Annotated in this window: 56 protein-coding genes and 1 pseudogene (1 of these 57 running past the window's edge); 30 read left to right on the top strand and 27 right to left on the bottom strand. The window is 57.9% G+C overall.

The window, feature by feature from the left end:
• The 12 genes from WMO24_RS15595 to WMO24_RS15540 form a co-directional block, all read left to right on the top strand.
• Positions 1–847 carry the 3' portion of a hypothetical protein gene (locus tag WMO24_RS15595; RefSeq protein ID WP_349217309.1) on the top strand. The gene continues 188 nt to the left of window position 1, outside the view, so only the last 847 of its 1,035 coding nucleotides appear in the window; its start codon lies beyond the left edge, outside the window; its stop codon occupies positions 845–847.
• A gap of 20 nt (positions 848–867) precedes the next feature.
• Positions 868–1,044 (top strand): C2H2-type zinc finger protein, encoded by a 177-nt coding sequence (locus WMO24_RS15590; RefSeq protein WP_349217308.1) that lies wholly within the window; start codon positions 868–870, stop codon positions 1,042–1,044.
• Positions 1,045–1,062: 18 nt separating this feature from the next.
• On the top strand, positions 1,063–1,443 hold the full coding sequence (locus WMO24_RS15585) for a head-tail connector protein (protein WP_349217307.1): 381 nt from the start codon (positions 1,063–1,065) through the stop codon (positions 1,441–1,443).
• A complete protein-coding gene (locus WMO24_RS15580; RefSeq protein ID WP_349217306.1) occupies positions 1,440–1,799 on the top strand; it encodes a DUF6751 family protein in 360 nt (119 codons plus the stop codon). The genes WMO24_RS15585 and WMO24_RS15580 overlap by 4 nt, the downstream gene beginning before the upstream one ends.
• A 3-nt stretch (positions 1,800–1,802) precedes the next feature.
• Entirely contained in the window at positions 1,803–2,213 is a 411-nt protein-coding gene (locus WMO24_RS15575) for a hypothetical protein (RefSeq protein ID WP_349217305.1), read from the top strand.
• The gene (locus WMO24_RS15570; RefSeq protein ID WP_349217304.1) at positions 2,206–2,634 is read left to right on the top strand and encodes a hypothetical protein; all 429 of its coding nucleotides are present in this window, start codon (positions 2,206–2,208) and stop codon (positions 2,632–2,634) included. The genes WMO24_RS15575 and WMO24_RS15570 overlap by 8 nt, the downstream gene beginning before the upstream one ends.
• A 5-nt stretch (positions 2,635–2,639) precedes the next feature.
• Positions 2,640–3,179, top strand: coding sequence for a phage tail tube protein (locus WMO24_RS15565; RefSeq protein WP_349217303.1), 540 nt, complete (start codon positions 2,640–2,642; stop codon positions 3,177–3,179).
• An 85-nt stretch (positions 3,180–3,264) separates the two neighbouring features.
• Positions 3,265–3,651: a DUF6673 family protein gene (locus WMO24_RS15560; protein WP_349217302.1), complete on the top strand. Its 387-nt coding sequence runs from the start codon at positions 3,265–3,267 to the stop codon at positions 3,649–3,651.
• The gene (locus WMO24_RS15555; protein WP_349217301.1) at positions 3,648–4,283 is read left to right on the top strand and encodes a bacteriophage Gp15 family protein; all 636 of its coding nucleotides are present in this window, start codon (positions 3,648–3,650) and stop codon (positions 4,281–4,283) included. The genes WMO24_RS15560 and WMO24_RS15555 overlap by 4 nt, the downstream gene beginning before the upstream one ends.
• The gene (locus WMO24_RS15550) at positions 4,280–7,234 is read left to right on the top strand and encodes a tape measure protein (protein ID WP_349217300.1); all 2,955 of its coding nucleotides are present in this window, start codon (positions 4,280–4,282) and stop codon (positions 7,232–7,234) included. The genes WMO24_RS15555 and WMO24_RS15550 overlap by 4 nt, the downstream gene beginning before the upstream one ends.
• A complete protein-coding gene (locus tag WMO24_RS15545; protein ID WP_349217299.1) occupies positions 7,235–8,089 on the top strand; it encodes a phage distal tail protein in 855 nt (284 codons plus the stop codon).
• Between the two features lie 762 nt (positions 8,090–8,851).
• A complete protein-coding gene (locus WMO24_RS15540) occupies positions 8,852–8,998 on the top strand; it encodes a hypothetical protein (RefSeq protein ID WP_349217298.1) in 147 nt (48 codons plus the stop codon).
• Between the two features lie 210 nt (positions 8,999–9,208).
• On the opposite strand, the gene WMO24_RS15535 is transcribed toward WMO24_RS15540, so the two are convergent.
• Positions 9,209–9,397: a hypothetical protein gene (locus WMO24_RS15535; protein WP_349217297.1), complete on the bottom strand. Its 189-nt coding sequence runs from the start codon at positions 9,395–9,397 to the stop codon at positions 9,209–9,211.
• A gap of 362 nt (positions 9,398–9,759) precedes the next feature.
• Between WMO24_RS15535 and WMO24_RS15530 the strand changes: the two genes are divergently transcribed.
• From WMO24_RS15530 to WMO24_RS15515, 4 genes are all read left to right on the top strand, one after another.
• Positions 9,760–10,860: a tyrosine-type recombinase/integrase gene (locus WMO24_RS15530; protein WP_349217296.1), complete on the top strand. Its 1,101-nt coding sequence runs from the start codon at positions 9,760–9,762 to the stop codon at positions 10,858–10,860.
• On the top strand, positions 10,829–11,206 hold the full coding sequence (locus tag WMO24_RS15525; RefSeq protein ID WP_349217295.1) for a hypothetical protein: 378 nt from the start codon (positions 10,829–10,831) through the stop codon (positions 11,204–11,206). Before WMO24_RS15530 ends, WMO24_RS15525 begins: the two co-directional genes overlap by 32 nt.
• A 98-nt stretch (positions 11,207–11,304) precedes the next feature.
• The gene (locus WMO24_RS15520; RefSeq protein ID WP_349217294.1) at positions 11,305–12,276 is read left to right on the top strand and encodes an SH3 domain-containing protein; all 972 of its coding nucleotides are present in this window, start codon (positions 11,305–11,307) and stop codon (positions 12,274–12,276) included.
• Positions 12,276–12,584, top strand: a complete 309-nt coding sequence (locus tag WMO24_RS15515; protein WP_349217293.1) for a hypothetical protein — start codon at positions 12,276–12,278, stop codon at positions 12,582–12,584. Before WMO24_RS15520 ends, WMO24_RS15515 begins: the two co-directional genes overlap by 1 nt.
• Positions 12,585–12,781: 197 nt before the next feature.
• On the opposite strand, the gene WMO24_RS15510 is transcribed toward WMO24_RS15515, so the two are convergent.
• The 9 genes from WMO24_RS15510 to WMO24_RS15470 all read right to left on the bottom strand — a co-directional run bounded on the left by WMO24_RS15510 (position 12,782) and on the right by WMO24_RS15470 (position 23,334).
• Positions 12,782–14,521: an Eco57I restriction-modification methylase domain-containing protein gene (locus WMO24_RS15510; RefSeq protein WP_349217292.1), complete on the bottom strand. Its 1,740-nt coding sequence runs from the start codon at positions 14,519–14,521 to the stop codon at positions 12,782–12,784.
• Positions 14,522–14,634: 113 nt separating this feature from the next.
• Positions 14,635–15,807: an N-acetylglucosamine-6-phosphate deacetylase gene (gene nagA / locus WMO24_RS15505; RefSeq protein ID WP_349217291.1), complete on the bottom strand. Its 1,173-nt coding sequence runs from the start codon at positions 15,805–15,807 to the stop codon at positions 14,635–14,637.
• Positions 15,808–15,822: 15 nt separating this feature from the next.
• Positions 15,823–16,584, bottom strand: coding sequence for a sugar isomerase domain-containing protein (locus WMO24_RS15500; RefSeq protein WP_349217290.1), 762 nt, complete (start codon positions 16,582–16,584; stop codon positions 15,823–15,825).
• 15 nt (positions 16,585–16,599) lie between these two features.
• Positions 16,600–17,853 carry an alkaline ceramidase gene (locus WMO24_RS15495; RefSeq protein ID WP_349217289.1) on the bottom strand — a complete coding sequence of 418 codons (1,254 nt, stop codon included), beginning with the start codon at positions 17,851–17,853 and terminating at the stop codon, positions 16,600–16,602.
• The gene (locus WMO24_RS15490) at positions 17,850–19,103 is read right to left on the bottom strand and encodes an AGE family epimerase/isomerase (RefSeq protein WP_349217288.1); all 1,254 of its coding nucleotides are present in this window, start codon (positions 19,101–19,103) and stop codon (positions 17,850–17,852) included. Before WMO24_RS15490 ends, WMO24_RS15495 begins: the two co-directional genes overlap by 4 nt.
• A 58-nt stretch (positions 19,104–19,161) precedes the next feature.
• Positions 19,162–20,301: a sodium:solute symporter family transporter gene (locus tag WMO24_RS15485; RefSeq protein ID WP_349217287.1), complete on the bottom strand. Its 1,140-nt coding sequence runs from the start codon at positions 20,299–20,301 to the stop codon at positions 19,162–19,164.
• 128 nt (positions 20,302–20,429) lie between these two features.
• Positions 20,430–21,191: a glucosamine-6-phosphate deaminase gene (locus WMO24_RS15480; RefSeq protein WP_349217286.1), complete on the bottom strand. Its 762-nt coding sequence runs from the start codon at positions 21,189–21,191 to the stop codon at positions 20,430–20,432.
• A gap of 5 nt (positions 21,192–21,196) precedes the next feature.
• Complete coding sequence (locus tag WMO24_RS15475; protein ID WP_349217285.1) at positions 21,197–22,261, bottom strand: LacI family DNA-binding transcriptional regulator; 1,065 nt, start codon at positions 22,259–22,261, stop codon at positions 21,197–21,199.
• 383 nt (positions 22,262–22,644) lie between these two features.
• Positions 22,645–23,334, bottom strand: coding sequence for a Crp/Fnr family transcriptional regulator (locus tag WMO24_RS15470; protein WP_349217284.1), 690 nt, complete (start codon positions 23,332–23,334; stop codon positions 22,645–22,647).
• A 95-nt stretch (positions 23,335–23,429) separates the two neighbouring features.
• Between WMO24_RS15470 and WMO24_RS15465 the strand changes: the two genes are divergently transcribed.
• From WMO24_RS15465 to WMO24_RS15430, 8 genes are all read left to right on the top strand, one after another.
• Positions 23,430–24,107: a 4Fe-4S binding protein gene (locus WMO24_RS15465; RefSeq protein WP_349217283.1), complete on the top strand. Its 678-nt coding sequence runs from the start codon at positions 23,430–23,432 to the stop codon at positions 24,105–24,107.
• A 74-nt stretch (positions 24,108–24,181) separates the two neighbouring features.
• Positions 24,182–25,225: a flagellin lysine-N-methylase gene (gene fliB, locus WMO24_RS15460; RefSeq protein ID WP_349217282.1), complete on the top strand. Its 1,044-nt coding sequence runs from the start codon at positions 24,182–24,184 to the stop codon at positions 25,223–25,225.
• Between the two features lie 76 nt (positions 25,226–25,301).
• Positions 25,302–25,769 carry a hypothetical protein gene (locus WMO24_RS15455; protein WP_349217281.1) on the top strand — a complete coding sequence of 156 codons (468 nt, stop codon included), beginning with the start codon at positions 25,302–25,304 and terminating at the stop codon, positions 25,767–25,769.
• A 68-nt stretch (positions 25,770–25,837) separates the two neighbouring features.
• The gene (gene gltX / locus WMO24_RS15450) at positions 25,838–27,484 is read left to right on the top strand and encodes a glutamate--tRNA ligase (RefSeq protein WP_349217280.1); all 1,647 of its coding nucleotides are present in this window, start codon (positions 25,838–25,840) and stop codon (positions 27,482–27,484) included.
• Positions 27,481–28,062 carry a GNAT family N-acetyltransferase gene (locus tag WMO24_RS15445; RefSeq protein WP_349217279.1) on the top strand — a complete coding sequence of 194 codons (582 nt, stop codon included), beginning with the start codon at positions 27,481–27,483 and terminating at the stop codon, positions 28,060–28,062. The genes gltX and WMO24_RS15445 overlap by 4 nt, the downstream gene beginning before the upstream one ends.
• 4 nt (positions 28,063–28,066) lie before the next feature.
• A complete protein-coding gene (locus WMO24_RS15440) occupies positions 28,067–28,273 on the top strand; it encodes a hypothetical protein (protein WP_349217278.1) in 207 nt (68 codons plus the stop codon).
• A gap of 242 nt (positions 28,274–28,515) precedes the next feature.
• Positions 28,516–28,698, top strand: coding sequence for a CatA-like O-acetyltransferase (locus WMO24_RS15435; RefSeq protein ID WP_349217277.1), 183 nt, complete (start codon positions 28,516–28,518; stop codon positions 28,696–28,698).
• Positions 28,699–28,741: 43 nt separating this feature from the next.
• Positions 28,742–29,173 (top strand): hypothetical protein, encoded by a 432-nt coding sequence (locus WMO24_RS15430; protein WP_349217276.1) that lies wholly within the window; start codon positions 28,742–28,744, stop codon positions 29,171–29,173.
• A gap of 235 nt (positions 29,174–29,408) precedes the next feature.
• On the opposite strand, the gene WMO24_RS15425 is transcribed toward WMO24_RS15430, so the two are convergent.
• A complete protein-coding gene (locus WMO24_RS15425) occupies positions 29,409–30,236 on the bottom strand; it encodes a putative RNA methyltransferase (protein WP_349217275.1) in 828 nt (275 codons plus the stop codon).
• Between the two features lie 49 nt (positions 30,237–30,285).
• Complete coding sequence (locus WMO24_RS15420) at positions 30,286–31,869, bottom strand: DEAD/DEAH box helicase (RefSeq protein WP_349217274.1); 1,584 nt, start codon at positions 31,867–31,869, stop codon at positions 30,286–30,288.
• A 365-nt stretch (positions 31,870–32,234) separates the two neighbouring features.
• Between WMO24_RS15420 and WMO24_RS15415 the strand changes: the two genes are divergently transcribed.
• Positions 32,235–32,804 carry a manganese efflux pump MntP gene (locus WMO24_RS15415; protein ID WP_349217273.1) on the top strand — a complete coding sequence of 190 codons (570 nt, stop codon included), beginning with the start codon at positions 32,235–32,237 and terminating at the stop codon, positions 32,802–32,804.
• Positions 32,805–32,919: 115 nt separating this feature from the next.
• On the top strand, positions 32,920–34,311 hold the full coding sequence (locus WMO24_RS15410) for a sodium-dependent transporter (protein WP_349217272.1): 1,392 nt from the start codon (positions 32,920–32,922) through the stop codon (positions 34,309–34,311).
• Between the two features lie 36 nt (positions 34,312–34,347).
• On the opposite strand, the gene spoIIP is transcribed toward WMO24_RS15410, so the two are convergent.
• The 3 genes from spoIIP to WMO24_RS15395 form a co-directional block, all read right to left on the bottom strand.
• A complete protein-coding gene (gene spoIIP / locus WMO24_RS15405) occupies positions 34,348–35,508 on the bottom strand; it encodes a stage II sporulation protein P (RefSeq protein ID WP_349217271.1) in 1,161 nt (386 codons plus the stop codon).
• 109 nt (positions 35,509–35,617) lie between these two features.
• Entirely contained in the window at positions 35,618–35,992 is a 375-nt protein-coding gene (locus WMO24_RS15400) for a RidA family protein (RefSeq protein ID WP_349217270.1), read from the bottom strand.
• 71 nt (positions 35,993–36,063) lie between these two features.
• Positions 36,064–38,283 carry an N-acetylmuramoyl-L-alanine amidase gene (locus WMO24_RS15395; protein ID WP_349217268.1) on the bottom strand — a complete coding sequence of 740 codons (2,220 nt, stop codon included), beginning with the start codon at positions 38,281–38,283 and terminating at the stop codon, positions 36,064–36,066.
• Positions 38,284–38,421: 138 nt separating this feature from the next.
• Between WMO24_RS15395 and WMO24_RS15390 the strand changes: the two genes are divergently transcribed.
• Both WMO24_RS15390 and WMO24_RS15385 read left to right on the top strand, forming a co-directional pair.
• Positions 38,422–39,273, top strand: coding sequence for an MYG1 family protein (locus tag WMO24_RS15390; RefSeq protein WP_349217267.1), 852 nt, complete (start codon positions 38,422–38,424; stop codon positions 39,271–39,273).
• A gap of 14 nt (positions 39,274–39,287) precedes the next feature.
• On the top strand, positions 39,288–39,656 hold the full coding sequence (locus WMO24_RS15385) for a GIY-YIG nuclease family protein (protein ID WP_349217266.1): 369 nt from the start codon (positions 39,288–39,290) through the stop codon (positions 39,654–39,656).
• Between the two features lie 45 nt (positions 39,657–39,701).
• Here the strand turns inward: WMO24_RS15385 and WMO24_RS15380 are convergent, their stop codons facing one another.
• The gene (locus WMO24_RS15380; protein WP_349217265.1) at positions 39,702–40,949 is read right to left on the bottom strand and encodes an HlyC/CorC family transporter; all 1,248 of its coding nucleotides are present in this window, start codon (positions 40,947–40,949) and stop codon (positions 39,702–39,704) included.
• Positions 40,950–41,124: 175 nt separating this feature from the next.
• Here WMO24_RS15380 and WMO24_RS15375 point away from each other — a divergent pair, with 175 nt between their 5' ends.
• Positions 41,125–41,331, top strand: coding sequence for a helix-turn-helix transcriptional regulator (locus tag WMO24_RS15375; RefSeq protein WP_349217264.1), 207 nt, complete (start codon positions 41,125–41,127; stop codon positions 41,329–41,331).
• 43 nt (positions 41,332–41,374) lie between these two features.
• Here the strand turns inward: WMO24_RS15375 and WMO24_RS15370 are convergent, their stop codons facing one another.
• Positions 41,375–42,445, bottom strand: a complete 1,071-nt coding sequence (locus WMO24_RS15370) for a branched-chain amino acid aminotransferase (RefSeq protein WP_349217263.1) — start codon at positions 42,443–42,445, stop codon at positions 41,375–41,377.
• Between the two features lie 136 nt (positions 42,446–42,581).
• On the opposite strand from WMO24_RS15370, the gene WMO24_RS15365 reads away from it, so the two are divergent.
• Entirely contained in the window at positions 42,582–43,235 is a 654-nt protein-coding gene (locus tag WMO24_RS15365) for an HAD family hydrolase (protein WP_349217262.1), read from the top strand.
• Here the strand turns inward: WMO24_RS15365 and WMO24_RS15360 are convergent.
• From WMO24_RS15360 to WMO24_RS15315, 10 genes and pseudogenes are all read right to left on the bottom strand, one after another.
• A complete protein-coding gene (locus tag WMO24_RS15360) occupies positions 43,207–43,875 on the bottom strand; it encodes a hypothetical protein (RefSeq protein ID WP_349217261.1) in 669 nt (222 codons plus the stop codon). The two genes, WMO24_RS15365 and WMO24_RS15360, sit on opposite strands and share 29 nt — an antisense overlap.
• Positions 43,876–43,993: 118 nt before the next feature.
• The gene (locus tag WMO24_RS15355; protein ID WP_349217260.1) at positions 43,994–45,649 is read right to left on the bottom strand and encodes a peptide ABC transporter substrate-binding protein; all 1,656 of its coding nucleotides are present in this window, start codon (positions 45,647–45,649) and stop codon (positions 43,994–43,996) included.
• Positions 45,650–45,955: 306 nt separating this feature from the next.
• On the bottom strand, positions 45,956–46,741 hold the full coding sequence (locus WMO24_RS15350; protein ID WP_349217259.1) for a hypothetical protein: 786 nt from the start codon (positions 46,739–46,741) through the stop codon (positions 45,956–45,958).
• 107 nt (positions 46,742–46,848) lie between these two features.
• Complete coding sequence (locus tag WMO24_RS15345; protein WP_349217258.1) at positions 46,849–48,285, bottom strand: GntP family permease; 1,437 nt, start codon at positions 48,283–48,285, stop codon at positions 46,849–46,851.
• 75 nt (positions 48,286–48,360) lie between these two features.
• Complete coding sequence (locus WMO24_RS15340) at positions 48,361–49,233, bottom strand: sugar phosphate isomerase/epimerase family protein (protein WP_349217256.1); 873 nt, start codon at positions 49,231–49,233, stop codon at positions 48,361–48,363.
• A gap of 12 nt (positions 49,234–49,245) precedes the next feature.
• Positions 49,246–50,328 (bottom strand): Gfo/Idh/MocA family protein, encoded by a 1,083-nt coding sequence (locus WMO24_RS15335; protein ID WP_349217255.1) that lies wholly within the window; start codon positions 50,326–50,328, stop codon positions 49,246–49,248.
• 11 nt (positions 50,329–50,339) lie between these two features.
• On the bottom strand, positions 50,340–52,058 hold the full coding sequence (gene ilvD / locus WMO24_RS15330; RefSeq protein ID WP_349217253.1) for a dihydroxy-acid dehydratase: 1,719 nt from the start codon (positions 52,056–52,058) through the stop codon (positions 50,340–50,342).
• Between the two features lie 260 nt (positions 52,059–52,318).
• On the bottom strand, positions 52,319–53,017 hold the full coding sequence (locus WMO24_RS15325) for a FadR/GntR family transcriptional regulator (protein WP_349217252.1): 699 nt from the start codon (positions 53,015–53,017) through the stop codon (positions 52,319–52,321).
• Between the two features lie 91 nt (positions 53,018–53,108).
• A complete protein-coding gene (locus WMO24_RS15320; RefSeq protein ID WP_349217251.1) occupies positions 53,109–54,773 on the bottom strand; it encodes a peptide ABC transporter substrate-binding protein in 1,665 nt (554 codons plus the stop codon).
• 107 nt (positions 54,774–54,880) lie between these two features.
• Positions 54,881–56,404 (bottom strand): annotated as a pseudogene (locus tag WMO24_RS15315) (peptide ABC transporter substrate-binding protein); the annotation flags it as partial.
• Positions 56,405–56,480 lie beyond the last annotated feature (76 nt).

Genomic DNA, 56,480 nt, shown 5'->3' with positions numbered 1-56,480 from the left:
TGTCGGCGGCAGCGTCTCTATGAAGAACGCGACCGTGAAGTGCAACTTTGAACGCGGCCGTATGTTCGACGTGGACGCTCTGGACAACGAAGAGACTGCCGGCCTCGCCTTTGGCCGCCTGGCAGGTGAGTTCATCCGCACCAAGGTCGTTCCCGAGCTGGATGCGTTCCGCTTCGCATGCTATGCGGGCAAACCGGGGATCAGCACCGCAGCGGGAACACTGAGCTCCGGCGAAGAGGTCATCAATGCCATCCGAGACGCCGCATCGGCGATGGATGAGAACGAGGTCCCGGCCGATCAGCGCCACCTGCGCATCACTTCCACCCTGATGAAAGCGATCCAGAGCATGGACACCTATAAATCCCGTGATATCCTGGATTCCTTTGCCAGTGTCAAAACGGTGCCGCAGAGCCGCTTCTATACCGCCATTGAACAGTTGAGCGGTAAAGACGATGAAAAAGCCGGCGGCTATCGCAGATACGCAAAGCACTATGTGAAGTGCAGCGAGGGCGATCCCGGCGCGCTGAAAGTCATTGCTGACGGTGGCAGCCCCTCCGGTAGCGAGATCAAAGTGTCCGAGGTCACGCCGGTTGCCGATCCCGAGTACACTCCCCAGGAGAATGATTACGTCAAGGCGGTGGAAGGTCTTGAGATCAACTTCATGATCCTGCATGCTCCGGCGCTGATCCAGTTCCAGAAACACGCCGCACCGAAGATCATCACCCCGGAAGCCAACCCCTTCGGCGATGGCTGGAGATACGGCTATCGCAACACGGGTATCGCGGATGTCTACGCGAACAAGCTCGCCGGCGTGTACTGCCACCACAAAGAAACCTTCGGCGGCTGAGGCCGGGAAAGGAGCTCAATATGGGAAAATTGATTGGAAAAGCATTCACGATCCCGGCCCCCGTGGCCGGGGTCCCTGAAGAACAGGCCCAATCCCCCATGGTTTGGACCTGTCCGTACTGCGGCAAGACGTATAAGACGGAGAAAGGCTTGACGGATCATATTGCAAAAGAGCACCCGCAAGAAATCGAAGCCTGACGAAGGGAGGCGGTCAGCATGGTATACGCGAACTGGGATTTCTATAACAGAGTCTGGCATGGCGAGCTGACTGCCCAGGAGTTTGAACGTTGGAGTTCACGGGCCAGCCTTGAGATGGACCGTGTGACCCATGGCAGAGCAGCCGGCGCGCCGAACACGATGACCGACGCGCTGGCGCAATGCTGCTGCGAATTGGCGGAAGCAATGTGCAGGCAGGATCAGGCCGCGAGCGCAAGCTGTGGTGGAGCAGTGGCCAGTGAGAATGTGGATGGTTACAGCGTGAGTTATCGTGATAGCGCAGGCGGTCTTGACGGCGCAGCGCAAAACACTCGGCTGAATATCTGCAGGAAATATTTGTGCCGGCCGGTCAACCTCATGTATACGGGGGTGCAGCGATGAATCAAGGCATTCGTAACGCAGACTGCACCCTGTTCCATAAAGAATGGAACGAAGAGGCGCGCCGAGACGTCTGGAGCTGCATGCAGTTACCCGGTGTCAGTTGGTACAGTAAAAAAGGGATCTCCGTCGGCACAACCGGAGAAACCGCCGAAGATACTGTCGTGATCCGGGTCTATACGCAGCAGGCACTGACCGTGGACACCGGCGACATCATCACGCCGGGCCTTGTTACAGCACAGGTCAACAGCTCCGCAGACATTCTTCGCCAGTTCCCGGACAGCGTCAAAGTGATGCGCGTGCGGGATAACCGGCGCGGCAGCCCACAGATGCGCCACTGGCGCATTGAGGGGGAATGACAAATGGCGCTGCTGTCAATCACGACACCGAGAGGAAGTCTCGTGCAAGTCGAGAGCGGAAACGGAACTGTGACGGCGGAGCTGCACTGGGATGCTTCTTTCGGTCGCCGGCGTACACAGGATTTCAACCGCGTGCAGTCCTTTATTGACAGTGAGGTCATCCGCCTCATGTCCCCCTACACCCCGATCCAAACGTCCATGCTCATCAAGAGCGCAACTCTGGGCACTGTCATCGGCTCCGGCAAGATCAAACAGATCGCACCCTATGCCGCATGGCAATACTACCGCACAAACATCACACGAAAATATGACCCGCGCCGGGGAGCGTACTGGTTCGAGCGCATGAAGATCGACCATGGTGACTACATCCTCAAAGGCGCGGCAGAGAAAGCAGGTGCAGGATACAATGTCTGACACGATCGTCGGAGCACTGCAGGAATATCTGGATCAGTGCCCGCTGCTGGAAGGGCGGCGGCTGAATGTGGACTATATTACACGCAGACCGCTGACCTATATGATCAGCCCTTCCCCCGTGGATAGCCTGGTGAAGCAGTATTACGGCGGAAGCGCGATCCGGCAGTACGTTTTCGTTTTGGCAAGCTGTAACCTCTACGGTGAAGACGTGCTCACGAACATTTCAAACAGCGGCTTTTTTGAGAAGCTGGAAGAATGGATGCGCCGGCAGACAAAACTGCGGCAGCTCCCTCAGTTGCCGGGTACGCGGACGGCTCAAAAGCTGGAGGCAGTGAGCACAGGATACCTGTACAATTCGACAGCCACCGAGGCACACTATCAAATACAGTGTCGCCTCACCTATCATCAAAAAGGAGATTGATACGCATGAAATTATCTGAACTCATGGCAGAAGTTGAACTTCAGCCTGATTTTGAAGGCGTAGTGACGGCGGATGATTACGTACTTGCAATCGGTCTTGCCGGCTCTGAGACCGGACCGGGCGACTATCTTGTCGCGCAGGAAGGTATTTCGGAACATTCCGGCGCAATGAGCGCACAGACCGCTGAAAACACCTATATCCGGGGCGGTACCCAGAGCACCAAAACCGGAACGACACGCACAATCAATGTCACCGGAGACCGATATGTAGGTGACGCATTCCAGGATGCGCTTACGGCTCATGCACTTAAATTCGGCACTGGCCAGGCGGTCATCAAGCCGTATGTGTATTTCAATATCATCACTGGCAAAGGCGAACAGGGGCTTGTGTCTATCGTGATCGACGAAGATCCGTCCGGTGCGGCCGGCAACAACGCAGGTTTCAAGGCGACGCTGACCGCTAAAGGAACGCCCAAGGAATACAACTACACGCAATCCTTAAGCACTATGAACAGCAAACCTGACGCTGAAGAGTCCCAAACTTAACCGAGTGCAACGCCTTCGCTGATCCGTTCAGCGGGGGCGTTGCCATCCCCATGACAAACACTTCCAGAAAGCGAGGATCACATACATGCTGAAAATACGCGAATACGAATTTGATTTTGACATCTCTGCGCCGGGCGACCTTGAAAAATACCTGCACAGTTGCGAAGTGATGGCAGAGAAAGAAAAACTCGCTCCCAAAATGCCGACCGATGTGCAGGACCCCCAGTACATGCAGGACTATTACAAATGGCTGAGCGCGTACTGCAAGATCCTCACGGACTGGATCGACGATATTCTGGGAGATGGCGCTTGTAACAAGCTGCTGGGTCCGAAGACCAGCCTTTCTGGTCTGATGAATGTGTACGATGAGATCAGCGAAGCCGCCACGGCCCAGGGCAACGCCATCGGCCAGCACATCCGCAAGTACATGCCCAATCGCGCCACGCGCAGAAAGGTAAAAGTCCAAAAATGAACATTTTACTGGAAGACGGCTTGCCGGAAGAGATTGACGGCATTCCCATCTATCCGGATTTCAGGAACATGATTCGTTTTGAACTTCTTTTGCAGGACGATCGTGTGCCGGAAATGTCGAAGATCACGGTCGGCCTTCAGTTGCTTTTTGCAGAAATGCCAACGGATGTTTTTAATGGCGTGGAAAAACTGCTTTGGTTCTATTCCGGTGGCCGGTCGGAAGAGGAGAAGAAGCGTGCAGCAGCCGCAGCACATCCGCCTCGTGCGTATGACTTTGAAAAAGACGCGGAGCTGATTTATGCCGCCTTTATGAGCACATACGGCATCAATCTGGCGACAGTGGAATATCTGCACTGGTGGGAATTCTTGGCGCTTCTTGAAACTTTGCCGGATACAACCCCAATGGGAATGATCATGTATTACCGGACAGTGGATCTCAGCGAGATCAAGGACAAGCATACCCGGAAATCGTTGGAGAAGAAGAAAGAACATTGGAAACTGGACCCGTTATTCAAACCCAAGGCGAACAACATCCAGGACATTGAACGCAACATGAAAGAACGGGTTCGCAGACGCTCGCAGCAAGCGCGGCTTGAGATGGAGAATGCCAGGAAGGAGGACGCTGATCGATGAGTTATGACGGTTCCCTGATATTTGACACTGAGATCAATACACAGGGATTTCAGACCGGAGCCAATAAACTGAATAGCATCGTCGGCGGCCTTGGCGTTTTCAAACTGATCGAAAAGGGGTTCTCTCTCGTGACCGGCTCCATCGACAAGGCTATGGGCCGAATCGACACGATGGAGCAGTTCAGCCGTGTCATGACGACCATGACCGGTGACGTGAATGCCACCAATGAGGCGCTGGATGAGACCACGGAGATCGTGACCGGAACAGCCTACGGTCTGGATTATGCCGGTCGGGCGGTCCAAAATTTCGTTTCTCGTGGTATGGAAATCGAGAAATCGACGGAAACCGTGCGTGCTTGGGGCGACGCAGTGGCTTTCTATGGGGATGGAAGCAATGCAGCTTTTGCCAGCGTGACAGATGCTTTGAGCAAGATGCAGACCAAGGGAACTGTGACGATGGAACACATGGAAATGCTTCTGAACGCAGGCATTCCGGCCATCGAGATGTATGCGGATGCAATCGGCGTCACTGCCGCTGATGTAACGGACATGATGAGTAGCGGCGAGCTGTCAGCGTCCAGCTTCATTAACACGATGAATCTGGCGATCAGCTCCGGCACAGCGCGCTTTCCGTCCCTGTCTGGCGCAGCGAAGGAAGCCGGTGCGAGCTGGGGTGCTACATTCGACAATATGGGCGCGGCGGTAACGCGCGGTGTTCAGAGCATCATCACTTCCATCGATGAAACACAGGAAGCCCTCGGACGTCCCACCATGCGCGATGCGGTCAAAACCTTCGGCAGCATGTTCGAGGATGCTTTGAAGCTGGTTGCCGCCGTATTGCCGCCGGTCATTGAGAATGTGGATCTGCTGACTATCGGTGTTGGCGGGCTTATGCTGGCATACGGGGCGAACCAGGCAATCAAAACATATACCAAGGCGACAGAGCTTGCATCTCTTGCACAGGCAGCCGCAGCGGCCAGCGGTCAGTTGCTTGTTCCAACACTGGATAAAAAGGCCCTGGCCGAAGCAAGAGCTACCGCTGCTGCAAAACTGGGCAAAAGTGCGACAGAACAGCAGATCGTAGCAGAGATGGCCAGCATGGGCGTGATCAACGCGAAGACCTTTGCATTGGGCGGTATGTCCGCAGGCTTATCTGCGTCCACGGTGGCGACCACACTGCTCACGGGCGCAACGACCGCACTGGGAACGGCGATCAAAGTACTGCTTGGCCCGGTCGGGCTGATTATCGCGGGACTCACGCTGCTGGGCGTTGCCGGCGCGGCACTGATTAAGTGGCTCACCGCAGATACTGCTGCGTACAAAGAACAGTCCGAAGCCGTTGAGGGGCTCGTCAGTGCACAAGAGAGCCTGAAGGAAACCACCGACTCCAGTGCCAAAAGCCATCAGGACAAAGTGAAATCGCTGAAAGCAGAGTCGGACGCATCCAAGAATCTTGCGGCACAGATCACGGAGCTGTCCCGAAAGGAGAATAAGTCCGCTGCGGACAAAGCACTGCTGGCGTCCTACGTGGAGCAGTTGAATGCACAGCAGGAAGGGCTGAACCTGGCATACGACGAAGAGGGCGACTATCTAAACCTCAACGCCGAGCAGATGAATGAATACATCGATGCCAAAATGGCGGTGGAAGAGAGCAATGCTCTCATCGAACGTCAGAATGAACTGTATCAGGAAGAAGCCACCCTGAAGCAGAACCTGCAGGAGCTGGATGAGAAGCAGGCGGAGCTGGACGCGCAGTTGGAGGAAAAAGCGATCAAGCAAAGTGAGTACAATGAACTCATGGAGCAACTGAACACGACCCGTGAGGCGTATATCCTTCAGGAAGAAGACATCGCTGCCCGGAAAGAAGCTGTTGATGCCCAAATCGCAGAACTTGACACAGCCTCGGCGCAGTCCATTATTGACAATGCGGAAGCTGTCGCCGCTGCGCAGGAAGAAGAAATGCAGCGCCGTGCGGATGCCCTGCAGACCTACACAGAAGCGGCCACCAATATGTTCGACCAGATCGAGACGAAGAGTGAGGTCACGGTCGGCGAGATGATCGCAAACCTGCAACACAACCAGGAAGTGCTCCGGCAGTGGAGCGACAATCTGGTGGTTCTGGCTCAGCGCGGTCTGGATGAAGGTCTGCTCCAACAGTTGAGGGATGCAGGACCCGAATCCGCCGCCACGGTGGCGGAGCTTGTCAATGCGTCGGACGCAGAGCTTGCTGAACTGAGCACTGTGTTTGCAAATGGATCGGAAGCCGCCACGCAGGCGCTCATGACAGAGCTTGGCTTGCCCGAGGTCACAAATTCCGGTTCGGAGATGGTTGATGACATTGCCGCTGGTGTGGACAAAAATCAGTCCCTGGAAGATTCCACGGTGCAACTGATCAAGGATACCAAAGCCGCAGCAGAGAGACAGGTCACTGCATCCAATTTCTCGACAATCGGCACTCAGATGATCAACGGGGCTATCGCCGGTATCAACGCCGGTCGCCCGTCTCTGATCAACGCCATGGCCGAGGCGGCGGCCGCCGCATATGACGCAGCACGCAGGAAACTGGAGATCAATTCCCCGTCCCGCTTGTTCGACCGCATGATTGGCCTTATGACCATGACAGGATGGACACGGGGCTTGAAACGAGGAAAATCCGGAATGGTCAACCAGATGAAAGAAAACGTGCAGGCAGCGATCGATACCGCCGGCGGAGTGTTGTCGTTCGGCTCCCGCATTACCCAGAGCATGAACAACATGCGCCAGGCTGTAGTCGGGAACAATCTGAGGCTTGCACACGCCGGTGTAGCCCCCGCCGGAATGTATCTTACGAACGGTGGGACGGTCAATAAGGTCTTTGAACAGAACATATACAGTCACGATGCACTCAGTCCTGCCGAAATGACCACGGAAGCCCTTGCGGCCATGGAAAGAGAAGAATGGAGGTTGCCTTAATTGCTGACATTTGAGTATATCACGGCGAAGCGATCCATCACATTCAGCGAGGATAGCGACTTCTGGATCACAAGTATCGACAGTTTGTCGTCAAATAACATCAATATTTCCGAGACACAGGGTGTGGGCCAAATCGGCTCCACACGATCGGCACAATCCGTGCAGCCGAAGGATATAACCATTTCGGGAACTCTGTTCGGGGATCTGAAAAGTAACCGGCGGGAACTTATTGCGTGTATCAGTCCTCTGGTGCCCGCCCGGTTTGTCATCCACGAGGACGGCGAAAGCTGGTATCTGGAGGGGACGCCCAAACGCACACCGGTTATGTCTGAAACGCAGGTACAGCAGGATTTCCAGTTTATCTTTCATTGCCCGTATCCGTACTGGCGCACGGTCGATGAGCAAAACACCCTTTTAGCAGGCATTAAAGCCATGTTCAGCTTCCCTTTTTACACCGGCGGATCGTGGTATATCTCGCAGTATGAAACAAGCGCATTTAAGCGCGTTTTGAATGACGGAGATGTTCCCATTGACCTCACGGTCACGTTTCAGGCCCGCGCCCAGGTCGAAAAACCGGAGGTCCTTCTGGTGGAGACCGGCGAAATACTCCGGATCACGAAAACCCTGCAGGCCGGCGAGAGTTTCATCGTTTCAACCGTTTACGGAAATAAACACGTGACGTATTGCCATGCGGACGGAGTCGAGGAGAACGGGTTCCGGTACCTTTCTCCGGACAGCAATATGAACATGCAACTGCAGCCGGGCGTTAATACGTTCCGCTACGATGCTGTGGATAACCGGGAAGGGTTACAGGTCACGGTTCTCGCGTCGAAAGGAGTGAGAGCCGGTGTATAAGGCTTAAACTTGGTTGCACATTAGTATGAGCTTGACCACCACCCACACTACTTGAACGTGTTGGTCCTTTGGTATTATTGACGCCACTGGCTGTAGGTGTTTGGCTGATCGCAGCGGCATAATCGGTGTATAGTAGCGCTGGGTTTCCTGAAAAATGATTGTGACTGGGTATTTGCTCCACGGTGAGAGTTACGGACTTTTGTCCATCTTGCATTCCCAAAGAATTAGCATCGGAAACTGGCTTCAGCTTCCGATGCTAATTTAGGTGGCATTTTCGGCTCGAAAAGTATATCTCTTACGGCTGATCAAAACGGCCCTCATGCACACTCATACACCTTATATGATGGCTATACTGGTACGGGAACCAGATATCCACAAACTGCAGATCTTGCTCCAAATGCAACCACTGCTACTGATAAGTCAGGTTCAGGTGCAGCTCACGAAAACAGGCAACCATCACTATACCTTTATTATGTAATTAAGATATAGTGATGGTTGCATCATGTCGACAAGATCAGGTGTTCGGTCTACCATGAAGCGATGCCATTCCGATCCGCCAGTCGCAACTTGCCAAGCTTCTGGAGCAAAAGGGATATTCGCCTGTTTCAAAGACTTCCTCTTTTCGCCAGCAGTACCGCCTAAATTAGCATCGGAAGCTGAAGCCAGTTTCCGATGCTAATTTAGGGACTAAGATGGGAGCGAAAAACATTTCGTTGACAGCCACGCAAAACGGCCGTCATGCACATTTTATGCCCATTGATTATGGTTCATCTGGCGGCACAATGCGTGGTGTTCCTCACTGGTCTGATAGTGCGAAATATGATGAATATCACGTATTTGATACCGGATACTCCGGAGAGGGAGCAGCCCATGAAAATCGACAGCCAAGTCTATACCTTTATCAAATAATAAAGATATAGCGAAGGCTGTGTGTTATTGTGGGCTTGTCCCCCACCAGTCGAGGAGGTGTCATATCGATTGGTTTTTGAAGGTACTCCATAGTTCGATCCGGATTGAGCTGTAGCAGACACGATATCACGAAAGCTGTATTGATGCGAATGCGTCGGGATCTGGTCTATCGAAAGTGTCACAACTTTCTCACCAGCCGTACTGCCAAAATTAGCATCGGAAACTGGCTTCAGCTTCCGATGCTAATTTAGGAAAGGTTGAAGGAAGTGATAGCGTTATAATTAAAAAGGCAAATTTACCCCCAAGTGCGCTCACATTTAAGGCTGGTGCATACAAAGAAGCATCTTCATCTCTTGGCATCGTTCCCCAAACAGATTCATTGGGTTCACGCAGTGACATTGGCTCCAGCGGATGGGCCGGAACAGCGCTTTCAACCATTCAGCGAAGTTTAAATCTTAACCAAATAATTAAGATATAGCGAAGGTTGCATAATACCAAGATTTGTATACGCATTTCCCGCATTAGAGGTGGTAGTGGCAATATTATCTTTATCATTCCAGCTTTGCCAACATCCAAAGCCCCAAGCGGAATCTACTTTCACTGGCCCTATGATAGTATTACCTGGAATGTTGCTGTCCTGAATTGCTGCTCCTTTTGTACCTGCTAGAGTCCCTAAATTAGCATCGGAAGCTTTACGCAAGAATACAGCACAGCAGCCAGAAAAATGTTACCCTTCTTTTATATAAAAGGAGGGCATTCTTATGCGAAAAAAGCTGCAAATTTATAACGGCATCGTCGCCTACAAAGCCGATAAAACACCCATTAAACGGGCGTTTTACGGTAAGACAAAGGCTGATGCGCGGCAGAAATATGCCACGTATCTGGAAGAACGAGGACAACCGGACAAGCCCAATGATCTGTATACTGTGGCGGGCTGGGCGTCGCAGTGGCTGCTCCTGTACAAACGTCCGTACATCACAGATCCAGCATACAGCACGACATATGAGCTGCCGGTTCGACGTCACATTCTTCCGGCACTGGGGTCAATGTTGCTGGTGGACGTGGTGCCGGCAGACATTCTGCGATTTTATCAGCAAGCATCGGCGCTATCGCCAAGTATGTGTGGAAAGATTCGCATGGCCGTGAACGGTATCTTTCGGTCAGCAGTGAGTAATGGACTATGCTCCACCAATCCGGCAGATGGCTGCAAATTGGAGAGCATGGCCATAGCACAGATCAAGGAGGTGTACAATGATCAGCAAATCGAGATCGCCTCCCGGTGGTTTTTAAACCGGATGCCAGAGGTTGTATTACTATTGGAAACAGGAATGCGCCGTGGAGAACTGCTCGGGCTGCATACGGATGACATAGATCGCCGCCGAAAGCTATACCGTGTGAGCCGAAGTATTGTATGGGTAAATGGTCAAGCTGAAGAGCGTGCCCCAAAATGCCGCAGTTTTCGTGTGTGCCCGCTCTCTGATCGTGCACTACAAGCAGTAGATGCGCTTCAGCGTCTATATAGCGGGAAATACCTCGTTTCTGGAGATACTGCAATTCGACCGGATACATGGAGCCGACACCTCAAGGCAGAGATGGCTCACATGGCAGAAGTGTATCCGAGCATGCCACAGCTAACCGCCCACGAGCTGCGGCATACCTACGGCACATATTTACGTCGGCATGGGGCTGATATTTATTCGATAAGTAAAATATTAGGACATCGTGATATTAACGTGACCGCGCGTATTTACGTGCATAACGAACTCTCGGAGCTACGAAAAGCTGTGCGCTGGTGTAACCGCCGAGAGCCTATAAGAGAGGAGTTTTTCTATGAGTCTGCTGAGATTGGCAAACGGCCATAAATACGAGATCGACCAGCCCAATGAGGGCGAAGGAATGCTGCGAAATCGCAAGCGCAATACCGTCAAGATTACTTTCCGGGCCGGCGCAGAGCAGTTTGATGCGATCCGGGAAGACATCAAACCTGCGAACCTGGAACCCTTTACGATTTATTATCCGGACAATGAAACCGCCGATGAGCCGGACGAGCAGCTCGAAGGCGTCAGCAATAAGGTCTTTGAAGGCTACACACTCATTGGTGACTGGGAAGACAAAGAAGTCGAAGTACAGCAGGAAACCAGCAAGACAGCGGCTGTATATGGTCGGCAGTTGTCCGTGACCATCGGTGAAAGTTTACTCACAGACTGACCAAATAAACAAACGGCTTTGCACACTTGCAAAGCCGTTTTTAAGTACAAAAATGTAAAGGAGATTGATGATCTATGGCACAAAAAGCATTGTTTTTTATGGATAGCATGAGGCTCACTCAGGCTGCAAATGTTGGCAGTCACAAAGGTTCTCTGGCTACTGACTGGGGCGGAGCCAGTCCTTTGACCGTGGACCCGACCTATGCACCGTTTGACGGTACGATTATCCGCATTCGTACCGATGGTCAAAATAGCCATGAGACCTATTTCCAGTCGGATGCGCCGGTGCAGTTTGCCAACGGCGTGGTCGACTACCTGATGATGACCATCATGCACGATGATGTCATCGATGTGAAGGAAGGCCAACAGCTCAAGCGTGGCGAAAAACTGGGCGATGAGGGCGGCTGGTATCGTGGAAAGGCCGCTCAGCTTGCCAACCATGCGCATGTAGAGTTCAGCCGTGGCCGCTACACCAAAACGACTGCCCGCCAGACGGCAAACAGCCAGGGCGTGTACTGCTCTCCGAACCAGGTGGCCATCGAGGACGCTCTTTTCGTACCCGCTGATTGCACGGTTCTGAATGGTGGTGGCCTGAACTGGAGATATACAGATGAATGCCTGACTGAAGAGAGTATCAAGCCTTTCAGTGGAGAGGATGTGGTGGTACAGATTGGCGTTGCATCCAGCGGAGATGTGCATCTGTTGCGTCAGTTCGCGGAAGGCCTAAAGCTCGGTTTCAGTGCAACACCCGCTGAAAATGGCGAGCTTGTGCTGATTGGCCCGGCCAGCTCCGGCGACCAGATCGCCTGCATCCGGATCGGCCGTAAGCTGGGCTTTGAGCCGGTGCAGTATGGTACCTCTACCGACAAGCAGGGCCGTGTAGAGATCACGGCAGACATTGGTTTGCGCGTGCGCACGGGTGCCAACCTGCAGAGCATCCAGATCAGCAGCGTCCATGATGGGGAGCAGTATGACGTGCTCGATGAACAGAACGGCTGGTACTTCATTGACATTTCCGGCAAAGGTGCCGGCGGATGGGTATGCGGCGACTATGTGAAAGAGGTGGCATAATGTCGACGATTGTGCTTGTTTTAATCATCGCGATCACTGTAGAAGCGCTCATTGAGTATGCAAAAACTGTGGCAAAAACGGTGCTGGAAAAGCAGTACAAAGTGGGCATCACGCAGGGCGTTGCGATCATTGTTTCGGTGCTGCTTTGCTTTGCGGTCGGGGTGGATTTTTATGCCGCTTTGGGGGTCACTTTTGCGGCCCCATGGATTGGCATTTTGCTGACGGGTATTTTCGCCTCCAGAGGGGCTAATTTTGTATCTGATCTCTTCAAAAAGCTGCAGTCTTTGTCCACGAGTGCCGCACAGTAACCGATTGTTTTAGGCACTTTTTTGCCGTAGCTAAATAGGTATTTAAAAGGCGTTTACATGGGATTAAAATCCGGTGTAAACGCCTTTTTTGTTTATAGAGTTATGTTGAATTCTGGACGGGCTCAATTCTCATTCTTCGTGAAAGAAATTCTCATTCTTCGTGAAAGGCAACACTCATCGCACTGCGCCATCGGTCGTCACTCCTTTCCGTCCATGGGCTTGATCAGCGACTGAACAAATGCGATCTCCTCATGGGTGAGGCCGTATTTTTCGTACAGAGCCCGGTCCGTCCAGGCGCGGGAAAAGTCCTGTTCCGGCACCAGCGAAAAGCACTGCCGCGTCACATGCTGCGACACAGCCACCTGCCCCACCAGAAAGCGCACAAACCGGGTGCGCAGATACTGTTCCAAATGGACCGCTTCCCGTTTGCGGTCGAAGCTGCCCGCCACCAGATACGTCTCCGTACAGACTGTGCCCGGCGCCAGCAGTTCCATGGTGGACAGGATTCGGAAACGGCCGCTTTTGTCCGGCTGGCCCGCGTGCTCCGCGGTCAGATAAGACAGCATCACTTTCCACTGACCGATCATCTCGGCGCCTTTTCGGACCTCTTCCCGGGGAAAGGGCCCGGTTCCACCGTTGTACCGCAGCGTCAACGCGCCTGTTTCTCCGGGCCTTACATTGGTGGCCAGGCCAAAGGGCTTGCGGCTGGAAACCCGCTGGGCCAAACTCGGCTCGGCCAGAGCCTGTACCTTGTGCACAATGGACACGGCCGCCGGGTAGCGGATCAGTGTGGGAAATTCGTCCAGAAAACGCACGGCATGCTGCCGCGCTCCCTTGCGGAAATTGGTAAAGTCACAGGGTCCGTCGTACTCCCGCTGCCAGAGGAAATAGCATGCGCCGCCCGCGATGTCCACACCGGGGAAGCAGTCCAGCGAATTGGTATAATCCACCAGATGGGAAATGCGCCGGTCGTGAAGCATCTCGTCCCGGAAACGATCCAATCCCTTTCCGCCGGAGTACCACTTTGCGGGAATGATCAGGCTGGCACACCGGGGCGCCAGCGCCTTCGCCTGCTGCACAAACAGCGGGTACACCGGTGACGCACTGGCGCCGTTTCCGCCGTCCTTGCGCTGATAGGGCGGATTGCCCACCACCGCGTCAAAACGCAGCGTCCCATGCCCCCGCAAAAGAGCCTGATACGTCTCGGTTTGGCCCGTGCTCCAATTTTTCAACCGGCAGGGGCTTTCCGGTCTTCCCGGCGGGCAGGCAGAGACCGCATCCATCTGCCACAGATTCCAGGACAGCACCTCGGCCGCGGCCAGCAGCTCATGCTCCGCAGGCGCGCGGTTCAGGCGGTCGCGCACCGCCTCTTCAAAGGTGTGCAGCAAATTTTCCCGGGCCAGCAGAAGACTGTCGCCCTGAAACTCAAAACCGTACACACTGCGCACCGCCCGCAGCGTAAGACACATCCATTCCTCTTCGCTTTGGGCCGCAACGCCCGCAGCACGCAGTTTGCGGTCCAGCATTCCGGTTCGTTTGGAAAGAGGAATCCGTCTGCCGGTCACCGCATCGCGCCCGCCCGCCAGATAAGGCGCCTCGCCGCAGGCCAGCTCCAGCCGGGGCGCATCCACGTACTCCGTCTGCCCGCGCCCTGTCCAGAACAAATCCGTCAGATCATTCTGGGCGGCACAGATCCACGCGGGGGTAAACACTTCGCCCCGCGCGCGGGTGCGGCGGGTCTTCTGCTCCTGCTGTTTTTGGGCGCGGGGCCGCAGAACCGCCCGCAGCTCGGCCGTCAATTCCCGCTGCGGCGCAAATTCCGGTCCCAGCGGGGCATAATCGTCCACCGCCCATACAATGCGGCCGCCGGTGGTTTGGTCCCGCAGAAGCATCTCCCGCACGGAGGCGCTCCATTCTGATTTTTCCGCTTTTTTCATGGCGCTCCTCCCTGGCGATTGATAGCACTATTGTATCATTCCCGTGCGGCAAACACAAATTGAAAATGCGACAAAAAAGGCGGGAGACCTGTGTCTCCCGCCCTGTGCTCTTGTTATTGCAACTCAGAAAACTCGGTGCGGCCGCCCACAACAATGTGCTTCAGCTGCACATCCTCGTCAAAGACCAGCAGGTCCGCAGCCTTGCCCACCTGAATGGACCCGGTGCGAGTCCCGATGCCCAGCATCTCGGCCGGTGTCAGAGACGCCATGCGCACCACATCGTGCAGCGGAGCGCCGGTCAGCTTGCGGAAAGTGCGCACCAGCATATCGGTGGTCGCCACACTGCCCGCGAAGGCACTGCGGTCCATCAGCTTGGCCACGCCGTCCTCTTTGATGCAGGGAACGCCGCCCAGAGAATACTCGCCGTCAGGCATACCAGCGGCGCACATGCTGTCGGTGACCAGGCACACCCGGCGGGGGCCCTTCACCTTATAAATCAGCTGCAGCAGTTCTGCGGGCAGATGGCTGCCGTCCGCAATGGCTTCCACATACATCTCATCCAGCAGATAGCCCGCCTCGATGGCGCCTGCATGACGATAGGCATGCTTGCGCTGGACCGTGGTCATGCAGGAGTAGAAGTGCGTCAGGCACCGCAGGCCCATATCATGGGCGTGCATCACCTGTTTGCAGTCCGCATCGGAGTGCGCCAGGCTGGAAATCACGCCATGCTGGTGCAGTGCTTCCAAAAAGCGGTCCGAACCATCCAGTTCCACCGCAAAAGACCAGCGGCGGACGCGGTCTGTGCGGCGCAGCACCTCTTCGTACTCATCCGGCTGCGGATTGCGCAGATACTCGGGGTTCTGGGCTCCGGCCTGAGAGGCTGCGAAATACGGTCCTTCCAAATGCAACCCCAGAATGTGGGGGCAGCCCTCGCGCTCCAGATCCAGCTGATTGAAGCCGTCCACAAAATCCAGCAGATCCTGCCGGCTTCCGGTCAGGGTGGTGGGCACGATGCTGGTGGTGCCGTGCAGCATATGGCAGCGGGCCGCGGTATAAACGGCCTCGCCCCCTTCCATAAAGTCGTGGCCGCCCGCGCCGTGCACATGCACGTCGATGAAACCGGGCGACAGGTACATGCCCTGACAATCCACCGTCACATCCGCGCCGTCCAGGCAGGCGTCCGGCCCGAAGGCGATCGCGGAGATGGTGTCGTTTTCCGTCATCAGGCAGCCTTCGCGCACGGCGTCCGGCAGGACGATGCGCGCGTTTTTATAACAGGTTTTCATGATGGGATCGCTCCTTTACAGGCAGCGCACCGCACCGCGGAAGCGCTCCAGGAATTGGTTGTTCCACTCGTCGCCGCCCGGGCAGTTGCCGCTGCGCCAGACCGGCGGATTCACGCCTTCGTTGACCAGCATGTTGATGGCCTCGATGACCACGCAGTTCATCACGTAGGCGTTCGCATAGGTGGACAGGGCGCCGATCTTCTGCTCAAAGCCCGGAATTTCCAGCGTGGCGTCGCCCAGCTTGACCTTGCAGTCGATGCTGCAATCCACAACGTCGTGCAGATTCTTTTTGCTGGGATGACGGGCGGGATGATCCAGCGGGCAGGTTTCGGCGTGCTCGTGGCTGCTGACGCCGATGACCTTGGCGCCGTGCGCCTTGGCGGTCAGGGCCGCGTCGATGGTGGCGGAGTTGATGCCGTACGCATTGACGATCCACAGAAGATCGCCCTCGCCGATGCCGTAATCTTCCACTACGATTTTGCCGTAACCGGGCAGGCGCTCGGTCTGCATGGATTTCAGCGCACCGCTGCTGAGCATGGTCTCCTGGTTCAGAATGGCGCTGATGTGCATCAGGCCGCCGGCGCGGAAGAACACTTCCATGGCCGCCAGGTTGGAATGGCCGCCCGGGCCGAACACATATACCAGCTTATCCTGTTTGACCTGATCCGCGATCATGCGGGCAGCTTTCAGGATGTTCTCGCGCTCGGTGGCGCGGATTTCGTTGATGATCTTGAGAATTTCATCGTAGTACAGATCGGTCAGAAGTCCCTGTTCCATTTGTTTGTTCTCCTCTCAATATTCGTTTGCCAATGCGCCAACGCCATCGGCAATCACAGACTCGATGGCAGGCGCATAAGTGCCTGCCAGAGCAAAATACAACGCCGATCCCTCCGGCTCATAACCGCCGTGGGAAATCTGGCGCGCGGTGGCCAGATAGCCGATCATGCCGTTGCAATAGCCTGCGCTCAGGGCGCCGGGCACCTGCTCACGCGCAATGGCCGCGTACTTCTGCGCCACTTCGGCGTTGAAGAAAAACATCGTCAATCCGCCCAGATCCAGGCGGGAGATCTCCAGCGTTTCATGGTCCCGGCACTGTTTGCGGGTGATGGCGGCCACCCACTGCCGGTGCGCCTCATCGCCGCTTTTTGCCTCTTCCATGGACTGCTCCAGACCCGTCTGGTCCAACGGCAGCTGCCGGGTGGTGCGGGTGATGAAGACTTTCTCGCCCAGCGCGGTGCCTTCGCTTTGCAGCAGCGCCTCGCAATGCGCCGTGAACTGCCGTGCAAAATTCTGCACGCCCTCATAGCTCTGCGGTATAAACCGCTCGCCCAGCACGCTGTTGGGCCGCAGGTCTGCGGTGCAGCCCTGCAGGAACACGCCCACGCTGCCGTGGAACATCTCGTCCAGCATGCGCAGCGTGGCGCCCGGATAGTCCGGATGCACCGCATTGCCGTTGGCGAGGTTTGCGTGGCATGGATAGTGCACCAGCACACCCTTCACGGTTCCGTCCGCCCGCTCCAGACGCACCACCGTCAGATGGTGGTCGGCCGGCATGTCATAGTTGGGCCACATGGCAATCCCGTCGGGCGTGTGCACCCGGCGGTACACGTTCAGGGCACATTCGCCCCGGTGCACGGTTCCGCGCACCGGCTCCACGTTCTGTGCCGCTGCGCACGCGGCGGTCTCCACCTGCGTGTACAAAAATTCGGTGTACTCTGCGTCCACCGTCTCCAGCAGAGGCGTAAAGTTGCCGCCGGTGCCCGGGCCGCTGTGGTTGTGGGAAGCGGTGAACAGGATCTGCTCTTCCTTCACCCCCAGCGCCGCCGCAAGGCGGGGCCGCGCCATGGCGACAAACTCACTGTTCCACCACAGCAGATCGCCGTAGATCAGCACCGCCCGGTCCGAACCGCAGCGGTAGTCGTGCACGCGGACATAAATGTCCTCCAGCACGCTGTCAAAGGGGGTGGTCCGGGTGGCATAGCCTGCCAGCCGGACCGGCCGGGGCGGGGTGATGGCCCGCTTGGCCGTTCCCAGCTCCATGTTCATTCCGCTTTCCCCTCTTTCTCATACAGTTCCACCACTTTGATAAAGTCGCGCAAAATGTGGAACGGATCTTTTACCGGCAGCGCCACCAGCTTGTCCTGCGGGCTGCCGTCCCGCTGGCGGATCTGCACCCATTCGCCCAATTCCTTGTTGGGGAAGGTGGAGAAGGCATAATCCGCAGACTGTTGATACAGCGCCTCGAACTCCTCGTCTCCGGTGAGCTGATACAGATACGAGAAGATGTACAGAAGTTCGGAATGCGGCCACCAGAGCTTCATGTCCCAGGTATCCTTCACCAGCTCCTCATACGGTGTGCCGATGCAGTCGCCCCTGGGCGCGCCGCCCTCCCGATCCACAAACCGAAGCAGGCCGCCGTATTTCTCGTCCCATCCCAAGTGGAAGGTGCGCTTTGCGATCTGCGCAATACGGGGCAGGTATTTGTCCAGTTCGCCGTACTCCTCAAGGAATTCCAGCAGGAACCAGGCGTCCTCCAGTGTGTGGCCGGGGTTGATGTGCCGGTCCAGCAGGCGGGTATAGCTCTTGTCATCCGAGAGATGCTCGCGGATCAGGCCGTCGCCGTCGTACAGCACATCCAGAATGAAATGGACCTTGCCGCGCACATATGCTTCCTGCTCGGCCACGTCCAGGCCGAAGGAACGGCGCATATCCATGTACTCCTGCACGGTGTTCACCAGAATCATGGGAATGCCGTGGACCTGATATCCATCGGGAACGGGATAGGGCTCGGTGAGGAAGTCGCCGCTCTCCACCCGTTTTGTGATGCTGCGATACAACCGGTGCGCCACGTCGGCCGCCTCGGTGTTTTGTGTCATTTTCGCGTACTGCGCGCTGCCGATGAGCGCAAAGCAGTCCGCATAGATGCTGGCATCGTAACGGCCGGTGGGCTCGTCCACCAGTTTCCCGCCGTCCCGCGTCAGCAGATAGCAGCAGATGTCATCCGGCCCGTAAATGGATTTGTCCGCCAGAAAACGGAAGGTCTCATCCATCAGGGGTTCCAGCTCCGCCGGGTCCACCTTGGGCAGAACTCCCTGTTTCGCCAGACGGTACACCCGCGCCAGCACCCACAGCCAGCGTCCCTGAGACCAGGTGAACTTGTTGTCGCTGAGGCGCTGGTCGCCGTTGTTGTTGATGCAATTCAAAATGCCGCCCTGTTCCCGGTCGACAAATTTCAGCCAGTACGGCAGGAAATTGTCCTGAATCTGGCTGACATAAAACGCTTTCCGTTCATTCATATCCATTTCAGTTCACAATATCCCCGGCCGAAACGGCCGGGGATCCTTTCTTTTACACTTATTCGTCTTTGCCCAATTTTACCATCAGGTCTTCGATTTCCGGTTTCACCTGCATCTTCAGGGCATACTTGTTGATCAAGCCGATGCCCGCATAGAACACGAAGGATACCGCCAGAGGAGCGATCAGCGCGATGTCCGCTTCCATGGTGAAGCCCATCTTGGTCAGTACGAATACGCCCAGGCCGGCCAGCACGGAGATGATGGCGGCTTTCGCGTCGCAGTACTTGAACGCGGGGAACAGGCCCAGCAGAAGAGGAATGGCCGTCGGTCCCAGCAGAGCGGAGAACCAGGTCAGGATCAAACCGGTGACGCCACCGAAATAGTCACTGAACAGAGCCACAAATACGGTCAGAGCAGTGAAAATGATGGTGGTGATACGCGCATACCACAGGGATTTGCGCTCGCTGGCCTGCAGGATTTTCGGATTGAAGATGGGCAGGATGTCACGGGTCAATACCGCAGAGATGGTGTTCGCGTCGGAGTTGCACATGGTCATGGTGTTGGCGAACATGGATGCCAGAACCAGGCCGACCATGCCAACCGGCAGGAAGGTGTTGGTCAGAGTTGCATACAGGCTGGCTTCCGCAGTGGCCTGATCCATGCCCGGGAAGAGCAGGGGGCCGCACCACATGGGGAAGAACAGGATGAACGGCCAAACCAGATACAGAGCTGCGGAGAACAGACCTGCTTTTTTGGCCTCCTTGGCGTCGCTGGTAGAAATGAAGCGAGCAGCCAGGTTCCAGGTACCACCACTGTAGCTGAAGAAGATAACGAAGAAGTACAGCAGAGTCCAGCTGAGAGAACCCTGGCCGCGGCCGGCGTTGAACACGGACACGTTTGCCTCGGGCAGAGCGCTGAACACGCTGAAGAAGCTCAGACCATAGTCACCCAGTTTCATGATAACGCCGATGAACAGGGCCAGGCCTGCGGCCACCTGCACGATGAACTGGATAAAGTCGGTCCACAGGTCGGCCAGAATGCCGCCGATGGCAATGTAAATCAAAGAGATCAGGCCGGAGACGATAACGCCGACCCAAATGGGCATACCCGTAAAGCCGTGGAGCAGGATGCCGATGGAAGTCCATTTTGCAGCAACGTCCAGCAGCTTGCTGCCGATACCGGAGATGGCGATCAGCACCAGACCATCCCGCGGGCAAGCCAGGCACCCAGAACAAAGTCCAGCACCAGCACCGGAACCGTGCCCAAAATGTACCACACGTTCGGGGACTTCAGTTTCATGTTCTCCTCCTCCTTTTAGGAATTGTGTTATTCCGCCAAATCTCCCGCGCAGGCTTTATCGATGTACATACGCACATTGTCCGTGCGGCGCAGGATGCTGGCCGGGCAGGCCGTGCTCACAGGGCCGGTCAGAGCCGCCACCGTGGCGTCGTGTTTTTTGTCGGACGGCACGATGCAGAAAATGTACTGGCTGGCCATCAGGCGGGGCACCGTCACGGTCAGTGCATACTCGGGCACTTCGTCCAGCGTGTCAAAGCATTTGTCGTGCACCTGCTGCTGGCGGCATACCAGATCCAGTTTTACCTTTTTAATGACTTCCTTGTCCTCAAAGTCCGCCACAGGGGGATCGTTGAACGCGATGTGTCCGTTCTCGCCGATGCCCATGAACGTCACATGGGTGGGAGCATTGCGCAGCAACTGGCCGTAGCGGGCCGTTTCCTCTTCCACCGGGCGGGACCCGTCGATCAGATTCACGCTCTTGAACGGGACCTTGTTGAAAATGGATTCGCTGAGGAAATGATTAAAGGATTTCTCGTGGCCCAGCGACAGCCCCACATACTCGTCCATGTGATAGCCGTTTACCCGGTTCCAGTCGATGCCGGGCTGTTTGCACAGCTCTTCCAGGAACTCCGACTGCGAGGGAGCAGCCGCAAAAATGCAGTTGATCTCCGGCTCTTTCTCCAGAAGCTCCCGCAGGCAGGCAGCGGCTTCCTCGGCTGCCACACGGCCCATTTCGGCGCGCGTATCAAAAATTTTCAGATCCACTTTGTCATACTGTTTTTCAATCAAAGCGATTACCTCCTTAACCTTCTGTACACCTTTCTCACGGATCGCCGCTCGACGAGCGTCGGTTCCATCACTACGTTTTCCTGGGCGCATCCGGGCTGCTCAATGGCATCCAGCAGCATACGGGCAGCCTTTCGGCCCATCTCATGCGACGGCTGGCTGATGGTGGTCAGCGCGGGTTCCACAAAATCGCTGATATAGATGTTGTCAAACCCGATCACCGAAACATCCGCCGGCACATACACGCCATTGGCCTTCAGGCACTGGATCATGCCGATGGCCGTCATATCATTGATGGCGAACACTGCGTCCGGCAGGCATTCGCCCTGTAAAAGCATCTTTCCAAGTTCGTATCCGTTGCGGAACTCCGAGTTCTCCGCGCCTGCGTCCGTGGAACCTTCGTACAGAAGCATCCGTTTGGAATTGAACCGGATCCCGTTTTCCCGCAGAGCCGCCTTATACCCTTCAAAGCGCTGCTTGCGGCTGCGCCGGTCCATGGGACCGCTGGCAAAGGCGATATCCCTGTGTCCGCACTGGATCAGATAGCGGGTGGCCAGCAGGCCGCCCTGGTAAAAGTCAAACCCCACATTGAGCCCCGGATATTCCTCATAGGTCTGGTCAAACAGCACACAGGGAATCTCCAGCCGGCGAAGCTTGTCCATCAGCGCCTCGTCCATGTGCATGCAGGACAGCAAAATTCCGGACACCTGCTTTTGCCCCAGCATTTCAATGTGCTGCGACTCCAGCCGGCTGCTGTTCTGCGAAAGGCACAGGATCGGCACATAAGAACGCTGAACGCATTCTTCTTCCACCGCAGACATCAGGCTCCCGTAAAACGGATTGACAATGGACGGCAGAACCACGCCGATCTCTTTTTCGCCCACGCCCGATTGAAGCATTTTTCCAATCAAATTGGGTTTATAATTGAGATCCTGCGCCACCTGCATCACTTTTTTCCGCAGCTGCGCACTGATGGGGTAATCGCTGCCGCTTAAAACCCGTGACACGGTTGCTGTGGACGTACCCGCCGCCCGGGCCACATCCACAATGGTGCATTTTCTGTTTTCGCTCATGAGCTCTGTCCCTTTCGGTTCAGTAAACGTTTTCTATATCATACCAGACAAAAACCCTTTTGTAAAACCAGCTTTTCTTGTTAAATGCGAACAGATTCCCTTTGTAAAATTACTGTCTTTTTCAAAAATTTCTAATTTCAAAGCATCTTATGGTAAATTTGTTTCCGGGTTTTCGAAAAAAGGAACGGCTTTCCCTCTCGAATTGTGGAAAATCCCTGATTTTACGGACATTAATTTTTTACTGTCACTTTTTTTATTCGCAGAAATTTGTTACTGGAAGCGCTTTCCAGCGGTTGTGCAAAGCTTCTAAAATCAGACCAATTTCATGGTCTGAATGCACAAACTTTCTTTTTTGTGAAAAAAAACCGTAAAATCGCGCTTTTTCAAGATCCCTTTGGCACCTGTTTCTGCGCCGGACGACACAGTTCAAAGTGGTTTTTGTGAAACCGGAGCAAGCCGTCCCGCTGCGCCCGGCTCAGTTCGCCGGACAATGCACTGCGCTCCACGCACAGATAATCCGCCAGCTGCTGCCGGTTGAACGGGATGTCAAATACATCCGCCCCCTGACGCACGGCTTCGGCAGAAAGGTAGGACAGAAGCCGCTCCCGAATGGTGTGCGGGGTGATGTGGCCGATTTTCCGGGTCAGCACCAAATTTTTGGCAGCTGCCGCCTGCAGAAGATTGTGCAAAAACCGCAGATGCGGCCCGCTGGCCGGCATGTCTTCACGCCACAAACGGGCCGGCTCCAGAAACAGCACGCAGGTTGGCTCCGCCGCGGTCACGTCCACCAGCAGCAGCGCATCCGGCACACAGGCATAGGCTTCCGCAAACACCTGCCCCGGCCGCACATGGTCCAGAATGTTCTCGTTGCCCCACGCATCCCGGCGCACCACATTGGCCCCGCCCCGCAGCACAAGCCCCAGCGCGGTCACCCGCTGGCCGGTGCGCAGGATCGTCTGCCCTTTCTCGTACTCCTTTTGCCCGGCGCTCAAATCCCGCAGCAGCACCGCACGCTGAGCTGCATCCAATCCCGCAAACAGCGGAGAATCGCTCCACTGAGAAAAATTTTCCATGGGTTTTCGCTCCTTTCGTTGTTTTAACAACATACTTTCTTCTTTGATTGTTGTACAATCACGAAGAAAAGTCAACGGAGCGGAGGAACTTTCATATGATTCGAAAAATCATTCACATCGATGAGGAAAAATGTAACGGCTGCGGCCTGTGTGCCAAAGCCTGCCACGAAAATGCCATCGGCATGGTAAACGGAAAAGCCCGCCTTCTGCGGGACGATTACTGTGACGGTCTGGGCGACTGTCTGCCCGCCTGCCCCACGGGGGCCATCACCTTTGTAGAGCGGGAAGCCGCGGCCTACAACGAAGCGGCGGTGCGCGCCAATCAGGCGCGGCTGCGGGGCGAAGCCTGCGGATGTCCCGGCAGTCAGAGCCGGAAACTAAACCCCTGCGCGCCGGGCGGAGCGGACGTTCCCTCCCAGCTGCGGCAGTGGCCGGTACAGATCAAACTGGCGCCGGTGCGCGCGCCGTATTTTCAGGGCGCGGATCTGCTGGTGGCCGCGGACTGCACCGCCTATGCCTATGGCAACTTCCACCGGGATTTCATGCAGGGGAAGGTGACGCTGGTGGGCTGCCCCAAGCTGGACGCGGTGGATTACGCCGAAAAGCTGACGGCCATTTTGCAGGAAAACGAAATTCAAAGCCTGACCGTTGTGCGCATGGAAGTGCCCTGCTGCGGCGGTATGGAGCAGGCCGTGCGGCGTGCGCTGGCCGCCTGCGGAAAGCCGCTTTCTTTGAAGGTGGTCACCCTGTCCACAGACGGCCGCATTCTGTGAGAAAACGAACAGCCGCCCCCTCGCTGAGGGGGCGGTTTTGTGTTATGATAGAGGGCGTGAAAGGAGCGAGGAACATGATTCTGTGTACGCCCGCGTGCTGTACCCGCTTTGCCTGCATTGCGGACCGCTGCGAGGACAGCTGCTGCGTGGGCTGGGAAATCGCCGTTGACAGCGCCTCTCTGGCCCGGTACGACAGCGTCCGGGGCGCCTTTGCCCAAACGCTGCAGGACAGTCTGGTTCGCACGCCCCAGGGAGCCTGTTTCCGGTTGCGGCCCGACGGGCGCTGCGCGCTGCTGAACGACGCGGGCCTGTGTGAGCTGTACATCCATCTGGGAAAAGACGCTTTGTGCCAGATCTGTGCGGATCATCCCCGCTTTTTTGAATGGTACGGTCCGGTCAAGGAGGCCGGCCTGGGCTTGTGCTGCCCCGAAGCGGCCCGGCTCTGGTTTGCTCAGCCGCTGCCCTTCTCTCTGGTGCGGCAGCCGCTGGCGGAACCGGAGAAGCCGGCACCCCTTTGGTACGAACCGCTGGAGCGGGTGCGCGCCTGTGCCTTTTCGCTGCTTCAGGACCCGGAGCGGTCCTTTCCCCAGCGGCTGGCCCTTGTGACAGCCCTGTGCGGCCACGCCCAAACCTGTGTGGACCGGGACCGTCCGGAAGATGTGGACGCAGTGCTGGCCGCCTACGCGGACCCTGCGCCGCTGCTGGAGTCGCTGGCACAAAGCGTAGCGCCGGCGGACGATTGCCGCCGGGAGGTTGTGGAGCTGTTCCGCGGTCTTTCCGCCTTGGACCCGGGCTGGACCCGCCGGTTGGAACGCTGCCCGGCCGTGCCCGGCTGGGACCCGGCCGCCGAACCCTGGCTGGAACGCTTCGCCCTGTATCTGGTATACCGTTATTTTCTGAAATCCTGCCTGGACGGCAACGTGCTGGGCCGCGGCAAATGGATGACCGCCGCCTGCCTGCTGCTGTTTGCGTTGAGCCGGGACGGGACCGACCCTGTGCTGCTGGCCAGGGAGTGGTCCAAAAACGTGGAATACTGCCCGGCCAATCTGGACCGGCTGGACCTTGCCGTGCAAAAGCTTTCCGCGTCGTCTTTGCTGGGAATGCTTGTGTCCCTGTAAGGGCGGCCGGCATTGCATTCCCGCCGTTTTTCCTTTACAATAACAGCAGCTTTATTTTCATTGGGAGGCATGTTTTATGGCCGGTTTACTGCTTGGAGCCCTGTTCGCGCTGGGCGCGCTGACCCCCAGCTTTCTGCTTGTATTTTTTCCCCCGCGCAAACGGCCGGGGCAGCTGCCCGCTTCGGAAGGACCCCTGACCGCCATGGAGTACGCAGGCCGGGCCGGGTGCCTGCTGGTGTGCTGCTTTTCCGGCGACATTTTCACCCCGCATTTCGGCCCGCTGTTCTGGCTCTCGCTGGCATTGCTGGCGGTGTACTGGCTTTTGTGGGTCCGTTTCTTTCTGGGCGGACGCAATTTCCGCCTTCTGTACGCGCCTTTGGGGCCGCTGCCCATTCCCATGGCGGTGCTGCCCGTGTGCCTGTTTGAGGTCATGGCTTTGTGGGGCCGCAGCATCGGCCTGGCGCTGGTGGCGCTGGTGCTGGCACTGGGGCATGTGCCCGCCAGCTGGCGCATTGCTCAGGCGCTGAAACACCTGCCCGATTGATTGCAAACCCCGCGCGGGTATTATATAATGACAAAAGCGATTGTATCACGAAAAAGGAGAAACGAATCATGGACCACGCCCAGCTTGCCCAATTGATGTTCCCCCACACGGAGCACGATGTGGACTACTATCTGAACAAATACGGCCCCCGCGATCTGCCGGAAGGCGCCATCGTCACCCGCTATGCTCCCAGCCCCACGGGCTTTATCCACATGGGCGCACTGTACGCGTCCTTTGTCTCCCGCACGTTTGCCAAACAGACCGGCGGCGTGTTCTACCTGCGCATTGAAGACACCGACACCAAGCGCACGGTGGACAACGGCATTCAGCTGATCATCGACGACCTGAAGAAATTCGGCGTGGTGTTTGACGAGGGCCCTGTCAGCCAGACCGAGGCGGTGGGCGATTACGGCCCCTATATTCAGACCCAGCGCAAAGAGATCTACGACACGTTTGTAAAACACCTGGTGGCGCAGGGCAAGGCCTATCCCTGCTTCTGCACCCCGGAAGAGCTGGAGGCCATCCGCGCCCAGCAGGAGCGCGAGAAGGAGCCCATCATCGGCTATTGGGGCAAATACGCCAAATACCGGGAACTGGACCCCGCCGAGGCCGCCCGCCGCATCGAGAGCGGCGAGCCCTATGTGGTGCGCCTGAAAAGCTTTGGCGATCCCACCCGCAAGGAGACCTTCCGGGATGAGATCAAAGGCAAGCTGACGGTGCCGGAGAACTGCCTGGACATTGTGATCATGAAAGGTGACGGCTTCCCCACCTATCATTTCGCCCACTTTGTGGATGATACGCTGATGCGCACCACCCACGTGATCCGCGGAGACGAGTGGATCGCCTCTCTGCCCATCCATTTGCAGCTGTTCCGCACCTTCGGATTCCAGCCGCCCAAATATGCGCACATCGCGCCGCTGATGAAAACCGAGGACGGTTCCACCCGCAAATTGTCCAAGCGCAAGGACCCCGAGTGCGCCATCAGCTATTACTTCGAAATCGGTATGCCCACCGAGTCCATTCTGCTGTATCTGGCCACCATCTGCAACAGCGACTTTGAGGACTGGTTCATGAAGAACCCGGGCGCGAAGATCGAAGACTTCACCTTCCGCTTCAACCACATCGGCAAGGCCGGTGCCATTTACGATCTGGCCAAGCTGTACAACATCTCCAAGGGATTTGTCAGCCGCATGAAGGCGCAGGAGCTGTACGACCGGTCCGCGCCGTTCCTGAAGGAGTACGACCCCGCGTTCTACGAGCTGTACAGCCGGGACGAGGCTTACTCCGTGGCCGCCCTGAACATCGACCGCGAAAAACCCAAGCCCCGCAAGGACATCGCGGTCTACGGCGACATCAAGGCACAGATCTGGTATCTGTACGACGAACTGTTCCACTCCCCCTGGCAGGACAACAGCATCATCGACACCGCCATTCTGTCGGATTATTTTGCAAATGTGTACGACCCTGCGGACGACAGCGCCGCCTGGATGGAGAAGGTCAAAGCCTTCGCGCCCAAGCACGGTTATGCGGCCGATGTGAAGGAGTATAAAAAGAACCCGGATCAGTACAAGGGCCACTTCGGCGCGATCTGCGGCATGCTGCGCTATCTGGTCACCAGCCAGACCAACTCCCCGGACCTGTATTCCATTTTGCATCTGCTGGGCGGCCAGCGGGTGCTGGCCCGCTGGAACGCCTATCAGGAGTGGGCCAAATGAGCGAATGCCTCATTCGCACCGCCAGTCCGGAAGACGCCGAGGCACTTTTGGAAATCTACGCACCTTATGTGCTTCAAACAGCGGTGACCTTTGAATACGACGTCCCCTCACGGGAGGAGTTCACCGGCCGGATGGAGCACATCCTGGCCCGCTATCCCTATCTGGCCGCTTGGGACGGCCGGCGCGTGCTGGGCTATGCCTACGCAGGCGCCTTTCATCCCCGTGCGGCCTACGGCTGGTCCGTGGAGACCACCGTCTATGTGCGCCGGGATGAGCGCCGCCTGGGTGTGGGCCGGGCGCTGTACACCGTGCTGGAGCAGGCTTTGGCCGCCCAGCATGTTCTGAACCTGAACGCCTGCATTGCTTTTCCGCCCGAAGAGGACGCGTTTCTGACCATGGACAGCGTTCGCTTTCACGAAAAAATGGGCTATCGCATGGCCGGGCATTTTCACGCCTGCGGGCGAAAGTTCGACCGCTGGTACGACATGGTCTGGATGGAAAAGCATCTTGGCCCGCACACCGGACACACAGCGGATGTGGTGCCTTTTTCCCAGGTGCGCGGCCAGCTGGGGCTGTGAGACCATGGCTCCGTCTGCCGAACCTTTTGTCCACTGGAAGCGTCCGGCGTACCGATGGTTTCTTTTGATGGGGGCGCTGATACAGCTGCTGTGCCTGTGGATGAATCTGCGGGCCCGGGAGACGATCTCCCGGGCCGGTGTGCTGACGCTTTTATGCCTCGCCGCCGGTGTTGATTCCTTCTGCAAACGAAACGCCCATTCTGTTTCCTGATACAAAAAGCGGACAAGTGTCTGACAATATGCACCATATTCGGCGTTTGAGCCGGGTGTGGTGCATTTTTAATTGGGCACAGTCCATGAACTCCATTCGCAGCCGGGCAGAGGAAAGCTGTTCAGGCGATCTTCCCGATTGGATGTAGAATTGTTTATCCGTTTATGATATGATTTAATAGGTACGCTACAAATCGAAATTTGGAGCACAATTATGAATTATACGTCTGTTGACCTAAATGAATGGCGAAGGGTAGCCTGTTTCAGTTTTATATTGATAAAATGCGAATCGTGATGAGTTTGACCGTGGATGTGGATGTGACCAACTTAAAGGCATACTCCAAGGTGCACCATCTTGATTTTTATCCTTTGATGGTGTGGGTCGTATCAAAAATCATCAATCAATATCTATCCGTCAAATGGTGAACGGGAAAGTGTGATTTACATGAAAAAAATGTCTGTGTTAGTCATGGCAGTTCTGCTCTGTTTGGCATTGGCTGCTTGCAATGAAAAAGTAAGCATCGACTTTCCTTTTGAATTGTCCAGTGTCGAAAATGTGGAAATGTTCCGCTTCACCGTTCCTGCGGAGGCGGAAAAAAAAGTGATTACCGAATCAGAAGATATTGAAGGTATTTATCAGACTTTTGAAAGTATTTCGCTGAAAGATAAAGCAACTGAACCTACCGCTGGTGGCTCGGTGACGAGTTTCCGATTTCATCTTTCTGATGGCACCTCCTACGAAGTAATCTATTCGGAAGTTGCTGTAAAATCCGGAAGAATCATCACAACGGATATGGAACAAGATTTCTTTACCTCAGCTGATATTGGAGCAACCTGGGAAAGTTACGATTATGAAGCAACCACTGCATCGGAAGATGAGCTGCCAGCGTTATATGAGTAAAGAAGCAAACAGATATTTACTCACTTCTCATCAAAAATCTTACAACTAAATACTGAAATTTTGACCGTTGATCTGCACCGCCGCGTGAGTAATCAGCGGTCCTTTTTATGCCAGATCAGAAAACGTTCGATTCACTCTGTTCAGAACAGAAACTGGACAAAACAAGGAACGGCACGACCGAAGCCATGCCGTTCCTGTAAAAAAGCGATATTCCTCCCGGGCTTTTTTGTATTCGTCACAACCGGCGGTAGACCAGAAAATCGAATCCGATCTCCGTGGTCAGCTCTGTGCGCGCGGCAAGGCGCTGCGCTCCGTCCCGGGGCGTTTTCCAATAATAGGGCGTCATCTGAAACAGCTGGCCGATCTGCTCGCCGCGCACGGTGATGCAGCCGCGCACCGGCACTCTACGCTCCAATGAAAAGCCTTTGTAGGCCACATCGCTGACCGGGTTTTCGTAGGGCGAATCGTACAGCACTTCCTTCAGCCCGTACAGATGGCGCGGACCCGGCACCGCGTACAGCAGCACCCCGCCCGGCGCCAGTACCCGGGCGAACTCGGTCTCCACCATGGGGCTGAACACGTTCATCAGGCAGTGCACCGTGCCGTCCGCCACCGGAATGGCAAAGCTTCCCGCCACGGCCCAAAACACCTGCTTGTCCCGGCCGGCCGCCGCGCGAACGGCGAACTTGGAAATGTCATACCCGGCCACACAGGCGTCCCGCCCCGCCTGGCGCAAAGCGCGGGCCACGCCTGCGGTGTAATATCCCTCGCCGCATCCGGCGTCCAGCACCCGCGGCTGCGGCACGCCGGCCGTCTGTTCCAGAACCAGCTGCGACAACTTCTGCAGAAACGGTTCGTAAAATCCGCCGTCCAGAAAAGCGCGCCGGGCCGCCACCATCTCCCGGTTGTCGCCGGGCGCCTTGGTATGCATGCGTCCGGAGGGCAGCAGATGCGCATAGCCCCGGGCGGCCAGATCAAAACTGTGGCGGGCGGGGCACTGCAGCGCGCCGCCCTGCCGCGTCAGAGCCGCGCCGCACACCGGGCAGCAAAAAGGCTGTTCCATACCATTCGTTCCTTTCAAAAAAGCGGGAGCATGGCTCCCGCTTTTCCCGTTATTCTTCGTCGCCGCCCATGCCGTGCGCTTTCATGTACTCTTCAAAGCTGGCAAACTTCTGGGCGGGTGCCCGGCGGCTGATCAGCTGAATGCTGTCGTCCACCTCTTCGGCCTCCTTGCGGGGCTGGCGGCGGGGCGCCTCTTTGGCGGGGCGCTGCCGCGCTGCCGCGCGCTCTGCCGCCGCTTTGGGTGCCCGGGGCTGCTGGGCCGGGGCCTTTTCCTTTTTCTCGGTCTTTTCGGCCTTTGCCTCTGCGTTTTGCACGGCGGGCTGTGCCGCTGCCGCGCCCTGCCGGTTTTTATTGTGCCGTCTTCCGCCCCGGCGGCGGCGCTTTTTGGGAGCGCCTTCGCCCTCGGCGGGCACGGTCTGTTTCTGGGTCTCCTGTTCCATGACTTTTTTCTCCTCTTTCCTTTTTTGCGGCCGGTTTTCCGCTTGGACGGGCACGGGGCCCTCCTGCATGGGCCAGGCATGGCCGCAAACGGGAATGTTCTGCCTGGTCAGCTTTTCAATGTCCCTCAGGTACTCCACTTCGTCGGCGCAGCAGAAACTGATCGCCACACCGTCCGCACCCGCGCGGCCCGTGCGGCCGATGCGGTGCACATAGGTCTCCGGCACGTTGGGCAGATCGTAGTTGAACACGTGGGAAAGCCCCGACACATCGATGCCCCTGGCCGCGATGTCCGTGGCTACCAGCACCCGGATCTGCCCGGTTTTGAACCGGGTCAGCGCAGTTTGACGCGCGGTCTGGCTTTTATTGCCGTGAATGGCCGCCGCCTGAATGCCCGCTTTGGCCAGGTCCCGCACCACACGGTCCGCCCCGTGCTTTGTGCGGGTGAACACCAGCGCGCTGGTGACGGCTTTGTCCTGCAGAAGGCTGGCCAGAAGATGCTTTTTATTGCCCTTGTCCACAAAGCAGACGCTCTGGCGAATGGCCTCCACCGTGGTGGCCGGCGGCGTGACCATGACCCGCACCGGCTCGTGCAGGATGCTGGCCGCCAGCTGCTCGATCTCCCGGGGCATGGTGGCCGAGAACAGAAGCGTCTGCCTCTTTTTGGGCAGATGCCGCAGCACCTTGCGCACATCCTGCACAAACCCCATGTCCAGCATGCGGTCCGCCTCGTCCAGCACGAAAATCTCCACGCTGGACAAATCCACATGTCCCTGCGCAATCAAATCGTTCAGGCGGCCGGGGGTTGCGGTGAGCACATCCACGCCCGCCCGCAGCTTTTCCACCTGGGGCGCCTGCCCCACACCGCCGAAAATGACGGTGTGCCGCACCGGCAGCCGCGCGCCGTAGGCAGCAAAACTTTCGTCGATCTGCAGCGCCAGCTCCCGGGTGGGCGTCAGCACCAGCGCGCGCACCGGGCGGGCGCTGTCTCTGCGGCAGCGGCTGTACACCAGCTGCAAAATGGGCATGGCAAACGCCGCTGTTTTGCCGGTGCCCGTCTGGGCGCATCCCAAAAGATCCCGCCCGGCCAAAACCGGCGGGATGGCCTGCTGCTGAATGGGCGACGGCTCTGTATATCCGGCCGCGTCCGCCGCTGCGAGAATGGGAGAGATCAGGTTCAGTTCACTGAATCGCATGACAAAATCCTATCTTGTTGAATTGGCATTCCGTTCTAAAGAACGCATCATACCATCTTCTAGTATAGCACAGAACCCTGCAAACCCCAAGACGGTGAACCCGAAAAATTTCACAAATTCTCTTTTGGGGGCAGACCATTGCAATTTGCGCCCGGACATGGTATCATTTCTCTATACTTCTGTGGGGGAGTAGTTTACGCGCTCATCCGGGCGCGGGTAAAGTCAACATACTGGCGAAAGCCTGGCTTTGCGTTGGAAACAAGACCCATGGGCAGTTTTTGCACTGCCCGTGGGTCTTTTTTTGTGCCCGGACCACATGCGGGAGTCTTTTCTCTCATACACATTCAATTGGAGGAGTTTGTCTTATGGATCTGATGACGTTATTTGTACTGGCGCTGGGACTGTCCATGGATGCGTTCGCCGTGTCCATTTCCAACACCATGTGCTTTTCCGGGCTGCGCCGGAGCCAGTGTGCGGCCGCCTCGCTGAGTTTCGGCCTGTTCCAGGGTCTGATGCCCACCATCGGATTTTTTGCCGGGCGCGCGTTTGCGGGTGTCATCTCCAGCGTGGACCACTGGGTGGCCTTTCTTCTGCTGGGCTTCATCGGCGGAAACATGGTGCGGGAGGCCGTGCAGGAAATGCGTCAGCCGCCCGAGTGCCCCGTGCAGCGGGACTACACCTTCCGGATGATGATGGCCCAGGCCGTGGCCACCAGCATCGACGCGCTGGCCGTGGGCGTGAGCCTGGCGGCCCTGAACGTAAACATTGCCGCGGCGGCGGGCTTCATCGGCGGCGTGACCTTTGTGTGCTGCCTGGTGGGCCACTTTTTGGGCCGCCGCTTCGGCAGTCTGCTGGGCAAACGCGCCGAGATTCTGGGCGGGTTGATCCTGATCGGCATCGGTTTGAAGATTCTGGTGGAGCATTTGTGCGAGTGAGGCAAAAAATGCCCAAAAAGACCCCGTGTTTGTTTGACACGGGGCCTTTTGTTTAGTAACATAATAAAGTGACGGCCGCGTCCAACCGGCCGCAGTTGCATTGGAGGTATCAAGTGTGGAAAATCGTGAAAAGTTTGCCTCTCGGCTCGGGTTTATCCTGATCTCGGCAGGCTGCGCCATCGGGTTGGGCAACGTGTGGCGCTTTCCCTACATCACCGGGCAGTACGGCGGTGCGGCGTTCGTATTGCTGTATCTGGTATTTCTGGTCATTCTGGGCCTGCCCGTCATGGTGATGGAGTTCGCCGTGGGCCGTGCCAGCCAGAAAAGCTGTGCCAAAAGCTTTGATCTGCTGGAGCCCAAGGGCACCAAGTGGCACTGGTATAAGTGGATGGGCTTCGGCGGCTGCTATCTGCTGATGATGTTCTACACCACTGTGGGCGGCTGGATGATCTCCTACGTGGTAAAAAGCGCCACCGGCACCTTTACCGGCATGGACACCGAAGCCGTGGGCGGCGTGTTCAACAGCATGCTGGCCAATCCCAGCGAGCTGGTGGGCTGGATGCTGGTGACCATTATGCTGGGCTTCCTGGTCTGCAGCATGGGTCTGCAGAAAGGCGTAGAGCGCATCACCAAAGTGATGATGAGCTGCCTGTTTTTGATCATGATCGTGCTGTGCGTGCGCAGCGTAACGCTGGACGGCGCCGTGGAAGGCCTGAAATTCTATCTGATTCCGGACTTCAGCAAAATGTTTGAAAACGGCTGGTCCACCTTTGGCGAGGCCGTGTACGCGGCCATGGGCCAGTCCTTCTTCACCCTGAGCCTGGGCATCTCCGCCATGGCGATCTTCGGCTCTTACATCGGCAAGGACCGCTCTCTGATGGGCGAGGCGCTGAACATCGGCATTCTGGACACCATGGTGGCCCTGATGGCCGGCCTGATCATCTTCCCCGCCTGCTTTGCCTTCGGCGTAAACCCCGGCGAGGGCCCGGGCCTTGTGTTCGTCACGCTTCCCAGTGTGTTCAATCAGATGTGGGGCGGCGCGTTCTGGGGTTCGCTGTTCTTTTTGTTCATGAGTTTTGCGGCTCTGTCCACCGTGATCGCGGTGTTCGAGAACCTGATCAGCTTCTGCATGGACAACTGGGGCTGGGACCGCAAAAAAGCCGTGGTGGTCAACGGACTGGCCGTCACGGTGCTCAGCCTTCCCTGCGCACTGGGCTACAACGCCTGGGCCGGTTTCACCGTGCCGGGCATCGGCGATATCCAGACGCTGGAAGACTTCATCGTCTCCAACAACATCCTGCCCCTGGGCAGTGTGATCTACCTGTTGTTCTGCGTGTGCAAGCGCGGCTGGGGTTGGGACAACTTCATCCGTGAGGCCGACACCGGCACCGGCGTGAAATTTCCCAAATGGGCACGGCTGTATTTGAAGTATGTGCTTCCCCTGATGATCCTGATCATCTTCATCATGGGATATGTGCCCAAGATCCAGGCCTGGATGGCGATGTAATGCAGCAAAAAGAGAGGCTGAAAAGCCTCTCTTTTTTTATTGTGCCGCCTCGGCCGTAAACAGCGCGGCCAGCGCCTTTCCCACCAGCCGTGCCGAATAAATCGCTTCCTGCAGGGTGTTGCCGTGGCCGCCCATTTCGATCAGCAGGCTGCCGGTGGTCAGGTCCTGGTTGTAATAGCGGTAATCGAAGAGAACCGGCCGGGCCAGCCCCGGGAACAGGGTTTCCATCTCATCCTGCCAGCGGGACGCAAAGCGCAGATTCTGTTTAAAGTTGGGCAGGTTTCCGTTCAGGTCCGCGCCGCAGATGATCATGACCTGGGCGGCCTTCTGGCCGTCAATTTCCACCACCGGTTTCACGCGGGTGCCGTCCTCCCGCTGGATGGCGTCCCGGTGCACGTCCAGCACCACTTTGATGGAGGGATACTGTTCCAGATAGCTTCGCACTGTGGCGTTGCTCTTTTCATAACTGCCGTTGTAGCTGGGGTAGTCGTGAAGCGTTGCGTCCTGAATGGTGCAGATGCCCGCGGCATTCAGCGTGCGGGCCATCTCCGCGCCCACCGCCACCATGTTCTGGGACGTGTCGGTATTGCGGGCCGAGTAGGCCGGGTCGCACCAGCTGCGGTCCACCGTCTCATAACTTTCCGTGGCATGGGTATGCATGATGAGCACCTGCGGCTCGGTGCTGTTCAGCTCCACGGAAAAGGGCAGCGGCTGCATCATTTCCGCCTGAATCTCCTGGGCGGAAAGCTCGGTGCAGTTGCGGATGCTGCCCGCGCCGCTCTGCACATATCCGTTTCCGGAGCCCTGCCCGTAGAAGGTCTCCTCCACCGGCACCATCCCCTCCGGCATGGGCGAATCGTCCACCGGCGCGGGCGCGATGGCCGGCTCCTGGTCCTCTGTCGGCGCGGGCTCAGCCGGCGGCTCTTCCTCCGGCTGGGGGTCCGGCTCCGGTTGCGTTTGAACCGGCGCTGTCTGCTGCTGAGGTTCCTTCTCCCGGGCGATGCGGTCATCCACCATCTGTCTGGCGGCGCCCAGTGTTGCGTCCGGCGCACACAGCAAACCGCTGAGATAGGCGGTGGTCTGCCCCGCGCTCTGCCCGCCCGGCGCAGTCACCAGCATGCCGCCCGCCACCGCCAGCGTGACGGCGCAGACCGCCGCCGGCATCCAGCGCCTTGCCCATTGCCCCCGCTTGTACATTTTGCCATCACCTCGCAGAAGTATATGCGAAGGACAGGCCGTTCATGCCCGCAGGCAGACAAAAAGCCCTCTTTGTGCCAAGCACAAAGAGGGCTTTTGAATGCGATCGTCACAGCACGGCGATGGCTTCCACTTCACACAGCACGCCCTTGGGCAGGGTTTTCACTGCCACACAGGAGCGGGCGGGTTTGGACACGAAATACGCCGCGTACACCTCATTGAACGCTGCAAAATCATCCATATCCGCCAAAAAGCAGGTGGTCTTCACCACATTGGAAAAATCCGCGCCGCTGGCGCGCAGAATGGCGCCCACATTTTCACAGCTCTGCCGGGCCTGCTGGGCGATGCCGCCTTCCACCACCGCACCGGTGGCCGGGTCCAGAGGGATCTGGCCCGAGGTGAACAGCAGATTGCCCGCGCGCACCGCCTGCGAATACGGGCCGATGGCCGCCGGAGCATTCGGGGTATTTGTCACTTCAAACATATTACTCATCCTTTCCCGCGGCCGCGGCCGCTCTGTTTGCATTGTACCGCGGCCGCGAAAAAAAAGCAAACTTATTGGGCCGGCACACAGGCCAGAATGCTGCGGGCAATGGCGTCACCCGTGGCCCACACGGTCATCTCGTCCGAGACCTGCTCGTATTCCGCCGGGTTCACCATGAACCCCACTTCCAGCAGCACCGCCGGGCAGGTGGCGTTGCGCGCCACATAATAATAGCCCCAGAACGCCCCCCGCTCCGGCCGGCCCGTGGCGGCCGCCACGTTCTGCACCAGCGTTTGCGCCAGCTGCTTGCCCGAGTCGTAGAAATAATAGCACTCCGTTCCGGCGGACTGGTTGGCGTCCACCGAAAGGTCCACGGAATTGTGATGCACCGCAATGAAAAAGTCCGGCTGCAATTCCGTGATCTTCTGGTTGCGCTGCTGCAGAGAGAGGAAGGTGTCGTCGGTGCGGATCATGTGCACCGTGGCACCCAGCTGTTCCAGACGGTAGCGGGCCGCCTGGGCAACCGCCAGATTTACGTCCTTTTCCAGCGGAGCCTCCACGCCCGCCGCGCCCATGGCGCCGCCGTCATCCTGCCCGTGGCCCGGGTCCAGCAGCACGGAGATGCCCGCCAGCGGCCGGGCCGGGTCCTGCGCCTGCACCGGCGACGGTTTCACCAGCACCTGGGTGGTCCCGTCGGCAAACTCCACGGTATGGCCCCACAGCGGCCGGTCAAAGGACAGCACGATCCGGGTGCCCGCACCGCCGTCCAGGGCGGTGACTTCCACGCCCTTCACCAGCTGCGAGCCCGCCACCGAAAAGTCCGGGGCCACGTCGGTGTCGTACAGATGCATCTCCAGCGTATTTTCCACAAGATTGGAATAAATCACCGGCGTTCCCGCGCCCTGGAAGGTCAGGGTCTCCCCCTCCTCCGTCTGCTGCGCGGTGGCTCCGGAGAACGAAGCGCGCTCCACGTCCTGCCCCAGCACGGTGGTGTTGTATGCCAGCACATAGTCGCCGCTGGTCAGCTGATAGGCCCAGGTGATCTTTCCGTTGCGGGTGGTCTCCACGCAGTTCTGCACCACACCCACGGCCCCGTCCCGCACGGTCTCGCTGATGTTTCCGTCACCGGAAGGATCGTACAGCAAACTGACCAGCCAGCCGTTGATGCGCACGGCGGTGCCCGGTTCCACTTCCTGGGTGCTGTCGTGTGGCGTGGGCTCCGGCTCGGTGGGTTCCGTCTCCATCTCCGAGGGCTGCGGAACCGGCCGCCGGATGTGCAGCGTCACGGTCTGTTCTCCCTGGGTCAGCGTATACACATTGTCGCCGGGCTGGACTGCCACCAGCACGCCGAAGGTGCCCCGGGTGCCCGTGCGCTCCACCGCTGCCCCGTTCAGTGTCAGATCCTGGCCGGGGTCCGAGGTTCCCATCACAAAGCAGTTGTCCGTGTAGATGGTGGCGCCGTCCGCCGGATAACTCACAGCCAGCTGCGTGCTGGGCGTATAATTCAGCAGCGCGGGCACATCGGCGGTGTCCAGCGCAGACAGCATCAGGCCCAGCGTCTGGGCGTCACCGCCCAGATCCGACCAGGCAAACGCCGCACCCGCAAAGGACGCGCCGGAACGGGCCGCCTCCACAGCGTGCAGGAACAGCGCCTGCGGCTGGCTCCAGGCCGCGCGGGTCACGCCCACGATCTCGCCGCCTTCTGCCAGCGGCTCATATGTATCAAAAAAGCTTCCCTCGGCCGCGGGGCGGTACACCCGCACCCCGGCCACCGGATACTTGCGGGCCAGCCGCTCCAGCGCCAGGGACTGCCATTTGTCCGAAGGATCGTAGACCGACTGGTCCACGGCGGCGTACACGCTCAGCCCCTCCTCACCGGCCGCCTGACACCACAGCGCCAGCCCGTCCGTGGGGTGAAACAACGTGTCACCGGCGGTCATCTGCTCCAGAGCCGGCACGGCCCAATCCCGGTAGACCGCGCCCTCCCGGGTCTGCACCACCAGCACCAGCCCGTTCATTCCCCGTGCCCGGGCCTGCTGGGCCACGCTGCGTGCCTCGGCCAGAATTTCGTCCGCGCTCATATCGCTGCGCAGAGCATCTCCCTCCGGGCCGAAACGCACCGAAGCCGCCCGCAGTGCCCCGTTGGGTTCCTGTGCGCTGGCCGCAGTCCGGTCCGCTTGCGGCGGATAAAACGCCAGATACAGCACCACCGCGGCCAGTGCCGCCAAAACGGTCAGCCCCACCACCGCCAGGATGGCGCCCCGGCGCCTGTTCTTCGGTCGTTTGTGCATTCGCTCATCTCCCTCCCCGTCTTGTGCTCAGTATAGCACGCTCCGGCGGTGCAGATGTGGCGAAAGCGTAAATTTTGCCGCTGGCAAAAAAAGCCTTATCAAACAGCCCCGGCTGTGTTATGCTAGATATTGTATTTTATGAATAAAAGGAGCGAGTATGCCTTGCATCTTCCCGAAAAAGCTTTTACACATGGTGGAAAATTCCATGCGGACGACGTTTTCAGCGCCGCGCTGCTGAAGCTGTGTCGTCCGGATATAGAAATTCTGCGCGGTTATCAGGTGCCGGACGGCTTCGACGGACTTGTGTTCGACATTGGTGACGGCCCCTTCGATCATCACGCCAAAGGCAGCCCTGTGCGGGAAAACGGCGTTCCCTACGCGGCCTTCGGGCTTCTGTGGCGGGAACTGGGGCCCACACTGCTGCACCCGGACGATGCCCGCCGCTTTGACGAGGGCTTTGTGCAGCCGCTGGACCTGGATGACAACACCGGATGCGGCAACCAGCTGGCCAACTGCATCATGGCGTACAATCCGCTTTGGGACAGCGAAGCCAGCCCCGACCAGTGCTTTGACCGGGCTGTGGAAGTGGCCAAAGAACTGCTGGACCACAAGCTGGAGAGCATCCGTGCCATCCGCCGGGCGGAAGAAGAAGTGCGCGCCGCCCTGGCCAAGTGCCGTCACGGCGTGGTGCGCATGCGCCGCTTTGCCCCCTGGAAGCAGTATCTGATCCCCAGCAAGGCCAAATTCGTGGTATTTCCGTCCCAGCGGGGCGGCTGGTGCGCCCAGGCGGTCCCGGCAGGGTTCGGCACCCAGGCGCTGAAGGTGGCCTTCCCCCGTGCCTGGGCCGGCGCGCGGGAAGACGAACTGCCCGCGATCTCGGGCATTGAGACCCTGCGCTTCTGCCATGCGGGGCGCTTTCTCATCACCACCGGAACCGAGGAGGACGCCATCACCGCCTGCGAGACCGCCATGGCGTTTGGCGAGCGGTGAGCCACTTCGTCTACATGCTGCAGTGTGCAGACGGCACGCTGTACACCGGCTGGACCCCGAACCTCGCCCGCCGTCTTCAGGCGCACCGGGCGGGCAAAGGAGCCAAATACACCCGGGGGCGCGGCCCTCTGATGCTGGTTTACACCGAACAGCTGGATGACAAAAGCCAGGCACTGCGCCGGGAGGCGGAATTGAAAGCACTGCCACGGAACCGGAAGCTGGCGCTGTGCGCGCCCTTTCGGCAGGCGGTGCAGGCGCTGACCGCCGCCGGACGGCAGGACGCCCTTTCGCTGCTGGAAAGCGGGGCGCGCCTTTTGGAATGCGACGGCAAAACCGTGCGCATCCAGGGAAAAGACGGTGCCGAGCAGGTCTTTTTTCTCTGAAAAACAAACATCTCCCGGCCGGATGATTCCGGCCGGGAGATGCTTTTATGAATCACTTTTTTCCCCGGTGGGGTCCTCGTTCATCAAGGTGACGCGCAGCCATTCAATGCGCTGATCGTCCATTTTTTCCACCCGCACATGCAGGCGTTTCCAGGTGAAGCTTTCCCCTTCCTCGGGAATGTGCTGGAACATATCCAGCGCCCAGCCGCTGACGGTGGAATAATCGTCTTCGAAGTCCTTGTCCTCGTAATCCATGGCCTCGAACAAATCTTCCATTTTCGCGTCGCCGGCCACCTGCCAGATGTTGTCGCCCTGGGGCTGAATATCCTGCTCCGCCACGTCGGACTCGTCCCAGATCTCACCCACCAGCTCTTCCAGAATATCCTCCATGGTCACAAGGCCCAGGGTGCCGCCGTGTTCATCGGTGACAATGGCCATGTGCTGTTTTTCGCGCCGCAGTTCCGCCAGCAGTTCGTTGATGCGCTTGGTGCGGTACACAAACAGCACGTCCCGGCGCAGCTTGCGGGGGTCAATGGTCTCTCCGCGGGACAGGCATGCCAGCAGATCCCGGGCGTGCAGCACACCCACAATGTGGTCAATGCTTCCGTCATACACCGGAATGCGGGAGTGACCGCCCTGCAGGCAAAGCTTCAGGATCTCCTCGGGGGGATCGTCCAGCGAAGCGGCCCCGATGTCCACACGGGGCACCAGAATGTCCTGCACGGTGATGTTGTCGAAATCAATGGCGGACTGAATGATGTCTGTCTCCTGCCGGTCCAGCACGCCTTCTTCCTCAACGGTGTCAATGATGACCTTCAATTCTTCCTCGGTCACGCTGGGCTGCACGTTCAATTCATTGGAACGCAGGCCCGTCAGCAGGCGCTTGATCTGCACAAACACCCAAGCCACCGGTGTCAATACCGTTTTGATGAAGCTCAAAAACGGGGCGAACATCAGCGAAAATTTTTCCGGCCGCTCCTTTGCCAGACTCTTGGGCAAAATCTCGCCAAAGATCAGCACCAGCACAGTGGTCACGCCTGTGGCAACTACGGCGCCGTTGGCTCCCATCAGGGTGGTGCACAGCACCGTGGAGATGGACGCAGACGCCAGGTTCACCACGTTGTTGCCAATGAGAATGGTGGACAGGGTGCGGTCATAGTCATCCGCCAGATCCAGAACTTTGCGGGCTTTTTTGTCACCGTCCTCGGCGCGGGTCTTCATGCGCACCCGGTTGATGGACGACAGCGAAGTTTCACTGGCGGAGAAAAACGCGGAAAAAATCAGCAAAATCATAAACGCCAGTATACTAGGGCCAGGGTTATCCAAACAATCATCACTCCTATAAAAATTCAGGATGGTACGCCCCGGTCGGGGCGCTCGTATACTTTATTATGATAACAAAATGCGTGTAAAAATGCAAACCGGCACCCAAAATCCGGCCAGCTGCTGGCGCTGAGAATGTTCCTCTATGAATATCTGCTTTACCGCTGCGGCCAAACCGAGGAGTAAGCCATGGCTGAAGTACCGGCAAATCAAGGGCTTTACCCAGGAACAGCTGGCGGAAAAGGTGGGCGTGCGCCTGGAAAAAGCCCCGTACAATCCTTCCCTGAAACTTGCCATCGACCTTTCCCGGGCTGTAGAGGCGCCCATCGAAGAGCTTTTTGTCTTTGACTGAGAAAAAGGCCGGCTCAGCGCTTGCTGAGCCGGCCTTTTGATTTTTATTCCACTTCCTGGGTCCAGCCCATCTCGTCGGGGATTTTGCCCCACTGGATGCCCGTCAGCGTGTCGTACAGGCGCTGCGTCACAGGGCCGGTCTGGAAGCCGTTCACCGTGGCGATCTCGCCCTCATACCGCAATTCGCCCACAGGGCTGATGACTGCGGCCGTACCGGTGCCGAACACCTCTTCCAGCGTGCCGTTCTTGGCAGCCGCCATCACGTCGGCAATGGGCAGGCGGGTCTCGCAGTCCACTTCATAGCCCCACTTGCGCAGCAGCTCAATGCAGCTCATGCGGGTGATGCCGGGCAGAACCGTACCCACACAGGGCGCTGTGCGGATGACGCCGTCGATTTTGAAGAAGCAGTTCATGCTGCCCACTTCTTCCACGTATTTGCGCTCCACGCCATCCAGCCAAAGCACCTGGCTGTAACCCAACTCGTGGGCCTTGACCTGGCCCGCCAGGCTGGCCGCGTAGTTGCCGCCGCATTTGATGAAGCCCGTGCCGCCGGGTGTGGCGCGCACATATTCATCCTCTACGTAAATTTTCACCGGGCTCATGCCTTCCTCGTAGTACGCACCGGAGGGCGAAGCGATGATGATAAACTGATAGGTGTTGCTGGGTTTTACGCCCAGGTGTGCCTCGGTGGCAATGGTGAAGGGGCGCAGATACAGGCTGGTGTCCGGCTCGCTGGGCACCCAGTCCTTGTCCTCATGGACCAGCGCACGCACCGCCTGCACAAAGTCTTCCACCGGGATCTCCGGGATGCACAGACGCTTGTGGGTGGACTGAAGCCGCGCGGCGTTCTTTTCCGGGCGGAACAGCAGCACACGGCCGTCCGCCGTGCGGTAGGCCTTCATGCCCTCAAAGCTCTCCTGTGCATAATGGAACACCATGGCCGCCGGGTCCAGCGAAATGGGATGATACGGCTCGATGCGGGGCGAATGCCAGCCCTGTCCCTCGGTATAATCCATCACGAACATGTGGTCGGTGTAATAGGTGCCAAAGCCCAGCTTGGTCTGGTCCGGCTTTGCCTTCGGCGTCTGTGTTCTCGTCACTTTGATATCCAACATATGGTTCCCCTCTTTTTCTGTTTAACGATTAAACTCATTTTAGCGCGGTTTGTCTCATATTACAAGAGAAAACACACAAAAATCGCAGATATTTATGATATAATGAAACCACCAATCATACAGGGAGAAGAAAAAGATGCAGATACAGGCAGTTTTATTTGATATGGACGGGCTGATGATCGACACGGAACGCCTTTCGGACCAGATTTGGTGCGAAATCGGCGCCCGATACGGGCTGACCATCACCCCGGCGGACACCGCGCTTCTGCGGGGACGCAACCGGGCAGGCGGAAGAGCCGCCTTTTTGAAGCGCTTCGGGCCGGATGTGCCCTTTGACACGATGTGCGACGCGGTGGTCGGCCGTTTGACCGCGCTTCTGGCCCGCAGCGTTCCTCTGATGCCGGGCCTGACAGAGCTTCTGGAAGCGCTGCGCAGCCGAAACGTTCCCATGGCGGTGGTCTCCTCCACTCACCGTTCTCTGGTGGAAAACAACCTGCGGGTGGCAGGCATCCGGGACTTTTTCAGCGAACTGGTGTGCGGGGACATGGTACGCCGCTCCAAACCCGCGCCGGATATTTACCTGACGGCCGCCAGACAGCTGAACATTCCGCCCCAGGCCTGCCTGGTTCTGGAGGACAGCTACAACGGGGTGCGCGCCGGTGCAGCGGCAGGCTGTATTACGGTGATGGTCCCCAACATGGACCCCGCCACGCCGGAGATGGAGCGGCTTTGCCGCTGCATTGTACCCAGCCTGCGGGAAGTTATTCCTCTTTTGGATCAGGACCTGTGAGGCCTGCCAGCCAGCAGGCTTCTTCGCACAAATTTTTCAGCCGGTCGGCCCTTTGGGGGTCAGCCGGTTTTTTCATGGTTTCTTCCAGCTGCTCCAGCAAGTCCGCAAACTCGTTTTCCAGCGCGTCTTTTCCCTCTTCTTCCGCTTTGCGAAGCGCTGCGCACAGGCGCTCCAGCGGGGGGCGTTCCTCGCCCCGGGCACGGCCCAGGCAGGCGCCCGCCCGCTCAAACAGCGGGCTCCAGGCCGACGGGAACTGCTGTTCCAGTTCTCTTCCCCGGCGGATTCCCTGCGCCGTGCTGACCAGTACAAACAGGAACACTGCCGCGCCGGCCAGACACAGCAGATGGAACAAAAGCAATGCAGAAGCATTTTCCGGCAGCACACGGGCCAGACCCCAGCCGCCCACCAGCGCCAGCAGACCGTATCCGGTGCATACCGCAGCCGCACCCACACGCACCAGGCGGCTTTTCGCCCGGGCATCTGCCGCCCAGGGGCCCGCAGATGCCGCGCAGGCCGCCCACAGGGAGGCTGTCAGACACACTTTTCCGGCGGGCAGATGCAGCGGACAGATCAGCACCGACAGCACACCCGCGCCCAACAGGGCGCCCGCACACACTGCCAGACGTTGTTTCAAATTCATTTTGGGGCCTCCCTTCCGTTTCCCTGCCATTATACAGGATTTGCCCCTGTTTTTCCACACCGTTCCGTTCTGCACAAAAAAACCCGGCAGCCAAGCTGCCGGGTTCTGTTTTGGAAAATTATTCGGCAATGTCCGCATACTGGAAGTACCAGTAGCCGTACGGAGAGTGCCAGCTGCCGGTGATCTTGTCGCTCTGCAGATAGTAGTCATTGTAGAACGCGACAGGGATCATGCCCGCGTCAGCCATGATGATGTCTTCCGCTTTGTGCAGAGCGGCAAAGCGCTCTTCCACATCGGTGGTGGTGCGGGAGATATCCATCTGTGCATCGTATTCGGCGTTGGAATATTTGCCGTCGTTGTTGCCGTTGCCGGTGTAGAACAGGTCAAACATGGAAGAAGGATCGTTGTAGTCGAAGACCCAGCCGTTGCGGGCGGTGTCGAAGTCGCCGGCGCGGCGGGTAGCGGTCACGCTCTGCCACTCAGCAGTCTTCACTTCCATGGTGATGCCCAGCTCGCCCCAAGCCTTCTGCAGGTACTCGGCCAGCGCTTTGTGATAGCCCTGATCGTTTACCAGGTACTCGATGACCGGGAAGCCTTCGCCGTTGGGATAGCCGGCGTCCGCCATCAGCTGTTTTGCTTTCTCCAGGTTGGCCTCAAAGTCCGCAGGATCGGTGCTGATGTACTCTTCGCCGCCATTGGCATTCTCCATGAAGGAGCTGCCGTCCGCATCGGTGATGCCCGGTCCGATCAGGTTGCCGGCGGGGCTGTAAGTGCCCTGCATGATGGTGTTGGCCACATAATCGCGGTCGATGGCCAGGCTCAAAGCCTCGCGCACGTCACGGTTGTTGAAGGGCTCTTTCTCGGTCTGCAGGCTGATGTAATAGGTGCCCAGCAGCGGATCGACATAGAAATCGTCGCGGCCTTCCAGGCTGGCCATTTCCTCGGTGGGAACGGATTTGATCATCAGAGCCTCGCCGGTCTCATAAGCAGAGAGAGCGGCGTTCATGTCTTCGATCAGCAGGCATTTGATGCTGTCCAGCTTGATGGAGTCCGCATCCCAGTAGTTGGGGTTCTTGGTGTAGGTGATGTGGCTGCCCGGCACCCACTCGGTCATCATGAACGCACCGCTGGAAACATAGGTGGAAGGATCAACGGCCCATGCGTCGCCGTTGGCCTCGACCGTCTCCTGCTGCACAGGGCTGGAAGCCACGAAGGAAGCGATTTTGTCAAAATAAGTGCAGGGCTGGCCCAGCTCTACCACAAAGGTGTTCGCGTCCGGTGCGGAAACGCCCAGCTCGCTGGGCTCCATCTCACCCGTGGAGATCTCGTTGAAGTTTTTCACCATGCCCAGAACGGTCTCCGCATAGGGAGCCGCGGTCTCGGGGTCCGCCATGCGCTGCCAGCTGTAGACAAAGTCTTCCGCGTTCAGCTCACTGCCGTCGGACCATTTCAGGCCTTCGCGCAGATGGAAGGTCCAGGTCATGCCGTCTTCGGACTCTTCCCAGCTCTCTGCCAGGGCAGGAACCACGTTCAGGTCCTCGTCCACACCCAGCAGGGTGTCAAAGGCAAACAGAATCATGTTGGCGCCGTCGATGGCACTGTTCAGCGCAGGGTCCAGGGTCTCGGGGTCCGGTCCCAGCTGGACAACCAGCTGTTTCTCGCCGGACGTCGCGGCTGCACTGGTGGTGCTGCCGGATGCGCTGGAGCCGCCGCAGGCGGTCAGGCCCAGGCTCAAAGCCAGGACGCAAGCCAACAGAGCTGCTAATTTTTTCATTGGTAACTCCTCCTCTTGCTACTTTCCTTTTTCTCTATCCTCGCCGTTTTAGATGGGAGAGGTGTACTTTCTATTATAGCTTTCATACGCTGAATTGGAAGAGTTTTATTTTGATTGTCACCATTTTGGAACAAAGATTGTATATATTAAACATACAATATCTGAAAATTGTTTCTGATTTCTCTGTTTTTTCTGATAAATTTCACACTTTTTGATGAAACTGTATTTCTGTAAGATACAGTTTTTGCAGACGTTTCCCGGCAAACGACAAAAAGCCGTCCCAAAGGACGGCTTTTTGTGTACATTTTATTTTTCGTTCAGCAGAACAGGATAGGCTGTTTTCTGCCCGAAGTTCGATACATACTCCTGCGCACGGGCACATCGTTCTGCGTCTCCGCAGCGGCGGGCAGCCAGCGCCAGGCGGTACTGCACGTCCAACTTGTGAAAAGGCGAGCGGCTGGTTTCAAAATCCTTTTCCATCGCTTGCAGATTCACACGTTTTCCCCTGTGAATGGCCAGGCACAACTCCAGATAGGCCAGTGTATGGCGCGCTTTTGCAGAAAAATCCTTGCCGCAGGCACCGGAATCCACCAGGCGGCGCAGTTCATCCATACAGCTTTGCGCTTTGTCCGGATTGCCCTGGGCCAGCCAGCAGGTGGCCTGGTTGCCCAGCACAAGGCCTTTTGTCTCCGGTGTTTTCGGGCCGGTGGGAATTTCGTTCAGAATTTCCAGCGCCCGATCGGGCTGCCCGGCGTAAAGCCAGCCATTGGCCAAATGCACCAGCAGCGTGCTGCGCGGCCCGGCGTTCATCGGGGCGTTTTTCAAAGGTTCGGCGGCCGCCAAAAACGCTTTGGGGTCCAACTGCTCATATAAGAGCAACAGGCGGGACTGATACTCCCGGGTGGCGATCATTCTGGCCAGATACAGCGCGATGTTAACTCCCACAAAGGCAGCAAGCGCCGTCAGCAGCAGATGGGTGAACGTATTCTGCCCGGTTCCGGCCCAAAACCAGGTCGCTGCGCCCGCAGCTGCCCCCAGCAGCGCGCCGCCCAGCCAAGCCGCACGGCGGCTTTTTGCAAACGCGTTGATCATGTTTTCTCGCTCCTTCTCGCGCGCTTTGGGAGGCACACTGCGGCCCGGGGAAAATCCCCGGACCGCAAGGGTATGCCGGCAGAGCTGCGCGGTTTTTGTTGCTTTGGTCAGGCCACAACGCCCAACAGCGTGAGCACAGCCAGCATGGCAAACGCCACGATGCCGCCCAGAGCGTTTGTGGTCGTGAAGTATTTCAGGCCCTGCTTGGTGTCAAAGCCGTACAGGGAGGTGAAGATCCAGAAGCCGCTGTTGTTTACGTGCCAGCCCACCATGGAACCGGCGCCGATGGCCAGAGAAGCCACCACCGGACTCATGCCCAGAACCGGAATCAGCGCGGCCATCAGGCCGGCAGCGGTCATGGACGCAGTGGTCATGGAGCCACAGACCGTCATCAGGATAGCAGCCAGCAGGAAGGGAACCAGAATCGCCGGGAAGTTGGTATTGGCAATGGCATTGCCGATGGTCTGAATGGCCTCGTTCTCACGCAGGATGCCGCCCATTGCGCCGCCCATTGCAGTGATCAGCAGAGCGCTGATGGCAATGTTCAGTGCGCGGCCCACCCAGTTGTTCATGACGATTTCAAACCAGCTGCTCTTTTCCGTCAGCGCGCAGCCGTTGCCGTCCTGATTGGCTTTGTCCACAACCTTTTTCTTGCGGCCGGCCACCAGCAGGCCCACAGCGATAATGCCGCAGAACAGGGCCAGAACAGTGTTTCCGAAGGTATCAAAGAAGGTGTAAGCGCCGCTTCCCTCTTCTGCGAACAGTTTGCCGATGGAACCCACGGCGATCATCACGGCGGGCAGCAGCAGCGGCAGGAAGGAAGCGCCTGCGCTGGGAGTGTTGTCCTCACGGATGAGCAGTGCATCCACGGAAGAGCCCTCTTCCACGGACTCGATGCCCTCGGTGTAGGAAGCCAGCGGCTCAATGTATTCACACTTTGCATAAATGGGAGACAGCACAAAATAGCACACCGCAAGGGAGACCACCGAGCAGACAAGGCCCCACAGGATCACGGTGCCAATGTCAGCGCCCAGCAGCACAGACACCGCCAGGATACCGGGTGTGGGAGGCACCAGGCCGTGGGTCAGCGTCAGACCCAGGTTGACGAACGGCGCGACCTGCGTCATGCTCATTTTTTTGCGCTTTGCCAAAATGGCGGAAATGGGAGCGTTCAGGATGATGGCAATGTCGCCGAACACGGGGATGCTCATGATGAAGCCCGTCAGCGCCGGAGCCAGTTCCAGACGTTTGCCCTTGAATTTGCGAATGAAGAAGTTGACCATGCTGGTGGCCGCGCCGGTATCACTGATACCGGCCGCAATAACGGCGCCGAAAATAATCATGACGCCGATGCTGCCCAGCGTGGAACCGAAATAGCTTGTGATGGAGCTGAAGGTATCGACCAGGCCCTTGCCGGATGCCAGGCCGCAGAACGTGGCGGTCAGGAACAGCACCATGACCGGATGCATTTTAAACTTCAGCGTCAATACGGTGAGGATGATGATCGCAACGATCAGCATGCCCACAAATGCGAGTGGTGACATAAGATTCCTCCTGATCTGATTGGATTTTTAAGGTTTCGCTTCTCTGCCGGCGGAAAATATCGAAAAAACAACCGATCACAGACAGCCGTTGGCTTCCAGCGCGTGATGCGTGGTGCGCCAGGCGTTCTCGATCACCCATTCCGGCGTTTTCTGCCAGTACTCCGGGCGGAAGGTCTCCACCGAGGCGATGCCCTTGTAGCCCGCGGCTTTCAGCGCCTGCAGGAAACCGTCGGTATCCACCGCGCCGGAGCCGCAGAAGCAGCGTTTGTCCTGACCGCGCTGGTCCTCGGGCACATCGTCGGCACTCATCAGGTGCGCGGCGAAAATCTTTTCGGGCTGCACGGTGCCGATGGCCGAAAAATCGTTGCAGCCTCCGTTGAGGAAAATGTTGTACGAATCAAACACAAATCCCACGTTGTCCCGGTCTACCGCACGGACAATGGCGTCTGCCTCGGCAACGCTGCGCACACTGGAACGCTCAAAGCCCACCAGCTCGAAGCACAGGTTCATGTCGTAGGGGCGGGCCAGCTCCGAAAGCTTTTTCAGGATGCGCACGCAGTTTTCAAAGGTCTCCTCCCGGGTCCCCACAAAGGGTCCGCCCAGCGGGTCGCGCTGAAGCGGCGGCACAATGATGAAGTAATGGCTGCCGATGGCCTTGCCCACTTCGCAGCCCAGCCGAAACTCGGCCAGAAGCGCCGCCTGTTTTTCCGCGTCGTCCCGTTCGCTGAGAAATTCGGGATATAAGTACAGCGCATTGAAGGCATGGGGCCGCAGGCGGCTGGTTTTGAAAAACGACGCCAGCTCCTCCACGGTGTGCCGTGTCAGATAATCCGTCAACATATCCAGACGGATCTCAATGCAGTCAAAGCCCGCTTTTTCACACAGTTCCAGGTCTTTTTCCAGAGTGGAACAATCTTTGGCGCAGGCCTCGTTGTACGATACAAGCATGGCCTTTCCTCCTTATTTCAGCGGAAATTTCACAACGCAGTTGTCTTTGGTGCTGCGGTAGATGGCTGTAAACAGCTCCACCGTGCGGCGGCCTTCCCGGGCATCCACCAGAGGCTTCGTGCCCGTCTGCACTGCGTTCAAAAAGTCTTTGATCTGTTCGTTGTGATAATAGTACATGGAGTCCACGCTGTTGAAGAAGTCGCTGTCCGCCTTCTTCCACGCATCCAGCATTTCCGCCTCGCCCGGCACCGTCCACAAGTCGTTGACCGGCGGTTCGGTGATGCTGGACATACCCGCGATGAACATGGCTCCGCCGTCGGTCTGCACGCCTGCCGCCGCGCCGTTTTCACCGAAGATGTGCACTTTTCCGTACAGGGCAGGGTTCTGGCTGTTGCTGACCACAATGTTGCCCACGCCGCCGTTTTTAAACTTGACCACGGCCACGGCCGTGTCCTCCACTTCAATATAAGGATGGTTGAGGTTTTTCCACACGCCGTACACCTCATCCACCTCGCCCATGTACCACAGCAGCAGGTCCAGCTGATGGGGCGCCTGGTTCACCAGAACACCGCCGCCCTCGCCGTCCCAGGTGCCGCGCCAGGGATCGCTGTTGTAATAGGCCTCGTCCCGCCAGCCAAGCATGGTCACCATGCCCAGCACCGGGCGGCCCAGTTTTCCGTCCTCGATGGCCTGATGGATGCGCATGCAGGGGCGATAGAACCGGCGCTGCACCATGGTTCCCACGGTCACACCGTTGCGGTCCTGCGCCTCGATGATGGCATCGCAGTCCGCCAGGCTGGAAGCCAGCGGCTTTTCCACCAGCACGTTGCAGCCGCAGTTGGCGGCCGTCACGGCCGGATTGGCATGCAGCGGATGCGGCGTGCACACGCTGACCACATCCAGATGCTCCTGGCGGCACATCTGCTCTACATCGGTGTACGCTTTTACACCGTAGCGGGCGGCGAACGCCTCAGCCCGGTCCCGGTTTGCATCGCACACCGCCGTAAACGCGCTGTTGGGCAGGTTGGCATACGCTTTCGCGTGGAAATCGCCCACTTTTCCGCAGCCGATGATTCCTGTTTTCAACTGTTCCATGCTCTCTCTCCTTATTTCATATAGCCGCCCTTCATGGGGCCGACCGCGTGTTCCGAGTAAATTTTCAAAACGCCGCTCTTGTAGCGGGCCGGCTTGGGCTCCCAGGCTGCCCGGCGTTCGGTCAGAATGGCATCCATCTCCTCGGGGGTCTTGCGCTCCCCTTTCACGCCCACAATGGCCAGCACCCGGGCGGGAATATCAATCTGGATCAGGTCGCCCTCTTCCACCAGAGCGATGGGGCCGCCCTCTGCAGCCTCGGGTGAAACATGGCCGATGGCCGGCCCTTTGGACGCGCCGGAGAACCGGCCGTCGGTGATCAGCGCAATGCTCTTGCCCAGCTCCTCGTCGGAAGAGATGGCCTCGGTGGTGTAGAACATCTCCGGCATGCCGCTGCCCTTGGGTCCTTCGTAGCGGATGAACACCGCGTCGCCGGGCCGGATGTCATGGGCCAGCACCGCTGCAATGGCGTCCTCCTCGCAGTCAAAGGGACGGGCCCGCAGAACAGCCTGGTGCATCTCGGCGGGAACCACCGAGTGCTTTACCACCGCGCCTTCCGGTGCCAGATTGCCCCGCAGGATGGCGATGGTCCCCTTGTCGCCGATGGGCTGGTCGTAGGAGCGGATAATGTCCTCGCGCTTCAGCCCTGTCTTTTTCAAATAGGACGCGCAGGTCTCGTAATAATCGCTGTTTTTCAAGTCGTCCAGATTTTCACCCAACGTCTTGCCGGTCACGGTCAGGACGTCCAGGTGCAGGATACCACGCAGCTGCTCCATGATGGCAGGCACACCGCCCGCGTAGTACACATACTCGGAAGGCCAGCGTCCGGCAGGGCGAACATCCAGAATGTAATGTGCGTTTTTGTGAATACGCTCGAAGGTATCCGCGTCGATCTCAATGCCAAACTCATGAGCAATGGCCGGAAGATGCAGAATGGCGTTGGTGGACCCGGAAATGGCCGCGTGCACCATAATGGCGTTTTCAAAGCTCTTTTTGGTCACGATGTCCCGGGCAGTCAGCCCCATCTCGGCCAGCTTCATGGCCTGCCGGCCGGCTTTGCGGGCCACATCCCGCAGGTCCTGGCAGGTGGCCGGCAGCAGCGCCGAGCCGGGCAGCGCCAGACCCAAAGCCTCGCTCATCACCTGCATGGTGCCCGCTGTTCCCATGAAGCTGCACGCCCCGCAGGAGGGACAGGCGTTGTGTTTGTAATAGGTCAGCTGCTCTTCGCTGATCTCGCCCCGCTGGCACATGGCGCTGTAGGCGCCGATCTGCTCCAGCGTGAGCAGGTCCGGACCGGCTTCCATGACGCCGCCCGTGACCACCACCGCCGGCAGATTGGTGCGGCCGATGCCCATCAGCAGGCCCGGCAACCCCTTGTCACAGCTGGCGATGAATACACCCGCATCGAACGGCGTCGCGTTGTTGTGAATTTCCACCATATTGGCGATCATGTCCCGGCTGGCCAGAGAATAGTTGATGCCGTCGTGTCCCTGCGCCTGTCCGTCACAGATATCGGTGGAAAAATAGCGTGCAGCTTTTCCCCCTGCTTCGGCCACGCCCTGGCAGGCCAGGTCCACAAATTCCAGCAGATGTGCGCTTCCCGGATGGCTGTCTCCAAAGGTGCTCTCCACCAGAATTTTCGGTTTATCCAGATCGCTGAGCTTCCAACCCATTCCCAGGCGGAGCGGGTCCATCTCCGGAGCCAGCTTTCTTACTTCTTCACTGCGAAACATATACCGTTCTCTCCTTATCATCTGACATCTGACGTCTTATGTCTTTAGGCTTAGAATATCAATGTCCTCGAAAAATGTCAATGCTCCGTTTAAAAAATTGGTTAATGTCACAAAATCGCCATCCCGTTTTTATGAAAACCACAGAAAAAGCGTTCCACTCAGCGGTCTCCCCTACAAAATATGCCCCGGCGCGTGCGGGAATGCACAAATAAAAAAGACGGTCCTGCGCATAAATGCGCAGGACCGTCTGAAAGTTTGTTTTACACATCGTCGGGGATGGCCTCAATGCTCCGCTTGTTATCCACCAGATGCTGCCACATGGCATCGTAAGCAGCCTGCGGGTCCCGGGCGCGGATGGCGTCCACCACCGCCTGATGGGTTTGAATGGTCTCCATTTTCACCTGCTGCCGGGTGATGTCGATGAACAGGGGAATCGCCTCATTCAAAATGGGGATCAGGTTGGGAATGACACTGTTGCGCGTACAGGTGGCGATCAGGGTGTGCAGCTCCCGGTCTTTTTCGCCGTAGTTCTCCCCTGCATAAATCTGGTCACGGATCTCGTCGCACAGTGCCTGCATCTGATCCACCTCTTCCGGGGTGGCGTTTTGGGCAGCCAGCATGGCGATTTTCGGCTCGATCATGAACCGGATCTCGCACAAATCCAGCCCCAGCTTTTTCTTGCCGGGGATAAACTTCAGTCCCAGGGGATCCGCCGCCACGCCGGTCTGTTCGCACACGAACGTACCGTTTCCCCGATGGATCTCCAGCACGTTCTGGCTGACCAGCAGCTTGATGGCCTCCCGCACGGTGCTGCGGCCCACACCCAGGCGCTGAGCCAGCTCATACTCATTGGGCAGCCGGTCTCCGGGTTTGAAGACGCCGTCCACAATCAGCTTTGTAATTTCATCCGCCGCCAGAACCGGCAGCGGCTTGTTGTTCTGTTTGACTTCCCTGAACAAATAACTTCCTCCCCAAACGCCCTCCAGGCTGCAATGCAGCGTGTTCATTATACAATAAAGAGGCGGCGCACGCAAGGCGCCGCCCGGTTTGTCACGCCGCCAGATCCGCGGTGTGGAAGAACCAGTAGCCGGAGGCAGAATGCCACACCCCGGTCAGATCCGGGCTCTGCATCCAGTAGTCGTTGTAGAAAGCCACCGGTACGAAGGGCATGTCCTCCATGAGAATGTCCTCGGCGGCATGCATGGCTGCAAAGCGCTCCTCCACGTCGGTGGTGGTGCGTGCGGTCTCCATGCAGGCATCGTATTCCGGGTTGGAGTACAGGCCGATGTTGTTGCCGTTTTCCGTGCAGAACAGGTTCAGCAGGCAGGAAGGATCGGCATAATCACAGCTCCAGCCCGCGAAGGTCACGTCAAAGTCGCCGCTGAAGTAGGAATCTACCAGGCTCTGCCACTCGGCTTCCCGCACTTCCACCGTGATGCCCAGCTCACCCCAGGCACTTTGGAGATACTCGGCCAGCACTTTGTTGTAGCCGGAGTCCACGATCAGGTATTCCACCACCGGGAAGCCTTCGCCATTGGGATAGCCCGCGTCCGCCAGCAGCTGCCGGGCTTCCTCCAGATTCGCCTGCGCATCCGCGGGATCGGTGCTGATGTACTCTTCGCCGCCATTGGCGTTGTCCTGGAAGGGAGTGACGCCGTCCGCATCGGGAATACCCGGTCCCACCAGGCTGCCCGCCGCGCTGTAGGTATTCTGCATCAGATTTTCCGCCACATAGCTGCGATCCACCGCCAGGCTGAGGGCCCGGCGCACGTCCGCATTGTCAAAAGGCGCCTTCTGCGTCTGGAACACCAGATAATACAGTCCGGTGTTGGGCTCCATGTGGAAATCCGCGTTCTCCCGCAAAGAGGGAATCTCCTCTGTGGGAACGCTGATCACCAGATCCGCCTCGCCGGTTTCATACGAGGCATACGCGGCGTTCTCGTCCGCGGTCAGAAGGAACTTGAGGCCGTCCAGCTTCACCGAATCCGCATCCCAGTAGTGGGGGTTTTTGGCGTAGGTGATATGGCTGCCGGGCACCCATTCCGTCATGGTAAACGCGCCGTTGGACACGTAAGTGGACGGGTCCAGAGCCCAGGCTTCGCCGGCCTCTTCCACCACGGTTTGGCACACAGGCGCCGAGGCGATCACCGAAACCACCTTGTCAAAATAAGAGCAGGGATATTCCAGTTCCACCACAAAGGTGTTCGCGTCCGGGGCCGAAACGCCCAGCTCGGCGGGGTCCATCTCGCCGTAGGAAATGGGTTCAAAATTTTTCACCGCTTCCAGCACGGTGGCAGCATAAGGCGCAGCGGTATTGGGGTCCGCCATGCGCTGCCAGCTGTACACGTAATCCGCGGCGGTCAAATCGCTGCCGTCGGACCATTTCAGGCCCTGGCGCAGATGGAAGGTCCAAGTCATGCCGTCCTCGGACACTTCCCAGCTCTCCGCCTGGCCGGGAACAATCCGTCCCTCCTGGTCCACACGGGTCAGCGCTTCAAAGGAATGCAGCAGCATTTCGGCGCCGTCCACCGTGCTGTTCAGCGCAGGGTCCAGCGAATCCGGATCCGGGCCGAACTGCACCACCGCCTGCTTTTGTGCCGAAGCAGACGCCTGGGCTTCGGATGAAGGCGCGGACGAGGACGATGCCCCGCCGCAAGCGGTCAGGCTCAGGCTCAGCGCCAGAACTGCCGCGATCCATTTCAGATGATGTTTCATGAGATCCCCCTTGAATTTGATAAAATCCTCCATTTTTATTATACCGAAAACTCCCGTCAATGCAAGAAAAAAAGCCGCCTCGGAACGAGACGGCTTTGAAAGAAGACTTACTCTACGATATCTGCATACTGGAAGTACCAGTAACCGTACGGAGAGTGCCAGCTGCCGACAACTGCGTCGCTCTGCAGCCAGTAGTCGTTGTAATAAGCCAGAGGAATCATGGCCATGTCATTCATCAGAATGTCCTCGGCGGCATGCAGCGCGGTGAAACGCTCGTTCACATCGTTGGTGTTGCGCGCGATGTCCATCTGTGCGTCAAACTCCGCGTTGGAGTACTGACCGTCGTTGTTGCCGTTGCCCGTGTAGAACAGGTCCAGCAGGGAAGAGGGATCGTTGTAGTCGCAGCTCCAGCCGTTGCGGGCGATGTCGAAATCGCCGGCGCGGCGGGTTGCGGTAACGCTCTGCCACTCAGCCACTTTGACTTCCAGCGTGATGCCCAGTTCTGCCCAGGCGCTCTGCAGGTACTCGGCCACCGCCTGATGATAGCCTGCATCGTTGGTCAGATACTCGATCACAGGGAAGCCCTCGCCGTTGGGATAGCCGGCGTCTGCCAGCAGCTGTTTGGCCTCGGCCAGATTCGCCTCAAAGTCCGCGGGATCGGTGCTGATATAGGGCTCGCCGCCGTTGGCTACATCTTCAAAGGGAGTGCTGCCGTCCGCATCGGTGATGCCGGGGCCCACCAGGCTGCCGGCCGGCGTATAAGTGCCCTGCATCACGGTGTTGGCCACATAGTCGCGGTCAATGGCCAGGCTCAGCGCCTTGCGCACATTGGGATCGTTCAGGGGCTCTTTCTGGGTCTGCACGCTCAGATAATAGGTGCCCATGATGGTGTCTACATGGAAGTCAGCGCTGTCCTTCAGGCTGGGGATCTCCTCTGTGGGAACGCTCTTGACCATGTGGGCCTCGCCGGTCTCATAAGCAGAGTAAGCGGCGTTTTCGTCCTCGATCAGCAGGAAGCGGATGCTGTCCAGCTTGATGGAGTCCGCATCCCAGTAGTTGGGGTTCTTGGAATAGACAATGTGGCTGCCGGGCACCCACTCGGTCATGTAGAAGGGACCGTTGGAGACGTAAGTGGAAACATCCACTGCCCAGGCGTCGCCGTTGGCTTCCACGACGTCCTTTTTCACAGGAGCGCCGGAGATGAAGGAAGCGATTTTGTCAAAGTAGGTGCAGGGCTGGCCCAGTTCCACCACAAAGGTCTGCGCATCGGGTGCGGAAACGCCCAGCTCGCTGGGGTCCATGGCACCGGTGGTGATCTCGTTGAAGTTCTTCACCATGCCCAGCAAAGTCTCCGCATAGGGAGCTGCGGTGGCGGGGTCCGCCATACGCTGCCAGCTGTAGACAAAGTCCTCAGCGGTCAGATCGCTGCCGTTGGACCATTTCAGGCCCTGACGCAGATGGAAGGTCCAGGTCATACCGTCTTCCGACACGTCCCAGCTCTCCGCCTGGCCGGGAACGACTTCGTTGTTCTCGTTCAGGTTCAGCAGGGTTTCAAAGGAATGGATCAGCATTTCGCCGCCGTCGATGGTGCTGTTCAGCGCGGGGTCCAGGGTCTCGGGGTCGGGACCAAGGTAGTGTCAAGTATTTTTCGCAAAATGGTTTGCAGGCCCTGGCATGAGAGAAGTCAGCCAGCAATGGAGGCATCCT

The organism is Ruthenibacterium intestinale (genome assembly GCF_040096265.1).
Classification (GTDB): domain Bacteria; phylum Bacillota; class Clostridia; order Oscillospirales; family Ruminococcaceae; genus Ruthenibacterium; species Ruthenibacterium komagatae.
The sequence above is the reverse complement of the archived record's forward strand: the minus strand, read 5'-3'. Positions and strand labels throughout refer to the sequence as shown.

Bases quoted from the DNA above. Each gene is read 5' to 3' on its own strand.
- fliB (WP_349217282.1), top strand. From the start codon at position 24,182: ATGATTCTGTGTACGCCCGCGTGCTGTACCCGCTTTGCCTGCATTGCG.
- WMO24_RS15455 (WP_349217281.1), top strand. From the start codon at position 25,302: ATGGCCGGTTTACTGCTTGGAGCCCTGTTCGCGCTGGGCGCGCTGACC.
- WMO24_RS15525 (WP_349217295.1), top strand. From the start codon at position 10,829: ATGAGTCTGCTGAGATTGGCAAACGGCCATAAATACGAGATCGACCAG.
- WMO24_RS15475 (WP_349217285.1), bottom strand. From the start codon at position 22,261: ATGAGCGAAAACAGAAAATGCACCATTGTGGATGTGGCCCGGGCGGCG.
- WMO24_RS15520 (WP_349217294.1), top strand. From the start codon at position 11,305: ATGGATAGCATGAGGCTCACTCAGGCTGCAAATGTTGGCAGTCACAAA.
- WMO24_RS15530 (WP_349217296.1), top strand. From the start codon at position 9,760: ATGCGAAAAAAGCTGCAAATTTATAACGGCATCGTCGCCTACAAAGCC.
- WMO24_RS15560 (WP_349217302.1), top strand. From the start codon at position 3,265: ATGCTGAAAATACGCGAATACGAATTTGATTTTGACATCTCTGCGCCG.
- WMO24_RS15515 (WP_349217293.1), top strand. From the start codon at position 12,276: ATGTCGACGATTGTGCTTGTTTTAATCATCGCGATCACTGTAGAAGCG.
- gltX (WP_349217280.1), top strand. From the start codon at position 25,838: ATGGACCACGCCCAGCTTGCCCAATTGATGTTCCCCCACACGGAGCAC.
- WMO24_RS15590 (WP_349217308.1), top strand. From the start codon at position 868: ATGGGAAAATTGATTGGAAAAGCATTCACGATCCCGGCCCCCGTGGCC.
- WMO24_RS15390 (WP_349217267.1), top strand. From the start codon at position 38,422: ATGAATAAAAGGAGCGAGTATGCCTTGCATCTTCCCGAAAAAGCTTTT.
- WMO24_RS15380 (WP_349217265.1), bottom strand. From the start codon at position 40,949: ATGATTTTGCTGATTTTTTCCGCGTTTTTCTCCGCCAGTGAAACTTCG.
- WMO24_RS15365 (WP_349217262.1), top strand. From the start codon at position 42,582: ATGCAGATACAGGCAGTTTTATTTGATATGGACGGGCTGATGATCGAC.
- WMO24_RS15420 (WP_349217274.1), bottom strand. From the start codon at position 31,869: ATGCGATTCAGTGAACTGAACCTGATCTCTCCCATTCTCGCAGCGGCG.
- WMO24_RS15585 (WP_349217307.1), top strand. From the start codon at position 1,063: ATGGTATACGCGAACTGGGATTTCTATAACAGAGTCTGGCATGGCGAG.
- WMO24_RS15510 (WP_349217292.1), bottom strand. From the start codon at position 14,521: ATGAAAAAAGCGGAAAAATCAGAATGGAGCGCCTCCGTGCGGGAGATG.
- WMO24_RS15570 (WP_349217304.1), top strand. From the start codon at position 2,206: ATGTCTGACACGATCGTCGGAGCACTGCAGGAATATCTGGATCAGTGC.
- WMO24_RS15425 (WP_349217275.1), bottom strand. From the start codon at position 30,236: ATGGAACAGCCTTTTTGCTGCCCGGTGTGCGGCGCGGCTCTGACGCGG.
- WMO24_RS15580 (WP_349217306.1), top strand. From the start codon at position 1,440: ATGAATCAAGGCATTCGTAACGCAGACTGCACCCTGTTCCATAAAGAA.
- WMO24_RS15550 (WP_349217300.1), top strand. From the start codon at position 4,280: ATGAGTTATGACGGTTCCCTGATATTTGACACTGAGATCAATACACAG.
- WMO24_RS15415 (WP_349217273.1), top strand. From the start codon at position 32,235: ATGGATCTGATGACGTTATTTGTACTGGCGCTGGGACTGTCCATGGAT.
- spoIIP (WP_349217271.1), bottom strand. From the start codon at position 35,508: ATGTACAAGCGGGGGCAATGGGCAAGGCGCTGGATGCCGGCGGCGGTC.
- WMO24_RS15470 (WP_349217284.1), bottom strand. From the start codon at position 23,334: ATGGAAAATTTTTCTCAGTGGAGCGATTCTCCGCTGTTTGCGGGATTG.
- WMO24_RS15370 (WP_349217263.1), bottom strand. From the start codon at position 42,445: ATGTTGGATATCAAAGTGACGAGAACACAGACGCCGAAGGCAAAGCCG.
- WMO24_RS15445 (WP_349217279.1), top strand. From the start codon at position 27,481: ATGAGCGAATGCCTCATTCGCACCGCCAGTCCGGAAGACGCCGAGGCA.
- WMO24_RS15400 (WP_349217270.1), bottom strand. From the start codon at position 35,992: ATGTTTGAAGTGACAAATACCCCGAATGCTCCGGCGGCCATCGGCCCG.
- WMO24_RS15500 (WP_349217290.1), bottom strand. From the start codon at position 16,584: ATGGAACAGGGACTTCTGACCGATCTGTACTACGATGAAATTCTCAAG.
- WMO24_RS15575 (WP_349217305.1), top strand. From the start codon at position 1,803: ATGGCGCTGCTGTCAATCACGACACCGAGAGGAAGTCTCGTGCAAGTC.
- WMO24_RS15540 (WP_349217298.1), top strand. From the start codon at position 8,852: ATGGTTCATCTGGCGGCACAATGCGTGGTGTTCCTCACTGGTCTGATA.
- WMO24_RS15355 (WP_349217260.1), bottom strand. From the start codon at position 45,649: ATGAAAAAATTAGCAGCTCTGTTGGCTTGCGTCCTGGCTTTGAGCCTG.
- WMO24_RS15375 (WP_349217264.1), top strand. From the start codon at position 41,125: ATGAATATCTGCTTTACCGCTGCGGCCAAACCGAGGAGTAAGCCATGG.
- WMO24_RS15495 (WP_349217289.1), bottom strand. From the start codon at position 17,853: ATGAACATGGAGCTGGGAACGGCCAAGCGGGCCATCACCCCGCCCCGG.
- WMO24_RS15490 (WP_349217288.1), bottom strand. From the start codon at position 19,103: ATGAATGAACGGAAAGCGTTTTATGTCAGCCAGATTCAGGACAATTTC.
- WMO24_RS15555 (WP_349217301.1), top strand. From the start codon at position 3,648: ATGAACATTTTACTGGAAGACGGCTTGCCGGAAGAGATTGACGGCATT.
- WMO24_RS15565 (WP_349217303.1), top strand. From the start codon at position 2,640: ATGAAATTATCTGAACTCATGGCAGAAGTTGAACTTCAGCCTGATTTT.
- WMO24_RS15430 (WP_349217276.1), top strand. From the start codon at position 28,742: ATGGCAGTTCTGCTCTGTTTGGCATTGGCTGCTTGCAATGAAAAAGTA.
- WMO24_RS15340 (WP_349217256.1), bottom strand. From the start codon at position 49,233: ATGCTTGTATCGTACAACGAGGCCTGCGCCAAAGATTGTTCCACTCTG.
- WMO24_RS15535 (WP_349217297.1), bottom strand. From the start codon at position 9,397: ATGTCACTGCGTGAACCCAATGAATCTGTTTGGGGAACGATGCCAAGA.
- WMO24_RS15350 (WP_349217259.1), bottom strand. From the start codon at position 46,741: ATGATCAACGCGTTTGCAAAAAGCCGCCGTGCGGCTTGGCTGGGCGGC.
- WMO24_RS15435 (WP_349217277.1), top strand. From the start codon at position 28,516: ATGGCGAAGGGTAGCCTGTTTCAGTTTTATATTGATAAAATGCGAATC.
- WMO24_RS15360 (WP_349217261.1), bottom strand. From the start codon at position 43,875: ATGAATTTGAAACAACGTCTGGCAGTGTGTGCGGGCGCCCTGTTGGGC.
- WMO24_RS15345 (WP_349217258.1), bottom strand. From the start codon at position 48,285: ATGTCACCACTCGCATTTGTGGGCATGCTGATCGTTGCGATCATCATC.
- WMO24_RS15320 (WP_349217251.1), bottom strand. From the start codon at position 54,773: ATGAAACATCATCTGAAATGGATCGCGGCAGTTCTGGCGCTGAGCCTG.
- WMO24_RS15440 (WP_349217278.1), top strand. From the start codon at position 28,067: ATGGCTCCGTCTGCCGAACCTTTTGTCCACTGGAAGCGTCCGGCGTAC.
- WMO24_RS15465 (WP_349217283.1), top strand. From the start codon at position 23,430: ATGATTCGAAAAATCATTCACATCGATGAGGAAAAATGTAACGGCTGC.
- WMO24_RS15385 (WP_349217266.1), top strand. From the start codon at position 39,288: ATGCTGCAGTGTGCAGACGGCACGCTGTACACCGGCTGGACCCCGAAC.
- ilvD (WP_349217253.1), bottom strand. From the start codon at position 52,058: ATGTTTCGCAGTGAAGAAGTAAGAAAGCTGGCTCCGGAGATGGACCCG.
- WMO24_RS15395 (WP_349217268.1), bottom strand. From the start codon at position 38,283: ATGCACAAACGACCGAAGAACAGGCGCCGGGGCGCCATCCTGGCGGTG.
- WMO24_RS15335 (WP_349217255.1), bottom strand. From the start codon at position 50,328: ATGGAACAGTTGAAAACAGGAATCATCGGCTGCGGAAAAGTGGGCGAT.
- nagA (WP_349217291.1), bottom strand. From the start codon at position 15,807: ATGAAAACCTGTTATAAAAACGCGCGCATCGTCCTGCCGGACGCCGTG.